The sequence below is a fragment of the Vibrio sp. YT-16 genome, assembly GCF_033337405.1.
Taxonomy (GTDB): Bacteria; Pseudomonadota; Gammaproteobacteria; order Enterobacterales; family Vibrionaceae; genus Vibrio; species Vibrio alginolyticus.
This window is the reverse complement of record NZ_JAWOQQ010000011.1, coordinates 114175-155879: the sequence shown is the minus strand read 5'-3', so window position 1 is coordinate 155879 and position 41705 is coordinate 114175. Positions and strand designations below refer to the sequence as shown.

At 42.5% G+C, this 41705-nt stretch carries 47 protein-coding genes (1 of these 47 running past the window's edge); 32 read left to right on the top strand and 15 right to left on the bottom strand.

Going from position 1 to position 41705, the window contains the following annotated elements; all coding sequences use genetic code 11:
- A partial coding sequence (locus R7F07_RS17685) for a type II toxin-antitoxin system Phd/YefM family antitoxin (protein WP_318110544.1) occupies positions 1–212 on the bottom strand: 212 nt, incomplete at its 3' end.
- A 190-nt stretch (positions 213–402) separates the two neighbouring features.
- Between R7F07_RS17685 and R7F07_RS17680 the strand changes: the two genes are divergently transcribed.
- The 9 genes from R7F07_RS17680 to R7F07_RS17635 all read left to right on the top strand — a co-directional run bounded on the left by R7F07_RS17680 (position 403) and on the right by R7F07_RS17635 (position 6615).
- Entirely contained in the window at positions 403–717 is a 315-nt protein-coding gene (locus R7F07_RS17680) for a hypothetical protein (protein ID WP_171343458.1), read from the top strand.
- A 191-nt stretch (positions 718–908) separates the two neighbouring features.
- Positions 909–1457 (top strand): hypothetical protein, encoded by a 549-nt coding sequence (locus R7F07_RS17675; RefSeq protein WP_132937399.1) that lies wholly within the window; start codon positions 909–911, stop codon positions 1455–1457.
- A gap of 142 nt (positions 1458–1599) precedes the next feature.
- A complete protein-coding gene (locus R7F07_RS17670; RefSeq protein ID WP_033907124.1) occupies positions 1600–2559 on the top strand; it encodes a phosphotransferase in 960 nt (319 codons plus the stop codon).
- 211 nt (positions 2560–2770) lie between these two features.
- Positions 2771–3049: a hypothetical protein gene (locus R7F07_RS17665; protein ID WP_017633714.1), complete on the top strand. Its 279-nt coding sequence runs from the start codon at positions 2771–2773 to the stop codon at positions 3047–3049.
- A 139-nt stretch (positions 3050–3188) separates the two neighbouring features.
- Positions 3189–3590: an HIT family protein gene (locus R7F07_RS17660; RefSeq protein WP_005377049.1), complete on the top strand. Its 402-nt coding sequence runs from the start codon at positions 3189–3191 to the stop codon at positions 3588–3590.
- 155 nt (positions 3591–3745) lie between these two features.
- The gene (locus tag R7F07_RS17655) at positions 3746–4102 is read left to right on the top strand and encodes a hypothetical protein (RefSeq protein ID WP_171343457.1); all 357 of its coding nucleotides are present in this window, start codon (positions 3746–3748) and stop codon (positions 4100–4102) included.
- Positions 4103–4785: 683 nt separating this feature from the next.
- Complete coding sequence (locus tag R7F07_RS17645; RefSeq protein ID WP_005377053.1) at positions 4786–5394, top strand: hypothetical protein; 609 nt, start codon at positions 4786–4788, stop codon at positions 5392–5394.
- A 162-nt stretch (positions 5395–5556) separates the two neighbouring features.
- Positions 5557–5988, top strand: coding sequence for a T6SS immunity protein Tdi1 domain-containing protein (locus R7F07_RS17640; protein WP_005377056.1), 432 nt, complete (start codon positions 5557–5559; stop codon positions 5986–5988).
- A gap of 156 nt (positions 5989–6144) precedes the next feature.
- A complete protein-coding gene (locus R7F07_RS17635; RefSeq protein ID WP_005377057.1) occupies positions 6145–6615 on the top strand; it encodes a GNAT family N-acetyltransferase in 471 nt (156 codons plus the stop codon).
- A gap of 150 nt (positions 6616–6765) precedes the next feature.
- Here R7F07_RS17635 and R7F07_RS17630 read toward each other — a convergent pair whose 3' ends face one another.
- Together R7F07_RS17630 and R7F07_RS17625 are read right to left on the bottom strand one after the other, a co-directional pair.
- A complete protein-coding gene (locus tag R7F07_RS17630) occupies positions 6766–7044 on the bottom strand; it encodes a type II toxin-antitoxin system mRNA interferase toxin, RelE/StbE family (RefSeq protein WP_005377065.1) in 279 nt (92 codons plus the stop codon).
- The gene (locus tag R7F07_RS17625; protein ID WP_005487956.1) at positions 7041–7325 is read right to left on the bottom strand and encodes a type II toxin-antitoxin system RelB/DinJ family antitoxin; all 285 of its coding nucleotides are present in this window, start codon (positions 7323–7325) and stop codon (positions 7041–7043) included. The genes R7F07_RS17630 and R7F07_RS17625 overlap by 4 nt, the downstream gene beginning before the upstream one ends.
- Positions 7326–7525: 200 nt before the next feature.
- On the opposite strand from R7F07_RS17625, the gene R7F07_RS17620 reads away from it, so the two are divergent.
- Positions 7526–8020, top strand: a complete 495-nt coding sequence (locus R7F07_RS17620) for a GNAT family N-acetyltransferase (RefSeq protein ID WP_005377068.1) — start codon at positions 7526–7528, stop codon at positions 8018–8020.
- Between the two features lie 286 nt (positions 8021–8306).
- Complete coding sequence (locus tag R7F07_RS17615) at positions 8307–8513, top strand: hypothetical protein (RefSeq protein ID WP_005377069.1); 207 nt, start codon at positions 8307–8309, stop codon at positions 8511–8513.
- A gap of 200 nt (positions 8514–8713) precedes the next feature.
- On the opposite strand, the gene R7F07_RS17610 is transcribed toward R7F07_RS17615, so the two are convergent.
- Positions 8714–9193: a hypothetical protein gene (locus R7F07_RS17610; protein ID WP_021033918.1), complete on the bottom strand. Its 480-nt coding sequence runs from the start codon at positions 9191–9193 to the stop codon at positions 8714–8716.
- A gap of 267 nt (positions 9194–9460) precedes the next feature.
- On the opposite strand from R7F07_RS17610, the gene R7F07_RS17605 reads away from it, so the two are divergent.
- The 15 genes from R7F07_RS17605 (at position 9461) to R7F07_RS17535 (ending at position 20416) form a co-directional block, all read left to right on the top strand.
- A complete protein-coding gene (locus R7F07_RS17605) occupies positions 9461–9982 on the top strand; it encodes a GNAT family N-acetyltransferase (protein ID WP_005377075.1) in 522 nt (173 codons plus the stop codon).
- Between the two features lie 103 nt (positions 9983–10085).
- Positions 10086–10487 carry a DUF2007 domain-containing protein gene (locus R7F07_RS17600; RefSeq protein WP_054579579.1) on the top strand — a complete coding sequence of 134 codons (402 nt, stop codon included), beginning with the start codon at positions 10086–10088 and terminating at the stop codon, positions 10485–10487.
- Positions 10488–10630: 143 nt separating this feature from the next.
- Entirely contained in the window at positions 10631–11239 is a 609-nt protein-coding gene (locus R7F07_RS17595) for a pyridoxamine 5'-phosphate oxidase family protein (protein ID WP_171343267.1), read from the top strand.
- Between the two features lie 141 nt (positions 11240–11380).
- A complete protein-coding gene (locus R7F07_RS17590; RefSeq protein ID WP_171343268.1) occupies positions 11381–11794 on the top strand; it encodes an RDD family protein in 414 nt (137 codons plus the stop codon).
- Positions 11795–11936: 142 nt separating this feature from the next.
- Positions 11937–12500 (top strand): sugar O-acetyltransferase, encoded by a 564-nt coding sequence (locus tag R7F07_RS17585; protein ID WP_171343269.1) that lies wholly within the window; start codon positions 11937–11939, stop codon positions 12498–12500.
- A gap of 253 nt (positions 12501–12753) precedes the next feature.
- Positions 12754–13299 carry a GNAT family N-acetyltransferase gene (locus tag R7F07_RS17580; protein WP_171343270.1) on the top strand — a complete coding sequence of 182 codons (546 nt, stop codon included), beginning with the start codon at positions 12754–12756 and terminating at the stop codon, positions 13297–13299.
- 142 nt (positions 13300–13441) lie between these two features.
- Positions 13442–14083 carry an alanine--tRNA ligase-related protein gene (locus R7F07_RS17575; protein ID WP_005377082.1) on the top strand — a complete coding sequence of 214 codons (642 nt, stop codon included), beginning with the start codon at positions 13442–13444 and terminating at the stop codon, positions 14081–14083.
- 128 nt (positions 14084–14211) lie between these two features.
- Entirely contained in the window at positions 14212–14499 is a 288-nt protein-coding gene (locus tag R7F07_RS17570; RefSeq protein WP_031781321.1) for a putative quinol monooxygenase, read from the top strand.
- A 143-nt stretch (positions 14500–14642) separates the two neighbouring features.
- Entirely contained in the window at positions 14643–14939 is a 297-nt protein-coding gene (locus R7F07_RS17565; protein WP_031781322.1) for an antibiotic biosynthesis monooxygenase family protein, read from the top strand.
- 81 nt (positions 14940–15020) lie between these two features.
- Positions 15021–15536, top strand: coding sequence for a hypothetical protein (locus R7F07_RS17560; RefSeq protein WP_253820365.1), 516 nt, complete (start codon positions 15021–15023; stop codon positions 15534–15536).
- A gap of 187 nt (positions 15537–15723) precedes the next feature.
- Positions 15724–16077 carry a DUF1428 domain-containing protein gene (locus R7F07_RS17555; RefSeq protein WP_005387184.1) on the top strand — a complete coding sequence of 118 codons (354 nt, stop codon included), beginning with the start codon at positions 15724–15726 and terminating at the stop codon, positions 16075–16077.
- 129 nt (positions 16078–16206) lie between these two features.
- Entirely contained in the window at positions 16207–16833 is a 627-nt protein-coding gene (locus tag R7F07_RS17550; protein WP_005387183.1) for a LysE family translocator, read from the top strand.
- 327 nt (positions 16834–17160) lie between these two features.
- The gene (locus tag R7F07_RS17545; protein ID WP_033907480.1) at positions 17161–17787 is read left to right on the top strand and encodes a LysE family translocator; all 627 of its coding nucleotides are present in this window, start codon (positions 17161–17163) and stop codon (positions 17785–17787) included.
- Between the two features lie 169 nt (positions 17788–17956).
- Positions 17957–18421: a DUF2846 domain-containing protein gene (locus R7F07_RS17540; RefSeq protein ID WP_005377099.1), complete on the top strand. Its 465-nt coding sequence runs from the start codon at positions 17957–17959 to the stop codon at positions 18419–18421.
- Positions 18422–18757: 336 nt separating this feature from the next.
- Positions 18758–20416, top strand: a complete 1659-nt coding sequence (locus R7F07_RS17535; protein ID WP_216624938.1) for an autotransporter assembly complex protein TamA — start codon at positions 18758–18760, stop codon at positions 20414–20416.
- 58 nt (positions 20417–20474) lie between these two features.
- Here R7F07_RS17535 and R7F07_RS17530 read toward each other — a convergent pair whose 3' ends face one another.
- From R7F07_RS17530 to R7F07_RS17505, 6 genes are all read right to left on the bottom strand, one after another.
- Entirely contained in the window at positions 20475–21926 is a 1452-nt protein-coding gene (locus R7F07_RS17530; RefSeq protein WP_318110543.1) for a phospholipase D family protein, read from the bottom strand.
- A gap of 101 nt (positions 21927–22027) precedes the next feature.
- Positions 22028–24067 (bottom strand): carboxylesterase family protein, encoded by a 2040-nt coding sequence (locus tag R7F07_RS17525; RefSeq protein ID WP_017634577.1) that lies wholly within the window; start codon positions 24065–24067, stop codon positions 22028–22030.
- A 210-nt stretch (positions 24068–24277) separates the two neighbouring features.
- Complete coding sequence (locus R7F07_RS17520) at positions 24278–25933, bottom strand: hypothetical protein (protein WP_017634576.1); 1656 nt, start codon at positions 25931–25933, stop codon at positions 24278–24280.
- Positions 25934–26235: 302 nt separating this feature from the next.
- The gene (locus R7F07_RS17515) at positions 26236–27591 is read right to left on the bottom strand and encodes an FUSC family protein (protein WP_053306988.1); all 1356 of its coding nucleotides are present in this window, start codon (positions 27589–27591) and stop codon (positions 26236–26238) included.
- A gap of 13 nt (positions 27592–27604) precedes the next feature.
- Positions 27605–28468 carry an HlyD family secretion protein gene (locus R7F07_RS17510; protein WP_005377105.1) on the bottom strand — a complete coding sequence of 288 codons (864 nt, stop codon included), beginning with the start codon at positions 28466–28468 and terminating at the stop codon, positions 27605–27607.
- A gap of 10 nt (positions 28469–28478) precedes the next feature.
- Entirely contained in the window at positions 28479–28691 is a 213-nt protein-coding gene (locus R7F07_RS17505) for a DUF1656 domain-containing protein (protein ID WP_005377106.1), read from the bottom strand.
- A gap of 426 nt (positions 28692–29117) precedes the next feature.
- Between R7F07_RS17505 and aspT the strand changes: the two genes are divergently transcribed.
- From aspT to R7F07_RS17475, 6 genes are all read left to right on the top strand, one after another.
- A complete protein-coding gene (aspT, locus tag R7F07_RS17500; protein ID WP_017634574.1) occupies positions 29118–30833 on the top strand; it encodes an aspartate-alanine antiporter in 1716 nt (571 codons plus the stop codon).
- Positions 30834–30928: 95 nt separating this feature from the next.
- Positions 30929–32524: a bifunctional aspartate transaminase/aspartate 4-decarboxylase gene (locus tag R7F07_RS17495; protein ID WP_053350320.1), complete on the top strand. Its 1596-nt coding sequence runs from the start codon at positions 30929–30931 to the stop codon at positions 32522–32524.
- A 125-nt stretch (positions 32525–32649) separates the two neighbouring features.
- Entirely contained in the window at positions 32650–33507 is an 858-nt protein-coding gene (gene pdxY, locus R7F07_RS17490; RefSeq protein WP_033906186.1) for a pyridoxal kinase PdxY, read from the top strand.
- Between the two features lie 210 nt (positions 33508–33717).
- A complete protein-coding gene (locus R7F07_RS17485; RefSeq protein ID WP_017634571.1) occupies positions 33718–34887 on the top strand; it encodes a patatin-like phospholipase family protein in 1170 nt (389 codons plus the stop codon).
- Positions 34888–34904: 17 nt separating this feature from the next.
- On the top strand, positions 34905–35333 hold the full coding sequence (locus R7F07_RS17480; protein WP_025768103.1) for a hypothetical protein: 429 nt from the start codon (positions 34905–34907) through the stop codon (positions 35331–35333).
- Between the two features lie 141 nt (positions 35334–35474).
- Complete coding sequence (locus tag R7F07_RS17475) at positions 35475–36383, top strand: LysR family transcriptional regulator (protein WP_005377119.1); 909 nt, start codon at positions 35475–35477, stop codon at positions 36381–36383.
- Between the two features lie 286 nt (positions 36384–36669).
- On the opposite strand, the gene R7F07_RS17470 is transcribed toward R7F07_RS17475, so the two are convergent.
- From R7F07_RS17470 to R7F07_RS17450, 5 genes are all read right to left on the bottom strand, one after another.
- On the bottom strand, positions 36670–37821 hold the full coding sequence (locus R7F07_RS17470) for an ABC transporter permease (protein ID WP_005387168.1): 1152 nt from the start codon (positions 37819–37821) through the stop codon (positions 36670–36672).
- On the bottom strand, positions 37818–38984 hold the full coding sequence (locus R7F07_RS17465) for an ABC transporter permease (RefSeq protein ID WP_005387167.1): 1167 nt from the start codon (positions 38982–38984) through the stop codon (positions 37818–37820). The genes R7F07_RS17470 and R7F07_RS17465 overlap by 4 nt, the downstream gene beginning before the upstream one ends.
- 22 nt (positions 38985–39006) lie before the next feature.
- Positions 39007–39987: an HlyD family secretion protein gene (locus R7F07_RS17460; protein WP_005377122.1), complete on the bottom strand. Its 981-nt coding sequence runs from the start codon at positions 39985–39987 to the stop codon at positions 39007–39009.
- Between the two features lie 3 nt (positions 39988–39990).
- Positions 39991–41406 carry a TolC family protein gene (locus tag R7F07_RS17455; RefSeq protein ID WP_005387166.1) on the bottom strand — a complete coding sequence of 472 codons (1416 nt, stop codon included), beginning with the start codon at positions 41404–41406 and terminating at the stop codon, positions 39991–39993.
- A 130-nt stretch (positions 41407–41536) separates the two neighbouring features.
- Positions 41537–41705, bottom strand: partial view of a hypothetical protein gene (locus R7F07_RS17450; protein ID WP_005377125.1) — the 3' portion only. Its footprint extends 59 nt past the window's final position; only the last 169 of its 228 coding nucleotides appear in the window; its start codon lies off the right edge, out of view — the gene reads right to left on this strand; its stop codon occupies positions 41537–41539.

Sequence of the window (41705 nt, the reverse complement as noted above, 5' to 3'; positions counted from 1 at the left end):
GATTCACGCTCTTTAGCGATAGCTAGTAGTTCAAGATCTTCGAGTCTGTCCATCATCATTTCGTACGCTTCGGCAGGTACGCAATAAAATGCTGGCTCATTTCGGTTTAATACTGCAACAGGTTCGCCATAAGCACTAGTTGCAACTTTCATAGGGTTAGCTTTCAATTCGGTAATGCTTGCAGCAACATCGGCTAAAATTCTAGTGGTCATATAATCGGTCTCTTAAGTGGTCTTTATGTTGGTCATTTTAGCCTCAACAAAGCGGTATAACAAGTTGCTTAAGAGTGATTCGCAACGCGTGGCATTTTTACTATGCGTCGGTTTATGTGTTTAAGGTATTATGCGGAGGCATAGGTATTGCGTTGCTCACACCTTAGCAAGGCGTTATACAAATACAGGGATGAAAATGGAAATTACAGTTAAGAAAATATCGAAAAGGTCTCTTTTCAAAATGCTTTTTATCGGCTTTAGCTTAAGCTTCTTTGTTTTCTTTTTAATGTGTGGCATCGCATCCATATTTGGTGCGGAGACTGTAAAGTGGGAAGAAACACCAGTAACGGGTGTATCAGGTCTGTTACTAGCATTAGCAATGTGGCCAATATTTAGTTTTTTCCTAGCGTTGTTTATGTGGTGCTTTGTAGCATTTGGTTTGTGGATTTACTCTTTAGCTAAACCTCTTAACCTAGTCTTTAAAGAGACCGCAGAATCCAATTAACCATTTGTATAACAAACTGTTCAAGAGGGATTCGCAACGCGTGGCACTTTCACTATGCGTTAGTTTAAGTGATTAAGGTGGTGTGCGGTGGCTTCGGTATTGCGTTACTCACCCCTTAACAGGGCGTTATGCGTATCAGAGGATAAAATAAATTGTTCAAACATATAGCTGTACTACTTTCGATAATTCTTATGACATTCGGTACTTACCTATCTAAGTTCGGAGTTCCTGATGATGCTTCATCTTGGGCAAATTTGGGGTCATTTTCTGCTGGTACAGCTGCTGTTTTAATAGCCCTTTATGGTGTCATATATACGATTTGGCAGCATAGGAGTGGCAAGACTAAATATACAATCGAAGATCATGTGCGATTGATGAGAACCTATAAATCTGCTCATAGCGGTGGTTACACAAACAAGGGGTATGAGTTTTTAAAATGGCTGTGGCCTAATGCTGTTTCACAGCTAACCAGAGATGGAAAGGCAACAGTTGATGACATTTTAAAGAACTCAAACTTAAATGAGATGGCTCAATGGAAGCGCAGTCTTCTTAAAGTTGAACGCAAATTAATAGCACAGTTTGTGAATGAAATGAGTAGAGAAGAACTCAAGTTAGCATGGTTATATTGCTTAATAGATGAGCTTCCAAAAGAATACAAAAATGCAATAGCACCCAAATGGACTGAAGTCCCTTTGTCAGATAGTGAAAGAAGTCTTTTTGACGCGGTAAAAAACGCATAACAAAGCGTTTAAGACGGATTCACAACGCTTGGCAGTTTTGGTTTGAATCGGCTTTAGTGTTTACGGCACAATAGTTTAGGTTGGGTGGTTGCGTTGTTCACCACTTAACGCAGCGTTATGTACCTAAGGGGTAACTGGGATTATGAGTGATTTTGTTCGTAAGGTTGGTGAAAACTGGAGTCAGATTGGTGCTGGCGCTAGTATAAAACGTCAATCAGCTGGTGCGACGAATCATGTTTTTCGTATCCAATCCTCAGAGACTTATTATCTTAGAAAATATAGTGTTCGCAATGTTGCTAAGATCAAGTTAGAACATGAGCTGCTGAGAAAGTTATCGCAAAATTTGAATACTATAATTGCCCCTGTTTTGACGCGCGATCACCACTCCTTTTGTAAAATAGGTGATGAGTTTTATGCTCTATTTCCTGAAGCAAAAGGAACGTTAATCGAAAAAAGTGCTCTGTCTGAGTTTCATGCTTTTCAGTTGGGAAAAGCCCTTGCTGACCTGCATGTTCAACTCGCTTCCGAGGTTGGAAACGACTTTCCAACAATTGAGCTTTCTTGGGATAAAAGTGCTTGGGTCGATAGACTACAAAAAATAGTCGCTGCTATTGAAACAAATAGTGAATTTGATATGAATAACTCGGTGCTACGAAGAGTAAAACAACAGCGTGATTATCTAGCTAGCTCAGAAGCTACGCACTCATATACCCCGTTAACAAGCAGGCAATTAATCCACGGCGACTTTCATCATTTCAATGTCTTTTTTGATTCTAATTGCACAGTAAGCGATGTGATCGACTGGGATTTAGTGCAAAACATGCCTCCTGGTTATGAGTTGGCGAGAGCATGCATGTATATGTTCGATTTGGAGCTTCATAGGTCATTAGCTTTATTAAAAGGCTATCTGTCTGTCAAGCCTCTATCCCGATTAGAGCTTCACGATGGAGCAAAGGCGTGGGCTGTTTACGCCGACCACCATGTGTGGGCTTTGGAGGAAGTATTTTTAAAAAATAATACAGCGGCACAGAAGTTCATACCTCAAAGGGACTTTATCCCTTTTATGGAGCAGTGGTTCCAAATTGAAAGTGCCTTGTTTTGAGGCGGTACATAACAATCTGTTTAAGAGTGATTCGCAACGCGTGGCATTTTTTACTATGCGTTGGTTTTAGTGTTTAAGGTGGTATGCGGTAGCATCGGTATTACGTTGCTCACACCTTAACAGGGCGTTAGGCGACATGAGACAAACGATAGACTAGTGGGTAGTATCTTGGCGTGAATCTAGCTTCAGTTAACAGAAAAGGAGTGGATTAATGAATGGTAAAGCATTTGATAATTGGCAAAAATCTCGAAAGAAAGGATGTTTAAATTGGCTTTTTAGAACCACTTTCGTCACAGCCATTTTGTACATGATTTTTAATGTTACTTTCCTTTACCCATCTTCTAATGCGGCAAGCATTACGATTTTCTTATCGGATAATGCTCTTAATTACTCAATTTACACGATCGGGATGTTTTTCACATTTTGGGCTATCTGGTTATACAACGAATCTTCGTATGAGAAAGAAGTTAAACGTAGAAATGTCGCCTAACAAACTGTTCAAGAGGGATTCGCAACGCGTGGCATTTTCACTACACGTTGGTTTTAGTGTTTAAGGTGGTATGCGGCGGCTTTTGTATTGCGTTGCTCACCCCTTAACAGGGCGTTAGCATACTTTGATAGGAGTTTAGATGACCACGATAGTCGAACAAATTGTTAATCGTGAAATTGACTCGGTCATCGTGTACGAATCTGACAAAGTTATAGCTTTTGCAGACCATGACCCAATCAACTTTGGACATATTTTAATTTGTCCTAAGACTCAATATCGTACTTTCATCGACTTGCCCGAGTCTGTGTTTTTAGAGATCACCGACGTCGCAAGAGATTTATATAAGCGTATAGAAGCTAAGTTCAATCCCGATGGTATCGGCTTTATGCAAAACAACGGAGAGGCACCTCATTTCAACGAGCTCGACCATTACCATTTGCATATTTTCCCTCGGTTCCATGGCGACCAGTATGGTTGGGTTAGTAGTGAACTTGGAATTCAACCTATGGATAAACTTAGAGAATCACTTAAAGATCTATGAGCGTTGAAAAAGTAAGCTAACAAATTGTTCAAGAGTGATTCGGCACGCGTGGCATTTTGACTATGCGTTGGTTTTAGCGGTTAAGGTGGTATGCGGAAGCTTCGGTATTGCGTGCCTCACACCTTAACAAGGCGTTAGTGTTCAAGGGGAAAGAATTGGACGAGTTACTAAAATATGTTTCTCTTATTACTTTATGTGGAGCGGCAATTTCGTTTGTGATTGGATTGATTAAATGGATCGATCAGCGAAATAGAGAACAGCAGCAAAAACATTATGAAGCATTTCATCAGATGGTGTTGCTAGCTTCTGGCATTGATGGAAATCGTCAGACAATAAAAATGGTTCAGCAAATTGCAGCTATTTATCTACTTCAGAGCTATAAAGATTTTGCTTTTGCGTCAGTTCCTGTTTTGGAACTTATGTTGTTTGAATATGGTAACCAAAGCGACCCTCGTTCAGAGCATATGATAAAAGCAATCAAATCTACTATTCATGCGCTCAAAGAACATTAACAAGTTGCTTAAGAGTGATTCGCAACGCATGGCATTTTTACTATGCATTGGCTTATGTGATTAAGGTGTAATGCGGTTACAATGGTATTGCGTTGCTCACACCTTAGCAAAGCGTTAGCACTGGGTTGACATCAAAGGCTAAAAGTTTCTGTTTTTATTGGTTTCTTTTCCTCGCTTTGCACCTAAGCAAATGTGCCTTTCAGGTTCGCTCCGGTGGCACTATATGAGTTGTTTTCGCTTTGAGTTTGTCGTTTACGGTTTCTAACTTTCGGACTATTTCACTGGCGCGGTTTCTTTGATGCGGTTGATTTCCTGCCTTAAATTTGGCTATTTGTCGTGGTTGTTGAAGTCCGATGATCGAATCCTTTGCAAATTTTATTACTGCGAAATAGGGTAGTTTCGCATGTTTTTCTTCAAGCCAACTTACGTCTTGAAGTTTGTTTTTAGTTTGGCAGCTGTCCGTTTCGTTTTGGTGTTTTAAGCCATAAATTTCGTGCTATATTTCAATGTCTTGGCGTGTGTCAAAGGCTTAAAGGGCAGCGTGCTAACAAACAGTTCAAGTGGGATTCAGCACGCGTGGCATTTTTGGTATGCGTTGATTTTGGTGTTGAAGTACCATGCGGTAACATTGGTATTGCGTGCTTCACCCCTTAACTGGGCGTTATGTTTATTAGGAGAGTGTATTGAATCTATGCATAACTATAAGTGAAATAGACTGGTCCTTAACCAAGGATGTATTTTCAATATTAGGTACCGTCGGTGCACTTATTATTGGCACATTTGGTTTATTCACTTGGAGACGGCAGCTGCGAGGTACCAGCGAATATGAGCTCGCTAAAAAAGCAGTTTTCAAGACTTATGAAGTTCAGCAAGCCCTTCAAGCTGTCAGAAATCCAATGTTGTATCTGAGTAAAGAAGAGGTCGAGGTCGGACGTCGTCTTGAAGAGGAGCAGCGAATATATAATGAACGTATGACTTTGCTTTATGAGAAGTGGGCAGAACTACAAACAATACGTCTTGAAACAAAAGCAATATGGTCAGATAGCGCTCATAACTGTTTTAACGAAATTCAACAACGTATTGGAGATTTAAGAGGTGCTATTTGGCTACATTTCTGGATGAAAGGCGCTTATGCTGGTCCAGGGGCAACAGTTGATAATAATCCTGAGCGAGTTATTGAAAATGATAAGGTTGTGTATTTCGTTTCAGATGATGACGAATTCAGCCAAAAAATATTCAAGTCGGTAGAGAAAGTAGAATTATTCTTTGGCCCAAAAATTCGGGGTAAATAAACATAACAAACTGTTTAAGAGGGATTCGCAACGCGTGGCATTTTTACTATGCGTTGATTTTAGTGATTAGGGTGGTGTGCGATGGCTTCGGTAATGCGTTGCTCACCACTTAACAGAGCGTTATGTGTCAATGGGTTTCTAAACAGAGTGAGAAAGATAAAAATGCAGTTTATTTGGGAAGTCTCGGACGTAGAAATAGATACCTTGTTACCTCAGTGGAAATGGTTGCTTAATCCTACAGGGAAACCTTTGTATCTAACCATCATGGGTGACTGGCTATTTGGTGAAGTGGATGGCTCAATTTCATTGTTATCGGTTTTAGATGGTACCTATGAAACAATTGCTTCGGACTTTCATGAGTACAATAAAATGAATAAATCACAAGATTGGTGTGATAATGTCTTTTTAACTAGTTGGTATGACTTGGCGCTCGAACACGGGCTACAACCAAAACAAGACGAATGCTTAGGTTGGAATCTGCATCCAGTTATTGGTGGTGAGTTTTGTATGGAAAATTTGCAAGTATTTACTATGAAAGTATATCAATCACTAATGTCTCAGTTGCATTTTCAACTTCAGCACGCAAACACATAACAAACTGTTTAAGAGTGATTCGCAACGCGTGGCATTTTTACTATGCGTTGAATTTAGTGGTTAAGGTGGTATGCGGCGGCTTCGGTATTGCGTTGCTCACCCCTTAGCAGGGCGTTATGTAGCCGCGAGAGGACGGTAAGTTAAAAGGATTTATATATGTTAAATATTCGGCAAGCTCGCATTGAAGATATCAGTGTTATCAAGAAACTACAGTTTCAGCTTAATGAGTATCATCAAGCAAATTTACCTGATGACTTTTTGTCACCGGAAGAAATTGAACAAAAAATAGACCTACACAAGATAATCAAAAGTGAAAGCTCGATTTTTCTGGTAGCCGAAAGCAAAGGGCAGTTAGTAGGTTTTGTTTTTGGTGAGCTATGGGTTCGTAAGTCTTGGACGCTCAAAGAGCGAAAGATCGCAAACGTTGAACAGATTGTTGTGGATTCATGCTTTAGGAGTCAAGGTGTTGGAGTGGCGCTAATAGAGGCATTTGAGGAAAGGGCTATTTCTAACGGCGGAGAAGAGCTGTGGTTAGAAGTATATTCTTTCAATGAATCAGCTCTAGCTTTGTATCGCAAAGCTGGTATTGAGCCCAAGATCCAAATTGGACAGAAAGCACTAACCTGAAAGTCGGCTACATAACAAATTGTTCAAGAGTGATTCGGCACGCGTGGCATTTTTACTATGCGTTAGTTCTAGTGGTTAAGGTGGTATGCGGAAGCTTAGGTATTGCGTGCCTCACACCTTAACAAGGCGTTAGTTCCCCAGAGGAAGCAATCAATCCGTAGGGAATTTTTGTTTCTGGTGGAGTACACGCATAACTCGGATGATATCTCCCTCGACCCAGTAAGAGATAATCATCGAAATCTCAGGAATAATGAGTAATCGTCCGCGGATACCATCTCGTTGTACGCCCATTAAAGGTTGTTCAAGCAAGTTTTCTACTTTTGCTTCAATGAGGTTGTCAGTTTTTTCTGCCGCATCAGGGTTGAAGTCATAGAGAAACTCGAAGATCTTTTCACGATCATTAAGTGACTCTTCTTCCCATAAAATCATTGCTTACCTCGATTACGGATTCTGGCTTTGCGCTCTTCCATTCGAGATTTAGCATTTTGGTGCTCAACGAAAACGGACTTTCCTGAGTCAAACTTCTCAAATGCTAGATTTACTTGTTCAGTTAGCCATGCATCGTGAGACAATGTTTTTCTTTGTTGTTCAGCAAGTTGCTCAGTAAGTTCACGGCATGCGTCACTCAGAGTGCGACCTTGGCTCTCAGCCATTTGTTGAGCTAGGCGTTTTGTTTCTTCATCAACACGAAATTGAATTCTAGTGTCCATGATTTATTCCTTTGTTGGTGTGTGTACAAATGTTAGCACTAGGCTTTGAGATGGGCAACTAACAAACAATTTAAGAGTGATTCGGCACGCGTGGCATTTTTACTATGCGTTGGTTTAAGTGAATAAGGTGGTATGCGGGGGCATCGTATTGCGTGCCTCACACCTTAATTGGGCGTTATGTGCTTATGAGGAAAATTGACATGGAAGTGATAGAGGCCAACCCTGATTTGGCCCCAATATTAGCGAGTTATGCGAAAGAATGCCTAGAATCGGGTATTCCAAAATATTCGGGTGTGGAGCAAGATCCGACAGCTTATTTGTCAGGTTTGGTCGAACGTTCAAAGGCAATCTCTGAGTTACCAAAGGGATATTTACCTAGCACAACTTACTACTGTGTATCGAACTCCGAAATTTTAGGTGCAGTCCGAGTTCGCAAAGGTACTAATGCCAACGTAGAAAATGTCATTGGTCATATTGGCTACGAAACTAGACCGTCAGCTCGTGGTAAAGGTGTAGCCTCATTTCTGCTTTCTTGGGTGCGAGACCATGTTGTCACTGATTCAGTTATTGTTACTTGCTCAATTGACAATCCCGCATCTCAAAAGGTCATCGAAAACTGTGGTGGTGAATACCTCGGTAACTACACAGATGAGATTGAGGGTACGGTAAGGCGCTACCGTTTAGCACGCACATAACAAAGCATTCAAGAGTGATTCGCAACGCTTGGCAGTTTCGCTTCGCTCAAGTATAGCCAAGCGCCGCTCACACCTTAATGCGGCGTTATGTGCTTTGGGAGAAAATGGAAATGGATATTCCCGACAGATTCAAAAATGTAAGATACGTTTCATCCCGCATCCCGCATTCCGGGTTGCAAAGATGATTCAGACTTAACGCTTGGAGCTAACTGTCAGGTCTTTGCTTATAACCTGCTCAGAGACTTCGGTCTAAATCCACCTAACTACCGTTCTAGTGAATGTTGGGATGAGTGAGGTGGTCACTGAGTTTAAGCCGCTAGATATCATGATGTACAACGACTCTACTGACTCATACGGAGCACACGTTGGGGTGTATGTCGGTAATGGACTCGTCTACCCCCTTTCTTTATCCAATGGCGTACCCATGTTTGAGCGCCATTTAGACTTACTTCAACAAAGTAAGTATCAGTTTTTATTGGCGCTAAGCGTATAAAACAGTTTGGTGCATAACGTAAGTACGCACATAACAAACTGTTCAAGAGGGATTCGCAACGCGTGTCATTTTCACCATGCGTTGATTTTAGTGATTAAGGCGGCTTGCGGCGGCTTTTGTATTGCGTTGCTCACCCCTTAGCTGGGCGTTAGCCTTATTACGGGGAATTGGAGCCCTCAGCAGAGGACTCCCGATATAAATCACTGTTTAAAAACGTGGTCTAAAACTGCAATATGATACGCATTTACTTGTCCCCAACGTTCATCAGGAACTTTATTGATCTTACCTCCAATTTTTTGGGTGTAAGCTCTAGCTTCCAAACCTTTAGCTTTTGCTAAGGTCAGAATGATTGGGATATTTTTAGAGTTACAATAAGCGATAACTGTGTAGTAATCCTTATCTCCAAATTTATGCTCTAATGCAGCATTTGCCGCTTTAAATGCATCGTCGGCTTTTTGATTGGCTTTTGTAACTTCGGCATTTGTTCTAGAAATGTGAGCTTGTGTATTTAACTGAGCCTTTTCTAAGTTGTTAATTCGTTGGTCATGTTGAACTAGCAAATTAGCTTGGTTTAATAGTTGCTCCGCCGATGATAGTACTCTCTGTGCTTCGAAATATGCATCTGCCAATTGTTCTTGGACTTGCCATGAAAAATCATCGGTAAATGCTTTTACCAACATTGAGTACCCACGTTGTGTAATTAAAATAATTCCAGATGGCGGAATAGGGTGTGGGTAAGAAGCTGCAAATGCTTGGTCCGTAGGCATTGCTATGAAGTAGTGTTTGTTCTAAAGCAACTTCGATTGGTTTGCAGTAAAAATGTTGTAAGTAGTGTTTTGAGAAACTCTATGTTATTTGTCAATGTCCCACAAGGTTAGGACACGCTCGGAGTTAAACTCAACGACAGGGATCGTAACCAAAAGGTCATTAATACTCAAAGGTCAAATATGGATATTTACCCAGAAATCGAATTATCTAAAGCGCAGCATAATGCAATTGAAGCTCTTAGAAACCAGTCGTTTCCTGAACACCAAGTTACTCGCTCTTACTATAAGCAACTCCCGCATATGAGAGTTCTGAATTACGAAGGTGATCAGTTAGTTGGTTACATGGGATTAGACTACAGAGTTGTTCGCGTTGGTGATGAAATTTATAAAGTATTAGGTGTGAGTGACTTTTGTGTCGAGAGCAAAGTTCAAAGACAAGGTATTGGCACAACAATGTTGTCTCAACTCAGCGAGTATGCGTCCACTAAAGATGTCGACTTCATCATTTTAGTCTCCGATTTGGAGCGTTTTTATGTGGCTAATGGTTATCAGCGCCTTAACTCTCTAAGTTCTTGGTTGCGCGTTCATGAACATAAAAATTACGGTGTTGCTGTAGAGCAACTAGATGATTTATATGTTAAACCTATCAGCGGCAAAACTTGGGCTGTTGGCCATATAGATTGGTTAGGGTATATGTACTAGTCTGTAGTGGGCTAATAAGTTGTTCAAAAAGAAATACTACACATAGCATTTCCAATTAGCGTTTCTTATACGTTACGAGAGCGTTTTCCCACAGGAGTAATATGTGATTGTAGTAGCAAGGTTTTCTTTTCCTCATGAAGCTCATATTGCGAGAGCAAGCCTAGATAGTGTCGGAATAGAAAGTTACATCGCTGACGAGCACACGGTAAATACTCAGTGGCTTTATTCAAATGCAATTGGCGGCGTCCGTCTGATGGTGGACGAAAGTGATGCAGAAGATGCGAAACAAATACTTAGTAGCGATTTCTCAGAATCATTGGGAAATGAAGTTGACGTTGATGAAGAAAAAGACGTTTGCCCTAAATGTGGTAGTAAAGATCTATTTGCATTTACAAAAGGTAAACGCCCAGCTTTCTTAGTTTTTATTTTACTGGGTTTTCCACTGTTTTTTTACAAGCATGGCTATAAGTGTAAGCAGTGTGGAGAGTTTAGTGAAAAACTTTAAATCTTTAGATAACAAGGCATTAAAGAGAACATTTGTACTCGTAGTATTTTTACGATGAGTTATGTCTAGTGCCTATACAAGAAGTCAGAGTTACTGCTTGCTTACAAGCAAAGCATTATACGATAGTGAAGGAATAACATTGAATGAGTGAAGTTAAAACAATAGAGCAGTTAAAAGAAATTTACGCAGAGCCAAGTGCGAGAGCTAAAAATAAAGCGCTGCCTGTGCTGGATGTTCATGCGATTACATTAATTAATAATTGCCATTTTGCAGTTCTAAGTACCGTTGATTCACAAGGGTATATCGATCTTTCTCCTAAAGGAGGAGAGCCTGGCTTCGTAAAAGTTTTAGATGAATCAACATTATTGCTCCCTGATAGCTCGGGGAACAATCGTATAGATAGTCTAAAAAATATCATTAGTAACCCCAAGGTAGGGTTGTTATTGATGGTAAATGGTATTGATGAAGTGCTCCGTATTAAAGGAATCGCAAGTATTCACACCGACTCCAACTTGATATCTGCTTGCCCCGATGGAAGTAAAGATCCTAAGGTTGTTATCAAAATAGTCATAGAGAGTATGTACTTTCATTGTGCGAAAGCGGTGATGAGAGGGAAACTTTGGTCTGATGACTATAAAGTAAATCGCTCAATTCTCCCTTCATTAGCTCAAGTCTTTAAAGATCAACAAAAGTTAGAAAGTAAAGCGCTTAATCAAGAAGAGATGTTGAAATATTACCAATCTAGCCTTTAGAACGAGCGTGGTAATATATTGAAAAGATAGAAAAATCAGGTTCGACCGTACTATGCGGAAGTATGGATTAGGTTTAGTGGGGATGTTACTGTCTCAATAGCGTTAGTTCACAAATAAACAATTGTTAGTCCAAATTTTAAAATGAAAAATGCAGGAAAATTTACTCTAGAAAATTACGTTTTGGCTAGTCCGGGAGTTAGGTGTGTTGGACAAATGATTGATCTTTTTGTCAGTTTTAGCATTTTTACTCTCGTTTTATGGGGCGGCTTAGAAATCGGTATTGAAAAAGAGCTTGTGCGCGCTATAGCAGTAACTGCGACTGTATCGTATTACCTTTTTTCTGATTGTTTACCAAATGGTCAAAGTGTGGGTAAAAAACTTTTGGGCATTGCAGTTATAAGTGCAAGAACGGGTAAAAAGTGCAATATTTTTCAGTCGCTCTTTCGAAATGTTATTACTCCATTCTTCGGTTTTATTGACTCAATTTTCATTCTTGGTAAAAAGAGGCAACGGCTCGGTGATAAGTTAGTGAGAACGGTGGTGGTAGTTCACTAACTTGTTGAAAAATTGATAGCGCTGAGGACTTGGGTTCAAGTTGGGCTTTGTTTTCGTGGTGAAATAACCTCGTTTAGGTGGTAGCGTTACTCACATACTTAATGTAGCGTTGTAAGAAAATTGGTATTGGAGTCCAAGTTTTATGTTAGAAAAAGAGAAAATGTTAGCAGGTGAGCTTTATGACCCAAGTGATGAAGAGTTATTAAAGTTAAGGTTGAGCGCTAGGTTACTAACTGAAAAATTGAATGCCACGTCTGTTGAGCATAAACAAAAGCGAGTTCAAATAACTAAGCGCTTGTTCGGCACAACAGGTGACGATATTCATGTTGAATCTTCTTTCAATTGCGACTACGGATCCAACATTCACGTTGGAGATAATTTCTACGCTAATTTTGGTTGTGTGATTTTGGATGTTGCGGAAGTTAAGTTTGGTGATAACTGTTTACTTGGGCCTCAAGTTGGAATTTATACTGCGACTCATCCCTTAGATCCTATCGAGAGGAACAGTGGTTTAGAGCTAGCAAAGCCCATAAACATTGGTGACAATTGTTGGATAGGTGGCCATGCCGTAATCAACCCTGGCGTAACACTTGGGAACAACGTGGTGGTAGCCTCTGGCGCAGTCGTTACAAAGAGTTTTGGAGACAATGTCGTTGTTGGTGGCAACCCAGCCAGAGTACTGAAGGAAATCGTCACTAAGCGATAATAAAGTATATGGACTATTTTGAGCCTGAGTTTAGGACTTATGATCAACTCACTCCAAGCTTTGATGCGTTCAGCGGTTACTTGTTGACGCACTTGAATGTCTAAAATTTTCTTCAATATAGAATCGTGACACGTGGCGCTTTTACCGTGCGTTGAGCTTGTTTAAAAGTCTCATACGAAATCATTTGTATTACGTGTCTCACATTTTTATTGTATTTTCGTCACCAATAACAAACCAAAAGGCTGGCTCCAAAATGTTAGTAACAAAGATTGAAACGGAACGATTAATTCTAAGAGAGCTAGTTGAAGATGATGCAAGCGAATTGTTTGACATCTTCTCAGACCATGAGGTCATGAAATATTGGAACACTGGCCCTTGGGTTTCAATTGAAGAAGCGCAGACATTTATAGCCAAGAGTACACAGGCCATGAATAGCAATACAGAAGTGACACTAGGCATCTTCCTAAAGAGCAATGGCCAACTTCTGGGTAAGATAATGCTGTTTAATCACGTGAAAGAGTCTAGGCGCGCAGAAATTGGCTTTGGCGTGAGTCGTAATTTCTGGGGTAAAGGCATTGTATTAGAGGCGGGAACTGCATTAATCGAACACGCATTCAAAACACTGAATCTACGTCGAATCGAGGCTGAGATAGATCCAGACAATACTTCTTCAGGTAAAGTCTTGGAACGGTTAGGTTTTATAAAAGAAGGTTTCCTAAGGCAGCGTTGGGAAGTGAATGGAGTAGTCTCAGATTCAGCAATTTACGGGTTGTTAGCTAAACCCCTGGACAGCGTTTAGTACCCGGCCTTAAAAGCATCTAATAGATCTAGCCTGCTCGTACTCAATACACAGCCTTACACTTGACGGCGAGGTTTCTTGAATTGACTTGGTGGTCACAGAATGTACTATCACGGATAGGACTTACTGCAAGGATAGCAGCATGAGCGAGAAATTGTTTTGGGTTAATCCCTACCAAACAGAACTTAACTCAAGAGTGACCAATGTAGACGGAAATAAGGTTGAATTGGACCAGACTATCTTCTTTGCAGAGTCTGGAGGCCAAGAGAGTGATAAAGGAACGATTAATGGTATTCCGGTTTTGATTGCTCAAAAGTTAGGTGTTCGACTTATTTACACATTGGAATCCTCTCCAAATTTTACTCTTGGTGACATTGTAACTACGAATATTGATTGGAAGCGTAGATACGCCTTAATGAAGCTACACTTTGCGGCTGAAGTGGTGCTCGAGATGTTTTATCAGCGTCGGGAAGGCATTGTTAAGATAGGCGCGCATATTTCTGAAAATAAGAGTCGCATAGATTTCGAGTGGTCTGAAAGTATTGGCCCGCTATTGAAAGAAATTGAAACTGATGTGCAAGATTTGATTAACTCTGATTCAGTTATTATTAGTGACTTTTCCGATCAAGAGAGTGAAAGAAGGTATTGGAGAGTGGATGGGTTTGCGCAAGTGCCTTGCGGTGGCACTCACTTAAAGCGCACATCAGAAGTCGGCCAAATTCAATTAAAACGCAAGAACATCGGTAAAGGCAAAGAAAGGGTAGAGATAACCTTATGCTCGTAAGTCGATAGGGCATTAGAAATAGATTCCTAACACGTGGCATTTTAATTCATGGTGAGATTCACATTTGCGATATGATGGTTGAGATTGAGGGCGTGTTGGCTACTTCTTAACAGGGGCGAGAGGATGATATGTCGAAAGTAACATTGAAAGGCTTTATTTTAGTTCCGGAAAAGGATTTAGAATTAGTAAAACATGCGTTAATAATTCACAAAAGGCTCACGTTAGAAGAGTCGGGCTGCCTTACTTTTCTTGTGACTCAAAGCTCGACTAATCCGTTTCGTTTTGATGTCTATGAGGAGTTCGTCGACAAAGCCTCTTTTAAACAACATCAGGAAAGAGTTCAAGCCTCACATTGGGGAAAAGTAACAGCCAATGTTAAACGGCAATACGAAATCTTTGAATGTGTGCATGACTAATCGAATCGGAGTGATTTAGAGCGTTTACGCTTTGTTTTTTAGATTGCTCTACGCTCTACTATGTTGCTTTATTCATCTATTAACCTGGCTTAGTGTTCTTGATACTTTGCCGTATTAAATCTAGAAATTTTAATGGAAGTGTTATGTTTAGAGTTGTGTATGAATGGCGTGTGCCAAGTGAAAAAATGGATGAGTTTCAAAATATATGGCGTTCGACGACAGATTCAATTCATGAGTCAGTAGATGGGGCGCTTGGTAGTTTTATGCTTCGTTCTTACGATGTACCGGAAAAGGTTTTAACTATTGCCAAGTGGCGAACACGTGAAGACTGGGAGCGGTTTTGGGGAACTAGTAACCCAGAAAAAATGAAGAAGATGAGTGAAATTGCAGAGCGTATTTCAGTTGAACCATTCGATGAAATTGAAGATAGAACTAAGTAGGGCAATAGAAACGTTAAAGTGATGCCTAATGAACAGTTTGACGGACAATATGAAAGACAACCTTAATCAAGGAATAGGGTTATGCAGATTTTAATCGTTGGAGGTAGTAAAGGGCTAGGAAGGTTCTTGGCTACGAACTTACAGGGTACAGAAATTTATGCGATTTCTAGATCAAAGCTAGTTGAGGGGGGAGTCGCCTCTGTTTGTATTGACGTTGATCCCGGTAAAAAACCAGATTATACGTGCTTCAAAGGTGTAGAGTTTGACATCATAGTTTATTTGGCGTCGATGTGGGGAGAGTCTTCAGAATTGACAACAAACGAACTGATTGAGTTTATGAATGTTGGTCCGATTGGGTATCTTAATTTAGTCAATGAGCTTAACGCTTTAGGTTCACTTAACGATAAATGCAATATTGTATCTATTGGCTCTACAGCAGAGCTTTCAGAAAGTAGTGAATACCCTGCATTCGCCCTCAGTAAAAGATTACTCAAAGATATTTCTAGCCAGCTGCAAAACGTTTATCGTGATTACCGCTTTACTCACTTTACAATAGGTGGGATCGGGCATGCTGAAGAGGAACGTATTGAGTATTAGAGTGTTTTGGAGATTATAAATATGCTAACCAAGCTTGATCCAAACACATACCTTTCAAATATGCATATAAAGTCCAAGCTAGGAATGTAGCTCTCAAGTTGTATTACTTACCTGCTTCTATGGTTTGGCATCATGTGCATTCTTTTTATTGAGCTATGGTTATAACTCCAATGAAAGGAGTTTACTTATGTCATACATTGATGGGTTTGTCGCTGCAGTGCCGACAGCGAATAAAGAAAAGTATATCGCACACGCAAAAATAGCAGCAGAAATGTTCAGGGAGTTTGGGGCCTTAAAGGTTGTTGAGACGTGGGGGAGTGAAGTACCAGATGGTGAGATCACATCATTTCCCATGGCAGTTAACGCTGAAAGCAACGAAACCGTTGTGTTTTCGTGGGTAGTCTGGCCTTCAAAAGAAGTTCGAGACTCAGGGTGGCTGCGGATCATGGGTGATCCTCGAATGAGTCCAGACAATAACCCAATGCCCTTTGATGGAAAGCGTCTCATTTATGGCGGATTTGATGTTATTTTGGAGCAGTAAAATACCAAATAATCTCAACTCGATTCGTGATACTTGGTGTTTTAATCAGTATTACGCTTCTGATGTACGTTCAATAGACTATTCTGCGATAAGTGTTGATAAAACTCCATTTGGAGGCTTAGAGTAAAAATGGAAGAGATAAATTATTCACTGATTGTCGTATCAGCTATCGCTGCCATCGCTAGCCCCGGACCTGCAACTCTTGCGATAGCAGGCACGTCAATGAACCACGGTCGGCGCTTTGGTGGGTATTTGGCTGCAGGTGTTTTAACGGGGTCTTTATTTTGGTCAACCTCAGCCGCTTTTGGTCTCGCAACCATACTCTATAGCAATGTTTGGCTTTTTGAAATTCTTAGATATTGTGGGGCATTTTATCTTTTATATTTGGCTTTAAAGTCCGTACATTCTGCCTGCAACATCGAGCAACTAAAGTTACCCAAAACATACGTAACGACAGAGAAGGGTAACTACTTAACCGGAGTGTTAATTCACTTAACTAACCCAAAGGCTATTCTGTTTTTTGGTGCGCTTTATTCGATAGGGGTTCCTCCTACGGCCAGTCCGTTGGAATTGTTGTCGGTCATTTTTGTTGTAGGGCTGGTTAGTGCTTTGGTTTTCTTTGGCTATGCTTTTCTTTTCGCGTATAAAAAGGTCAGGCAAACCTATCTCAGATTCAAAGCAGTTTTTGAAGGCGTGTTCGCGTTATTTTTTGGTGTGGCAAGTATTAAGTTGCTGCTTAGTGAGGCAGGAAAATGAAGCAAAAAAGGCTTGAAGAAATAAGAATAGATAATCTATCTGATTTGACGGTCTATTAAGTATACTAAGTAGCCGATTTGTTAACTTCCATAAGAGCTGCTGGCTAGAAAAAGCTTACAACCAAACGATGCTAAATATTATCATTCAAAGGGCTAACAAAGGCCCATAATTTAATTCGTATCACTGTTCATGATTGTGCTCTTCGCGCAGTGCTGTAGTATTAGTAACGTGTTGTTAATACTAAATATAACCAATTGAAACCTGGACGTTGCATTACTTGTAGTTCGATGAAATGTTATCCCGCAAGACGTTAATTTGGAGAAAAGAATGGATTCAAACTCACTATTATTATTTGTTGTCGCTTGTCTCGCTATCAACATGATTCCTGGACCTGATGTAATTTATATTGTTTCCAATACAATGAAAGGTAAATTATCTGCTGGGCTGAAAGCGGCTCTGGGGCTTGGTATTGGTTACTTTTTTCATACACTAGCGGCATGTTTAGGTTTGTCAGCAATAATTCTGAGTTCATCTTTGGCTTTTAGCGTTGTTAAATGGTTAGGGGCCGCTTACCTAGTTTATTTAGGTGTTCAGTCATTACTGTCTATGTGGCGTGGAGAAAGTAAAATCGTTGAAAACAAAAATGTTGATAATAATAAAAATGTGTTTGTTCAGGGGGTTATCGTCAGCGTCTTGAATCCAAAAGTAGCGCTATTCTTTCTCTCGTTTCTGCCTCAATTTATTGATACGTCTGCAAGCTCAACATCAATGCAATTATTAGTACTTGGCTTGCTGTTCAGCGTACTTGCGACGACATGTAACGTTTTGTACGCCTCTGTGGGTAATTGGGTATTTAGTCGTCCACACTCTCAGCGTTATTCAAGAACTCTTGAAGGTGTTTCAGGTATTCTACTTATCAGTCTAGCGAGTAAAGTGGCATTTAGTGATCGTTAGATACAGGGCATTTTATTCTCGTGATTATTATATGGCTAATGTTTGCTCAATCTATACGCTAAATGAGTGCTATTGCATAGGTTGAATCACAAATTTCAAAAATACCAATAAGTGAACGTATTTATTTATAGTATGGTTGGCGCGATTTTATCGTAGCTAGGTTAATAACATGAAAAATAAAGTAATTCTGTGTTCCGCATTCCTTTTGGGTTTGTCAGGTTGTGCTTCTGTTCCTACTGTTGATTCGACAGTATCAAATCAAATGAAATCATTTGAAGCACCTCAAAAGGGGAACGCAGGGATTTACATTTACCGAGAAGATGCTTTTGTCGGAGCAGCGCTTAAAAAGTATGTTTACGTCGATGGGGAATGTATTGGTGAAACCGCTCCTGGTGTATTCTTCTACCATGAGGTCGAAGGCAATAAAGAACATCAAGTAAGTACAGAGTCTGAGTTTTCTGAAAATCACTTAACTATCTTAACGGAAGAGGGCCGTAATTATTTCGTTAATCAATACATTAAAATGGGTGTATTTGTTGGTGGTGCGGGCGTAGAACTCGTAGACGAAAGCAAAGGTAAAGCAGAAGTACTAAAAGTCGACATGGCAGAAAAAGGAAACTGTTCTTCGATCTAGTTTTACAAACAGACCGCTTTTTAGATTAAAAAACACATTATCAATGTAACCCAACGCTTGATGAGATCCATTCAGCGTTGGGTTTTGTATTTTTGGCAAACAGTATACCTATTTCAGACCGCATGATTTGCCACCTCTTAGCTTGAGCCCACTTATTGTTCAAAGAATCTACTTGTGAAACGTGAATTTTCGAGAGGATTTCGTAGGGAGCAATCCTACAAACGCGATTAACTGATATGCCATTCCATCATTAACCTTGTCGAGTGTATTGCTAAACTAGGTAGCGGTGTGTCTCCTCTCATTAAACAAATAATAGGTATATCAGTTTTAGCTTCTATGCCTTTACATCATGCACTCGGAGCGCAATTTAAAATCAAAGGGCTAACACCAATATTAGAGAAAAATCTTGAAAGTCACCTTACACCACTAACGAAACTCTCTGTTTCAAACATTACCTCAAATCGACTAACGCAGATGGTTAATAATGCGTTAAACCCTTATGGCTACTATCATTCCGAGCTCAATGTTCAGAGATCAGAGAATGATCTCATCACGCTTGAGGTTGACGCGGGGGAGGTTATGTTGGTCAAAAAATCTAATATTGCTGTGTCGGGAGAGGCCAGTAACGATCAGGATTTCATCGAACTAATCAATCAAGCTCAACTTAAACAAGGGCAGCCGTTGCTTCATTCTGAGTACGACACGCTAAAGCGAAACTTGATTTCATTGGCTCAGCAAAAAGGTTATTTAGATGGACGTTTTATCGAATCGTCTTTGGAAGTCATTCCAAGTTTGAATGAAGCCCATGTGAATCTGCATTTCTCTAGTGGTTCTCGCTACCAATTTGGAGAGCTGTCTGTTCTTACATCGGGTATCGAAACGGCTCGAATAGAAGCGATGAGAACATTTGAGCGGGGCGACGATTTTGATACTTTGAAATTGAGTCAATATCAGGCCGATCTCTCCAGTACTGATTGGTTTCGCAGTGTGATTGTGAAAGCGGATTTCGAGGCGATATCCGATGGCTATAAGGTTCCGATAGAAGTGCTCGCAGAGCCGAATTCACGCAATATTGTGCAAGTCGGCGGAGGGTATTCGACAGACTTGGGATTACGCGCTTCGCTAAACTGGACCAAGCCTTGGTATAACGCAAGTGGGCACAGTTTTGAGGCACAAGCGTACGCTTCCAAACCGGAACAATCGCTATTACTAGGTTACAAAATTCCCACACAAAATGTTCTAACGGATTACTACGGGATTCAGTTTGAATCTAAGCATGTCGACTATCGAGATACATCGAGTTTTTCTAATGATTTATCGTTTGAAAAGCACTGGCAGTTAGACAGTGATTGGCAAAGCACCATGCACGTTCGTTATTTGCAAGAAAGTTATCGACAAGCTTCGGAGAATAACGAATCACAGTTGTTATTACCGGGGGTGACATTTTCACTACTTGATCGCAAGAACGATCAATTAGAAGTAAAGCACCGTCACGTTTACTCATTGGAATACTCAGACCCTAATTTTTTCTCCGATTCTCGTTTGCTGCGTATTGAAGGCAACAGTGTGCTGTCTTGGGATATTAGTGAAAAACACAAATTTCACTTTCGTTCCAATGTCGGTATTAATGTCGCTGACACTTTGAGCGATATTCCATCATCATTACGTTTCTTTGCGGGAGGTGATGGCAATCTTCGTGGTTATGGTTATGAATCCATCTCTCCGAGAGATGAAAATGGCGATTTAACCGGTGCTCGTTACATGTTTACTGCTGGGCTGGAATATCAATATCAGGTCTACCGACAATTGTGGCTTGGGGCATTTTATGATGTCGGTGATGCCTTCAACGATAGGGTGGATTGGAAAAGCGGTACAGGGTTGAGTTTGATATGGAGCTCAAAATACGTACCCGTCAAAGTGGATTTTGCTTACGGTTTAGATGCTCCGCAAGGAGACCAATTCCGCGTTCACTTTTCGCTAGGCACGCAGTTTTAGCGGGCATTAAAAAGGCTCTCATCCTTGCAGATAGAGAGCCTTTTTAAGCCTTGATTGTTTACAGTTCGAACTCACCATTCAGTTTCTTGAATATCCAGTTAGGTGCCTTATGCCATCCACCATAGTTTGGATTCTTAGTATGGATCTCATTCATTGATTGCCACTGAGTTTGGCCTTGTCCATCTCGAGATACTCGCCAAAACAGTTCATCTTGTTGTCGAGTTAAGTAGTGCATGACATGCTCTGCAAAGGCTTCGCTTTGGGCCAACACACCAAATTCCACATTGAGAAAATCCGATCTTGGGTCGAAGTTTGATGAGCCGATATAAGTTAGCCGATCATCGAGTATCACCGTCTTGTTGTGATAATAAGTATCCGCATGGAAGTAATGGTCATCATTTTTCGCTTGGTTTTTGTACTCAAGTATATGAACGCCCTTATCCAACAAGGTTTGGCGATGCTCCTCGTAATAAGCCGGAATAAAGCCAGAATCATTAGAGGCAGACGAGTTTGTCATTAACGTGATGTCCGCTTTTTGCTCCATCAAGGTATCAATAAAGGCAAACTCACCATCACTTGGTACCACATAAGGCGTTGATATCACTGCTTTGGATGCAGAGGTTATTTGTTGCCAAACTTGGTGTTCTGCCCGTTTTCTAAAGTAGGGTTTGTTGTTTTCTAACTTGTTTAATGAGTCGAAAACGGGGGTGACTTGCGCAGCGATGAAGTCGGGACTGGTCAGGTGTTTAACCTGTTTTTCAACTTCAGCCAGAATGATGCTTTTGTCTTTCTCACCTTTATTAAGCGCTTTAGTAAACGCGGAATAGTTTGGGGTAACGTTAACGATGTTTTCTATTGGCGTGACATGCTCGCTGTCCCAAAGTTGTTGGTAGTTCTGGTCGAACGCTCGAATAATGCTGCCTTTGAACAAGACATCCATATCAAAGAAGTTGGCTTTGCGGCTGTAACCAAAATAGTCGTCGCCAATGTTACGTCCACCTAGAATCATCCATTGATGGTCGACGTTGAAGTACTTCTCGTGTAGACGATTGTCCAAACCTTGCTGATGAGTAGAGAAGTTGACGGCGCGACCAATCCAACCTGACTTACGTGAATCAAACGGATTGAATAAACGAATTTGAATGTTGTCGTGAGCGCTGAGATCAGCAAGCCATTTCTCGTTAAAAACCAATAGATCATCGAGAGTGAGTCGAATTTGCACGCCTCGATCTGCTGCTTGCTTGAGTTCATTGAGTAGCATCAAACCAAGCGCGTCACTCTCCCAAGAAAAATAAGTCATATCGATGCTTTGCTGAGCATTTCTAACCAGTTCAACGCGACGCGCAAAGGCTTCTGGAGCGGTAGGAATTAAGTAAACTTCGGCTTGATGCTGAGTAGTTTGCCAATTGGCTTCAAAATCCGGTTCAACTTGCGGGTAGGGCTGGGCACAGCCAACCAATAGTGCGCTGAAGATAAAGAGTAGCAGGGCACGAAGGGCGTTAGGAAACATGAGTAAACCTTCCTAATGATGTTCAAGGAATAAGGATGAAAAAAACCAGTGAACTGGCTTTTAGGTATTTGGTAACGAGTTTTTAGTAACTGAAGATAACGTTACATGTGACTCAGAATCAGCCCAAGTTCCTCGAGACCGTTGAGGCGACCTTGGCGCAGTTTTGGATCGATGCCTGAGTGATGAGCATTGTCCCAATCTTGTGTGGATTGAATACCGCCATCGTTATCGATCAGCAATACTCGGTCAGTCGCGCTGTTGTATTGGAAGTCTTCAAATAAACGTTCGCTAAACCACATACGAGAGAGCTCGTTCATCATTGCTTTGTCTTTGCTACCCGGGCGAACACTTGAACCATCAAGCTTCAATGCCTTGTTAAACACAAATGGTAATTCCGATGCATTACAAGCGCCCACAATACAACTGATGCTCTTGAGTAAATCACCAACGTCAAGATCGCCATTTTCACCTTTGGTGTTGTAAGTCCATACGTTGAATCCGGGTTTGTAGTCAAAGTAGTAGAAGCTTGGCGTCGCTCCTGTTGCTTCTTCAGTTGAAACTTTATGACGGTTTGGACCCGTGAAGAGCAAATCATGCAACGTGGTTTTGAATTGCTGCATGTTTTTGGCCGCGCCATTCAGTTCGCTTTCATCGTTAGGGAAGAAGTCAGTCAGAGCAAGTAACTCCGTGGTTGAATCGGAGTTCCCCAAACCGAAGAACAACTTAGTCATCGCCTCATAAGCGGTGCTAGGTAGCAGTTCAAATAAGTCAGAAAGATCGAGTTCAATTGAAGCTGAATCGCTGAGTAATGAACGATATTCAGCACGTAAACGGTTTAAGTTCGTTTCCGATTCTAGCCACTCAACCATGTATTCGACGATTAAGGTTTCGTCACCACTTTCAATGATTTCTGGCGCTTCTTGGCCCAAGATTTCAATAATAGTTGGGATCAAAAATGTCAGGCTCGGCAGCATGCCCAGAGTATTGCTTTCTGCACTGTTTGAGCCAATTACCGTCGGTACGATCCATTCACTCTCAATCGCTTGTTCAGTAAAGTGATAGCCCGGTACTTCTTTCACTAGAAACGCTGGTGGGCGATGCTCGATGTAAGGCGAAAATGGCATCAACGTAGCTAATGGGCTGTTGTCGCGTGTTGGGCTTATAACCGGAATATTCGCGGCGGTCAGTACCCAGTTCTTAAGACGTTGAATAGGGTCAAGCATCTCGCTCTGTACCTTCATAACCTCTTCAAGTGGCAGTAACGCAAGATCTTCAACGCTTTGCTCTGGTCTTTGGCTCTTGGCAACATCGTAACTTTTATATTCAAAGCCGTAAGCGTTGCTTTGCATGATGGCACGTTGAAAGTGCTCACCTGCGATTGCAGCATCGCCTTTTGATTGCTGTAAAATTCCCACAGACATGGCACCCGCACCTTGACCCATGAGTGTCACGTTTTGCGGATTGCCGCCGAATGCCTCTATGTTTTGTTGAACCCATTCAAGCGCGTGTTTTTGATCGCCTAGGCCAAAGTTACCGCCCTCTGGGTTGTCCAAACCATCGACCCAAACACTGCCCAACAAGCCCAAGCGATAGTTAAAAGTAACTGCAATAAACGGGTTACCATCGTCAGCACCTTGTGCAACCACCATATCACCATGAATCAGCGGTTCTGAGCCCGCGCCGTATTCAAAGTCTCCACCGTGAATAAAGACATACACTGGCAAATCTGCGTACGCTTCTGTCCCTGCTGGTCGCCAAATGTTTAGGTTCAAACAATCTTCTGATTGCGTTTGTGCCGTGGTTTTTAACTGCGGGCACGCATCACCGAACTGAGTCGCATCAATATCGCCTTCAAGTGGGACCGCAATGCTGTGCTGAAAGCGGTCTGCTTGCGCAAATTGGATACCTTTGAACGCCTCTACCGCTGCCAGTTTTTCATCCGCATCAAGAGGCGTGATGACGAGGGACTCTTTGGTCGCTTGAATGGTTGCATCGCCAATTTCCAAAGCGATTTGCTCTGGTGGTAAGGGTTGTAGTGGCTTCGGGCCGTTAGGAACGCTAGGTTTACTTGAGTCATCACTGCAAGCTGCTAAGGCAAGAGTGATGGTAATGGCTAAAGTTGAGCGATTGAGTAAAGTCATTGTTATGTCCAAAAAGTCATTTGGTGCGTGCACCGAAAATGTTAAACGGCATCTAACAAGCGACGTCCTGACGCTTTGGCATTAATCCGTGAATGGTTGGATGGCTTGTTGTATTGATGGCTCAAATGGTAGGACATCGGCGACAGTTTCAGTAATCGCCTTTGTAGGATGCAGTCCTACCATCGTCTAGGGGCCGGCTCTTTATGAGAGCTAGAAACGGTAACCAAGATTTAAGGTTACTGACTCTCGAGTTTCCCCTTTGTTATAGAGAAAGGTCAGGTTGTAGTTTTTGCCGATTTGCTTATTGAAACCAGTCAAAAACGCCCATTGATTAAGATCTACACCAATGTCGTAATCGAATTCGATATCACCACTTTTTACATGCCCGTCCATTCGAGCGTCCAGTCCTTGATATTCTGCTCCGACAAAGAACTGCGTGCGATAATCGACAAGTTGATAACCCAACATCGGCTGTACAGTAACAATACCATCGCCCCAATCATCTAAGCCCTTTAAGCGAGTTTGCGAATAGGTACCAGTGACAGAAGCAAAGAATTCTCTATAGCCAACCGAAAGGGTTGTACCTATACCACGAAGGTCATATTCCAAATGCAGCGGCACGTCTAAGCGTCCGCGACTACAAAGTGCAGATAAACCATCGCAAAACTTATCACCTAATCCTGGCAGTTTATCGTTCAGCTTATCTTTTATGTACTGGCCACCTTCACCCGTGTAGGCGGCATCAACATTGGCATCGACATTAACTTTTCCGATGTAACCAAATACATTCCAAAATGGCAGGATGTTTACATCGCCACGAAGCGTCATGCTCTCAGCACTGACGATGCCGACACTGTCTTCTGGATCAAACAGTTCATTAAGGCCGATGCCTTCAATCGTGAAATCATTAAATGGAATATTCATATCTTGATTTCGATACGCTAGCGACACACCAAACGGCAGAGGCAAATCGATACCTTGACGACGAACCATATCACCCATTAAAGGAAAAACTCGGTCTAGCTTAACACTGGCTTCTTGCATGCGTGGATCAGAGACCTCATTCAAGCGTTTTTCGTCTAGTACTTGCACGCCAATCTTATCTTCATAAATCGCTACCGGTTTTACGCTGCTCATCATTTCGAGTGGTTTATTTTTCTTTGAACCAACTATCTTGGTGTTTTTACTGGCAATCGCAATTTTGCCTGATGTTAATTTCTGGAAGAGGATCTCTTGATCGTAAGAATCCACTTGGTAGTTGTGATGTGTGAACGGTTTATCGTTGGTAATGACCATACGTTTCGGTTCACCATTAACCAACTCAATATCAACGCTTAAAAAGCGGAAGTAGGCGATATCTTGAGGAAGACCGTATTTTGAGTAATTAAAACTGATGATCACATTACCATTCTGATCCTCTTTGGCTCTTACTGATGACGGATCAAAACTCTCCGCGTAGTTTCGAAGGCGGTATTCTGTTCGTGTGAAAGCTTCGATCTCATCAAGTACTTTTTCATTTTCATCGAGTTGTTCAGGGTTGTACTTGATACGCAGATCAATGTTGCCTTTGTTATCGGTGTTCTTAACCAAGTAGACGGACGAATCGCGAACGCTATCACCGATTTTAACACTTCGGTGGGCATGCTCGACCAAATGCTCGCCTTGAACTAGAGAGCTGATGGCCAGTTTTGGTAAATCATGACTGATACCGTATTTGTCGAACAGTGCTCGGCCTTGCTCGATTACTTCGTTGTAGGTCGTCGTCTCTTCAGCGGCGAAGCCAAAAGTGGGGGTAGTAAGCATTAGTGCGCTCGCGAGCACAGTAAGAGAAGACGTCTTGCCGGCGCGTAATTCAAAAAAACTCATGACAGTTTCCACTCTGAATAGTCTCAAACCTTCGAGACTCAGACAGTTAATGTGTCACTGAACTTCTTGTTCAGTTAAATAGATGTGTTTGCTGTGATTGACGTTGTGAATGCAGAGTTTTCGATTGCATTTCGTGAATCAATGAGAGGATTTTATGAGGTGAAGAGAAATACCGTTAATCGCTTTTGATGGATACTATCCTCGCTTTATGGGTTACGGAGGAATAATGGCTAGCTCACAAACAAACAGCCCCGCAGAGCAGAAGCAATGCAGGGCTTTAGTTTCAAGAACGGAGGTGACGCTTAGACCGTAACGCGAACACGAAACAGATCAGTAAACAACTTGGCAATCATCAAAATAATCATAATGTTTACCAGCATCAGCAAGGGCGTTTCAATTCGATACGCTGGGGTTAAATTGAGCGCTCCTGATGTCAAGACAACCAATAAGTTAATACCTAGAATTCTGTGTACCATCAGCTTTGGTGTGGAAAATACCTTCCAAATCACGATGATGTTGATGAAGTAGAATAGCCCAAGCTGCCAAAGCTCGGTCATCATTGGCATTAGGAAAATGTATTGCAATAGAATCACCGTGCCAGTGCCTATCACACCAAAAAATGCATCTTTAATAATGCTTGGTGGCATAGTAGGAACGATTGAAGAGAACACGCCTGCTAGCATCGGAAAAATGAAACCTCCGGGCACAGGAAGATAAATCCAGATCAACAGCGACGTCACGAACATGGAGACACCTTGCAGTACCTTTCTGCCGTCTTCATTCAAATGCTGGATAAACGTTCGATGCTCGTGATGCCAAACCGTGTTTTTCTCTCTTTGCATGACATAAGCAACGTGACCAATGAGCGACGTACTTGGATTTTTAATATCAAAGCTTTGCAGTTGCTGCGTTAGTGTTGGCCAATCGATCTCACGACTTTGCGATTTATCTGCTTGTTCTAGCAATCGGTCTTGGATTTGTGCCATCTCATTTAAACGCGCACGCCATAGCTGACGATGTTCTTTCAAGTGGTAGCTGCCAGTAAGTGGTAAGCCGACCAGTTGGAATAACTTTTCTATGTTGGCGGTGTTGGTCTCAAGAGCTTCAGTATCTATATCATTGGGCGATTTCATAGCGTTAAGCATCGCCTCTCTGCTGGCCTCAAAACGTTGAATGAAGTTTTGTTCTGTACTGACTGGCCAAACTAATCGGTACACAACAGAAAATGTGATCACACCAAGAATCGTCTCCTGCATACGAAGGACGGCGAAGTGGAACGTTGCTTGACTATCAAATCCTCCCATACATGCGATGATGGAGCACACAGCAAAGCCGATAGAGAACACATAACCATACTTTTCGTCGCTCGACATAAAAATGCACGCACCTAAAAACAAGGTGAAGAAGGTGAGAAACAAAAAGCGATCTTGAGAAAACGTCGTGATGAGGAAAAAGGCATAACCGATGCCAAGGAGGGTTCCTAATAAGCGATTATGACCTTTGTTTATTGAGTGAGCGAAGCTTTCATTTAATGCCATTACCGCGACTGCGATCGCTGCCCAATACGGTTTCTCCCATTGAAACCATAAGGCAAGGCAGATCGCGATAACGATAGACAGCGCAGCTTTGATTGCTTCTTTGGTTGAGGCATTAAACATACATTCCACCACATTATTGTTTGATGATTTTGATAGAGGCCGTCATACCAACACGTAGTTGAAAATCTTTCGGTAAGTGATCTAATTTAACTTTAATTGGAATGCGTTGAGCTAAGCGTATCCACTGAAAGTTAGGGTTCACATTGGGCAAAAGATCGTTACCAGTACTACCATCTTGCTTCGCAATGCCGTAGCCAATGCTTTTGATTTTGCCTTCCAGCACAGCTTCATTGTGCATCATTAAGGTCACGTAGGCTTTATCTTGTGGATCAACGCCAACTAAATCCGTTTCTTTGAAATATCCTTCGATCCAAAAGCTGTCTTCATCAATTAAAGCCACGACTGGGGAGTTAGCGACGACTTGAGAGCCGACGCGTAAGTTCAAATTAGTGATATAACCATTCGTTGGCGCATAAACTTTTGTGTAATCAAGGTTTAGCTTGGCTTCTTCAACATTGGCTTTCGCGAGTTCTACGTTGGCAACGGCTGTCTCCACCGCATTGTCTAGGTTATTCAATGTCAGTACAGGTACGGCGCCAGGTGTGCGCTTTTCTAACTTAAGTGCTCGCTGCTCTTCATTTTTGGCCTTTGCTAGTAATGCAATGGCTTGCTTTTGAGCTGCTAGCGCTTTGTGGTACGCCGCTTTATAGATGCTTGGGTCAATCTCAAACAGCAAATCGCCTTGTTTCACTTGCGAATTGTCTTCGACGTAGACTTGGATGATTTGTCCCGTTACGCGGGGGGTTATAGAAACGATGTGCGCGCTAACTTGGCCATCTCTAGTCCATGGGTTGTCAGAATATGATTGGTAGTAGCTGAAAATCACGGTGCCAGCTGAACACAGCAGTAGCAGTGTGATGAGATAACGTTTTATCACGGAATTTGCCTCAAAATATGGTAATGAATCGACCAATAACGCCAGTAAAAATCACAATTAGGCTTAGCTCAGCGAGCGCGGGAAATGCAACGTATTTGTGGAGTCCCAGTTTTGTTGCAACGGTTCCAACCAAAATGGTGAGCATGTAAGCCAATGCAATAACCAGCAACAAGGGAGGGAAGTAAACTTCGCCCCACACAAGTTCATGTGGCATTGAGTTCATGGTGTTTTTCTCTATTAACTTGATGAATGGAAAGATAAGGCAAATGATGGCATCCGTGATAATCGCTTTTGGAGGATCTAATCCATCAAACGAAAGGTGTTATGCGCTATATAGAGGGAATAGCGCAACAAAGTAGCTTTTTGGACAGTGAACATAAAAATAAATTTATTTTCCAATTTATTTGATGCTCATTTAAGACCACTAAGCTGTTAAATTTTCGACAATTATTGTTCAATGTTTGCGTTTGAATATGCGAAGTGATGGTTTCATCCTTCAAATGGGATTACGAGTTGTGAGTTTTTGTTCCTAATATTCGCTTCGAAGCAAACGAGATGCTTTTTAAATTAAATAATCCAACAAATATGAGTGACAGATTATTCGTTAGATTATTTGAGTTTTATATTTATTAGTAAGAGTAAAATTGTCATGGAAATTATTTCTAACCTTTTTGACATGGCACCATTTGTTGCTCTCTTTATTACGCTCTCTCTCGGTTATATGGTTGGTAAAATTACCATTGGTCGATTTGTTCTTGGCGGTGTTGCCGGAACATTATTAATGGGTGTAATTATTGGGCAATTTGGTGTTCATATTGATCCCGGCGTAAAAAGCATTTTCTTTGCGCTCTTTATTTACGCAGTAGGGTATCAAGGTGGTGCACAGTTCTTCAAAGCACTGAACTTTAGAACCATCAACATTCTACTTTCCGCTGTAGTGATGACGGTTTCTGGCCTGCTTTGTGTACTAGCAGCTGCTTGGATGTTTGATCTAGACAGAGGTACGGCAGCAGGCCTTGCAGCTGGTGGTTTGACTCAATCGGCAATCATCGGTACAGCGGGTGATGCGATCGCACGTCTTGGGGGTGTGACAGAAGAAGCTAAGCACCTAATGCAGACCAATGTCGCAGTAGGCTACGCAGTTACGTACATCTTTGGTTCGCTTGGTCCAATTCTGATGGTGACATGGGTATTCCCAACACTGATGAAGTGGGATATCCGAGCAGAAGCGATTGCTCTAGAAGAGAAAAATTCAAATGGTAAGCGTGATTTAGCGCCGGGTGAGTTCAACGCTGTCACAGCGCTGGTTACACGAGCATTTAAAGTGAGCAAAGATGGTGGGCTAGCAGGCAAAACCTTAGCTCAGTTAAACCAACACGCTCTGGCTGCTTGTATTGAATTGATTCAACGCGATGGCAAAGTGCTAGACGTGGACAAATTCACAGCCCTGAAAGAAGGGGATGTCATTGTCGTAACAGGTCGCCGTAATGCAGTGCATCAGCTGCAAGATGGTTTGGCTGACAATGAGATTGCACTTCCAGAAGGCTATGAAGTTATTGAAGAAAACCGTCAACTGATCGCAGACAACCGCAAACTGATTGGTAAGTCGCTGCAAGAGATTAAAGAGGCTTCGAACCAAGGCTCTATGCGCGGTATTTATGTGACAGACTATATTCGTGAAGGCAACTCAATTGAAATAACGCCGGATCTTGTGGTGAAGAAAAATGACGTCATCCAGCTTACAGGTACCGCAAAAGATATCAATCGCGTTGAGAAAAACATTGGTCAGCGAATGGGCTCAGCAAACGTGACTGACTTAGTCGTGCTTGGTATGGGCATGGTGGTGGGTCTATTAATTGGTCTAATCAGTTTTAAGATTGCTGGTATTCCCGTCACTATCGGTTCTGGTGCAGGTTGTTTGATCTCAGGTTTGATTGTGGGTTGGTTGCGTAGCCGCAATCCGCATGTTGCTCAGTTTCCTGTGGGGGCCGCGAACTTTATTCGAGATTTCGGTTTGGCAGCATTTGTGGGCATTGTTGGCCTTGAGGCTGGGCCTCAAGCGGTCGACACCATCAAAGAACACGGTATGTCTCTGTTGTTCCTTGGCATGGGTGTAACGATTATCCCTCAGATTATTTCGTTCTTCTTCTCATATTTTGTATTGAAGATTAAGAATCCAGTTGAAGCACTTGGCTGTGTGACAGGTGGACGAAGTGCGAACCCAGCATTTGCGGCTTTAATGGAAAAAACAGGTAATGCAACACCAGTATTCTCATTCACCGTGACTTATGCAGTCGCCAATGTACTGCTTACCCTATGGGGTCCAATTATTGTCGGCATTATTACTTTAAACGCAGGCATGTAATTTAAATAAATTCGAACACTCTTATCGCCTAATTAAATAGGCGGTAGGGGAAGTATTATCCAAATTTTACTAAATAATAAATTCAGGTAAATATTATGACTACGCAAAATACAACAATTGATTTTTCAAAATTTGCAGATTTAAGCCCATTTGAATTAAAAGATAAACTTATTGAAGTGGCACAAACTGTTCCTGACCGCGCTTTATTAGATGCAGGTCGTGGTAATCCTAATTTTCTTGCGACACTACCACGTAAAGCGTTCATTCGTTTGGGTGAGTTCGCAATATTGGAAGCCGAGCGCACTTATTCATACCTAGATGGTGGTTTCGGTGGCATTCCAGATGGTGTGGGCATTGTTGAACGCTTCGATACGTTTGCAAGCAAGAATAAACAAGACCAAGGCGTACAGTTCTTGGAAAAGTCGCTGAGCTACGCAAAAGACCGTTTGGGTCTAGAGAAACAAGCATTCTTGAATGAACTGGTTAACGCATACCTTGCATGTAACTACCCAGTGCCACCACGTATGTTGACGAACATCGAAACCGTTGTGAAGCAATACATTGCAGAAGAGATGTACGGCCCAATGCCAATGACAACAGACTTCGATCTGTTTGCAACGGAAGGCGGTACGGCGTCTATGACGTACACCTTCCAAACTATGTTCAACAACGGTCTATTGAAGAAAGGTGACAAGGTTGCGCTAATCACTCCAATCTTTACGCCTTACCTAGAGATTCCAGAACTGAGTGAATACGAACTGGAAATCGTTGAACTACGTCTGGATGAGACAACATGGCAACTGCCGATGTCTGAAATCGAAAAGCTTGCAGATACAGGCATCAAACTGCTTTGTGTTGTTAACCCGGCAAACCCAGCGTCTGTGAAGTTCTCGGATGAGACTCTGGATAACCTATCAAATTTTGTGAACAACGAACGTAGCGACCTGTTCATTGTGACTGACGATGTATACGGCACATTTGCGGACGACTTTGTCTCACTGTTTGCAAAACTGCCATACAACACGCTTTGTGTGTATTCGTTCTCTAAGTACTTCGGTGCAACAGGCTGGCGTTTAGGCTCGATTGCGATTCAACACAACAACGTGTTTGACGATGCAATGCGTAGCCTTCCTGAAGTGCGTCAACTTGAGTTGGACGATCGTTACAAAACGCTGACTCCGGAACCTCGTGAGATCAAGTTTATTGACCGTATCGTTGCCGACAGCCGTAGCGTAGCGCTTAACCACACAGCAGGTTTGTCGCTTCCTCAACAAGTTCAAATGGCGCTGTTCTCATTGAATTGTCTGATGGACTCAGAGAAAAACTACAAAGAAGCATGTAAACGCATCATTCGCGAGCGTTACAAAACTCTGTACAAAAACATGGGTGTAGAAATTGAAGAAAACAAAGATCGTGTGGACTACTACACACTGCTTGAGCTCGACACTCTGGGCGGCAAATTGTACGGACCAGCATTCGTTGAATGGTTCAAAGCGAGCGAGAAGGGCAAAGACTTCCTGTTCCGCCTTGCACATGAAACCGGCGTTATCCTACTTCCAGGCCAAGGCTTCGATGTAGTGCATGCATCAGTTCGAGTTTCGCTAGCAAACCTTACTCACCACGAATACGAGCTTATCGGTCGTGCAACACGCAAAGTGTTGGATGAGTACTTTGCTGAATTCAAAGGCTAATGAATCCAGCCTGATTAAGAATAAGCCTCGGCGTTGTCGAGGCTATTCCGACCAAATAAGCACAGTGCGCGGCATTGTGTTTATTTAGTCGCCAAGCTAACAAACTTCCCTATTAAGAGTGACTTATGAAAAGCATTATTTCTATTCAATCTCATGTGGTTTATGGCCACGCCGGAAACAGTTCTGCAGTCTTCCCAATGCAGAGAATGGGCCTCGAAGTATGGCCAATTCACACGGTTCAGTTTTCAAATCACACTCAGTACCAGCAAGGTTGGACTGGACAGAAGTTTGGGGCAGATGAAATTCATTCTCTAATGAGAGGCTTAGATAACATTGAGAAGTTAGGCGAATGTGGCGCGATACTGTCCGGTTATCAAGGCAGCGCAGAGCAATGTCGAGCGGTGGCCGAAGCGGTAAGTTTAGTCAAATCGCGTAACCACAGCGCGCTTTATGTGTGTGACCCAGTTATGGGTGATCCAGACAAAGGTTGCATTGTGGCAGACGGTGTCAAAGAAGCGATAAGCCATAGCTTGTTGCCCATCGCTGATGTGATTGTTCCTAACCAGTTTGAACTGAGCGAGTTAACAGGTGTGAAAATTAACTCTCTTTATGATGCGGTCACTGCATGTAAAAAAGCCTTAGAGTTAGGACCGAAAATGGTATTGGTGAAACACCTGCATGCACTAACAGATGACGCCTTCAGTATGATTTTAGCGACGCCGAAAGCAAGCTATTTGGCCCAACGACCTAGTGTTGAATTTGCTATGCAGCCAGTCGGAGTCGGTGATTTAATTTCTGCGATTTTTACCTCTTGTTTGGTGAAGAAGATGTCTCCTGTCGCAGCCTTTCGTCATACACATAACGCCGTTTACGGTGTATTGGAGATCACAAAAGGCTATGGCACATGGGAGCTACAGACGATCAATGCCCAATACGAATTTGTCGAACCGACGCATGAGTTCAACGTCGTGAAAATTGCTTAGCGCAGTACCTAATTAACGGAGAAGCGTAAAGTTAGCATATAGAAACTTGGCATAATTGCTTTGATGGATAGCATCCTACAATCGCGATTATGGGGTTTAGCCGTGCCTAGCTATAGTAACTCCAAACAACGAAACGGACTTCATTTTGACCCAATTAACTTCAAACTGAGTCTCTGGTCATACGCCAGAGAACATTAAATGAGACTGATTATGAATCGTTTAATTTCCTCTGGTGTGACGGTTGCACTTTCGCTGCTGATAGTAGCTTGTAGTTCACCTCATACGCTGGATGTTCGTGTTTCTCAAAGCAACTATAAAGATGTCGAGATCGCGAGTTCGACACCAAATGAGCCACTTCGAATGTGGGCCAATGAAGCGCCGGATTTTCTCTACTCAGCGCACAATCAAACCACACCGATCAAAGTAGAGGGTGAACAGCTCAATATTTTGGCCTTATCGGGTGGTGGCGTAAACGGTGCATACGGGGCCGGCGTTTTGATGGGGCTACAGGAAAAGGGGGAGCTAAAAGATTATGCCATCATTACTGGAGTCAGTGCGGGTGCCCTAATCGCTCCTTTTGTTTTCATTGGCGGTGATGCGATGCCAAAGATGAAAGAAGTCATGCTCAACATCAATGATAAGAATATTTTGGGTAAGAAGAACTTCTTAAATACCCTGTTTAAGGACGCGTTTACCGATGGTGAGAACCTCTATGATTTCATCGCAGACGCTTACCCTGAGCCCATGATCGAGGCGATGGCGCAGCAACACCGCAATGGTAAACGCCTCTTTATTGGCAGTACCCATTTTGATTCAGGCGAACTGGTGATTTGGAATATTGGTGCGATTGCGAACAGTGATTTAGCGGACAAATCTGAACTTATTTACAAGGTGCTTGCTGCGAGCGCATCGATCCCTGGTGTTTTCCCTCCACAATTTATCGATGTTGAACATGATGGAGAAACACTTGAGGAGTTACACGTAGATGGCGGTCTCGCAGCGCAGGTGTTCTTTAATCCGTCTAACTTCAACTATCAACAAATCTCAGATGCTTTGGGGTTAGAAAAAGCGCCTCAGTTGGATGTGATTCGCAATGGTGCGTTAAAAGCGCCGTATCGTCCACTAAAAGACAAAGGTTTGGACTTGGTATCGAAAAGTGTCTCAAGCCTTACGCTAGCGCAAACTCGTGGTGATCTCTATCGAATGAAATACATCAGTGAAATCAACGATATCGAGATGCAGTTTACCTACATTGATCAAGATTTCAGGTACGCCAAAGTAACGAAAGATATGTTCGATCACCGCTACTTGCTGACGATTTACGAATATGGATTCAAAAAAGCCACCCAAGGGCAACTTTGGGTAACTGAACTCCCTTAATACAGGAAAACGATACAATGAAAAAAGCCGTTCTTACACTCATGATACTTACCGCTTCCGCGACTGCATTCGCCCAAAGTGGAGCCCATCTTGACCAGCAAAAAGTGGATAGTGATATGCAGCAACTGTCTGCAATCAAAGAAGAAGGTGCAGCCTTTATCATGATTGACGAGAACTCGAGTTACGTGGCGGTCGAGTTCGTGGGAAAGTGGGAAGAGATCAACAACTATGTGTCACACAAAGAAGCGAAAAAACGTAAATTGGAAAAAGTGAACAAGCAGTTCGTGTACTCTCAGGTCGGTGAAACGTTGGAGTCACTTGAGCAAAAAGTCGTTGACCACATTTACGCTGATCAACCTAAATATTTCAGTGTCGATGTCTACCGCGATTACCATGGTGACTCAGGAGAATTCAACTATTTAGCTCGTGTCGTTGAGTACAACTAAGTTAGAGAAAACCTACTGAAGCTAGTAGGTTTTTTGTGTCGTCGAGAAGGAATTCAAACGCAGATTGTTTCCGTTACCAAGTAGCAATTCTACGATCTTGTGGTAATTTAATTAGATAACTCTAAAAAGTAAGCACAACCTATGAATTTTAGTTTTGAACAACTTCTCGCGTTCGTAACCGTTTATGAACAGCTTTCGTTTAGTAAGGCGGCGGTCAAACTCAATAAGCACCGAACCACAATAGGGCAGGTGATTACCAATCTTGAAGACCAACTGGCGGTCAACCTGTTTGAGCGAGTGGGGCGCTCGGTAGAACCGACAGAAGATGGTCATCTTCTTTACCACTATGCTAAGCAAACCATCGAACAAGCACGTACTTTCGATAAAGTCGCATTAAGTCTGGCTTACGGTGGGTTAGAGAATGTTAGTATCGCCTATTCAAGCGCTATACCACACCGTTTTCTTGTATTGCTTCGTATTCAATTAGCAGCAGATTTTCCGATGATGCGAGTTAACTTTCTTGTTCGTAATCGCAACGAAATTAAAGAGGGTTTACAGAATGGTGAGTATCAATTCGGTATTGTCAATGTACATGATAGTCGAGCAATACATAGTTTGGATGCGACGTTTTTAGGTCATTTTGAATTTGTTCCTTTCGTCCAGAAAGGTGGTGAACTCGCTTCTATGGCACCAGATCGAGTATTGACAGCCTTGAGGAATAGTAAACAATTTGTACTGCGTTCTCTTATTGAAGAGGGAATGGGCGAAAAAGTCATCGTAAGTTCGAACCATGAAGAGGTCGACCAATTGGCCCTAGTCGTGAAAATGGTTGAAGCAGGTTTAGGATGGGCGATTCTCCCCAGAACGTTTGCCCATTCGGAGTTTTCTAATAATCATATAGAGCCAGTGGAAGCTTCTGAATTATTGGAAGGTTTTAAGTTTGGTTTTGGCCTATGGTGCCAACCCTCTAAGCAAGTCGGTGATGTAAAAAATTCAATCATGAAGGTCGTTACAGAATACCGAGAGAAAATAATCCGTGATATGACTTAGCGGCGACATGTATCCTGCTCATCCCTATCAACAACAAGACTCAACGTGAGTCTTGTTTTTTTGTGTCTGAAAAACGTTATCGTTCTAGCGAAGACTAATGTCTATTGGAAGGATATGACCCTCTATATGAGAGTATGGAGTCCATAGTTTTTGGCTTAATCTAACCTCGCTCAATGGGTAAGCCCAGAGCAAAAAGTGTTTTTACCATATGTCCGCTGCAAGGACGCAGATTTTCAGCCGGGTTTAGTTACCCGGCTTTTTTTATAGTAATAAAAAATGTCAGCTGTCACCCCAAGCTCTCTGTTACAACTGGCTTGTTATTGCGCTTAGCAATCCAGTACGCAACGCTACCCCAAAGCACGGTGAGTGCCCAAAGTGCCGTCCAATGTGGAGCGACTTGTTGCCAGGTTGCCCCCATTTGGTTTAGCGCTAAGAAAGCTTTGATCGCCCATGTACTTGGACTTAAATCTGCAATCCATAGTAGGGGAGCAGGAATGGCTTCAATCGGCCAAATAAAACCCGCCAAGAAAATGAGAGGCATAGAGCTCACGAGGACGACTAAGGTAACCAGTTCACGCCGAGGTAATAAGTAGCCTAGCCAGAAGCCTAGTCCGCAACAACCTAAAAAGAACGGGAACAACATAGCCAGCAATTCGCCCGCGTTGGCGATATGGTTTACGTTTAAGCGTTCGAAGCTAAAACCAAAATAATAGGCGCCGAGTAAATAATAAATTGCCACAAATACTAACGTTCTCACAAGCAGCAGCGATCCCGTTGATACTTGTGACCAATAGCCACGACCATGACGCTGTGTTCCCGTTTGTAATCCAACCGCCATGATCAACGTTTGTTGTAAAATCAGAACAAATACTGCCGGCACTACGTATTCGATGTAACCCATGGTTGGGTTGAACGTCGGTTTCATATTAAGCTTAATAGCAGAGTAATTATGGCTAGCCATACTCATGGGCACACCATCTATCACCATTTTACTGACTTTCACTTGGGCCCCTAATGTGCCTCCCGCTTGGGCCAATCCTTCTACCACGGTTCCGTACACGAGAAAATACGAGGCGTCCGCAGCGTAGGCTAGAGTCGGGCTTTTACCTAGCATTAGGTCTTTGTAAAAGTGTTCTGGTATGACTAAAAAACCGGTGATCTCTCGTTGTAAAAATGCTTGCTTTGCATCGGCAATCGTATGAAGTCGAGTGACTACGTTGACTTGCGGGGTGGCATCAACCATACGTTCCAGCTTTAAACTCGTCTGACTACCATCTAGATTAACAATCGCGATTGGTTGTTCACGAGGCGTTTGTTGTGCATAAGGCAAAGGGTATAAAAACGAGTAAAATACGACACCACCAAACACGGTCAACGTAACGACTGGATTGGTTAGAACGGCCTTAAGTTCCGCTTTAATCAGTTGCCACAATGTCATACCGCCTCCTTCGCTTGGCGTGTTGATGAAGCTGTTCGATGTTTACCCATCAAGGCTGCGGTAATGAGCAGGGGCACAACATAACCAATCATAGGCCATAGCGAGCTTAAAGATTGTGCGGCCGATGCTCCATAGCTTGCTTGACTCACTTGTACTTCAATGTAATGGGTAATCGGCAATAATGAACGCCATGCATAAGCGAGCGTGTTCATGTCAGAAACTGGGAATGTAATTCCCATGAACGCGAAACTTGGAGCCGTAAACGCGCCAGCAAAACTCATCGCACGTGCAGGATCCATCGACAAGAAGAAGAACAACGCTCCCATAATGATACAGGCGATAACCGTCGCCAATTGTGCTAGTAGCATAACCACAAAACTGCCTTCCATTGGCCAATCAAGCACAGAATAAAACCAGTACAAGAACAACGCACCTTGCGCCATAAAGACCGGAATGTACTGACTTAATAGGGTAGTGAGCCTGGCGTATGGCTTTTCGCCCAAAAATGCAAAGCCATTCTTTCCACCATAAATGCGAAAGTGCGCGGCAAGAATCAAAATAGTGCTTACTACAATACATATTTGCCAAATGGATGGCACGATAGCCGTTACCAAAAATTGTGCGTAGTTATTGTTACGGTTAAATAATGCGGTTATTTGTGTCGACACGGGTACAGCCTGTCCAGCCGCTGCTAACGTTGTGGTGTTACCCTTAGCCAAGTTTCCCATTACTTCAACCTGAGCGTCGAAATAGCCTTGTGCTTGCGCAACGGCAGAGTTGATCAGTTTCGCTACCAAAATGTACTGACTGTTGTAAAAGACAGAAAGTTGAGGTTGGCGGTGCTGGAGAATATCTTGGTCGAACTTAGATGGGATGACCGCGTAAGCGTAGATATCGCCTTCAATCATCGCATTTTTTGCTTCGCTTGCACTGGTGTAGTGATAGTTAACAGCCAGACTCGACGACGCATCCAAAGATTGAATGAGCTTTCGAGAAAGTTGGGAATGTTGTAGATCAACCACACCGATTGGCAGATCCCGGGCAATGCCCGCAGAGAACACTCCCCAAATCATCATCGCGAGCAAAATCGGTATCCAACTAAGGCACGAAAGCAACCACTTGTCTCGTCGTAAGATATGCCGCTGTGAAATCTTAATCGTCATAGCATTAACCTAGTGGTTGTGATTAAAGTTCAACGACAACACTCATTCCCATACGCAGTTCAGGTTCGGGTTGAGCTGGACGAGCTTCTACTTCAAAGGTACGAAGATCAAAACCTTGAGAAGCATCGGTTGCTCTCCACGTTGCAAAGTCACCCATAACGGCAACATGTGTTACTTTGAACTCAACATTTTTGTTTAAGGCAGGCAAATAGGCATCAAAGGTTGCTCCTTTTTTAAAGTGTTGAAGGTAATCTTCACGCACATTAAGTGTCGCCCAGGCATCTTCTGTATCTATCACAGTAACAACCGGGAAGCCCTGAGGTGCTAATTCACCACTTTGAAGTAGAACTTGAGAGACTTCGCCGTCAAACCAGCTGTAGATCTGAGTATCTTTCGCGTACGCTTCTACTTCGGCTACGGCACCTGATGCCATGCGCGCTTTTTCCGCCGCAGCCACTTTGGTTTCACTTCTAGCGCCTTCTTTTGCCATTTCGTACATTTGAAACGCGGCACTTTCTGTGTATTTCGCTGCTTGCCACTGCGTTAAAGCTTCATCGCGTTTTTGTTCTGCAACCACGCCATCGTTATAAAGGTTATTCACACGATTGTAGGTTTTTTCCATTAAATTCGCAGCGGCTTTGGCTTTCATCCACTGATCTTTTGCTGCTTGGATTTGTTGCTCACGTGCGCCTTTCTCAGCTTCTTGAGCTAAGGCGTCCGCCGCTTTTTCACCTGCTTTTGCTTGTTCTAACTTCGCTTCAATTTCAGGACTATGAAGGGTAAAAATAAGCTGACCTTTCTCTACATCGTCGCCTTTACGTACCATGACCTCATCAATACGCCCTGGAACTTTTGAGGAAATACTGTATTGCTGGGCTTCAATTAATCCCTGTAAGCGGATCGGTTCCGGTTGATAGGCTTGGTAAAATTGATACCCAACCCAAGAGGCAACACCCAAAGCACAAAGTGAGAGTAAAACGGGTTTTAGTGATTTAGCTGCCATGATTTATTTCACCTCTTTGGATGTTGAAGCAGGGATATAAGCGGTATTTTGATATTGTTCGAAACTGTTCATTTCACTGCTCAATGCGAGTAGCTTGGTTAAAGATATTAAATAGCGGAAACGCGCCGCTGAACGTTGTGTTTCTATACTCGCGACATAAAGTTGTGCATCCACAACATCCAGAGAAGACGACAGACCCTGAGTAAATGCTTTTTCACGCAAGCGCAGGTTTTCGTTAGCGAGTTCAATGCTAGATGCGAGCCCTTGTACTTCATCAATGGCTTGCTGAGCCTCCAAGTATGTCTTTTGGACTAACAGCGATAAGTCTTGTTTGGCTTGGGACTTTAATGAGTCGACCTGCGAGACGACGCTTTGAGCGGCTTTGACTTTTTCGCTTCGCCCTGATGATTCAATCAGTGGAATGCTGACACCAACACCAACTAACCAGTCAGGCTTCATTTGGCTTGCGAGAGAATCGTCTTCATACAAGCTGTAGTCGCCGTAAAGATAAACTTCAGGGTAGTATTTCCCTTTTTCTGCTTTGATTAAGCTAGAGGCTTGTTTGTGTTTAGCGCTCAGAAGCTCTAACCCCGGATAGGTAAGCAACGTTTGATCGACAAAAGCAGTAAGAGGGGGAAGACTGTCGTTGATAAACAAAGATTCAGCGGGCTCTACGGCATCATCTTGCGCGAGTAATTTACCTAATGCAGCCTGAGCGATACTCAAATCGCTGGCTGCTTTACGTGTTTCTACAGATGCTTTATCTAAAGAAGCCTCGGCTTGCAGGCGCTCAACGTGCGCGATTTGTCCTTGCTCTTCAAGCTTAATGGCAAAATCTCGATGCTTTTTTAGCCCAGCTTCAACCGCTTGCCGCGTTGCGAGTACTTCCTTTGCCAGTACGACAGAAAAGTAGTACTTCGATAAATCTTCAAAACGCGCTTGTTGTTCCATTAAAAGCTGACTTTTCGCCTCATCCGTTTTGCCTTCTGCTGCTGATTGAGCCGCAGAAATTCTACCACCAGTAAAAATTGGCCAAATGGCACGAATAGACGAAGAGAAAATATCGCGCTCGGTTATGGTCGAAGTGGTATTAGCTAAGGCACCAAAAATAGGCTGAAAAGCAGGAGGTACGTTAATGTGTGCTCCTGTGCTGTCTAGAATCTGTTTTCCCGAAAGCGTGATATCGGTATCTAAACGCGTGTAATTCGCGCCAATGGTAACTTGAGGTAAGTTGAGATTGCTGGTGGCACTCTCTTGGTATTGGTAGTTCTCGACGTTTGAGCGTTGAGCTTTAAGAGAATAGTTGTTTTCTAGCAATAGCTGCCATGCGGTATCAAAAGTGATCGGTGCCGCATGACAGGCAAGGGAAATCGAGCTGCTAAGTAAGCCCAGTATCCAAAACTTTCCTGTTTTTTTCATAATGGCTGCTTTGTCGTAGAGTATTAGCTCTAATATAAAGGATTCGTAACTGCGTGTTAAGTAGGAGGGAAAATTGGGCAGTAGTATGCGCCCAGTTATATTTGTGCTGGGCGCGGGAGATGTTACAAATTTATTTCGTATATGGACAGTGAAACTCCGCTCTCCACTCGAGCTGACGAGAACCTCGCATCGTATTCAATAGATCTTTTCCACTCATTTGAGGGAACGATAACAGGACTTTGAGATCAGAAGTACCGCCTCCGTTTTTTTCATAAGCCCTGACGTGTGTAAATGTTGAA

Excerpts from the sequence above, each read along its gene's own strand:
- R7F07_RS17475 (WP_005377119.1), top strand. The coding sequence starts at position 35,475 with ATGAATTTTAGTTTTGAACAACTTCTCGCGTTCGTAACCGTTTATGAA.
- R7F07_RS17555 (WP_005387184.1), top strand. The coding sequence starts at position 15,724 with ATGTCATACATTGATGGGTTTGTCGCTGCAGTGCCGACAGCGAATAAA.
- R7F07_RS17470 (WP_005387168.1), bottom strand. The coding sequence starts at position 37,821 with ATGACATTGTGGCAACTGATTAAAGCGGAACTTAAGGCCGTTCTAACC.
- R7F07_RS17515 (WP_053306988.1), bottom strand. The coding sequence starts at position 27,591 with ATGTTTAATGCCTCAACCAAAGAAGCAATCAAAGCTGCGCTGTCTATC.
- R7F07_RS17675 (WP_132937399.1), top strand. The coding sequence starts at position 909 with ATGACATTCGGTACTTACCTATCTAAGTTCGGAGTTCCTGATGATGCT.
- R7F07_RS17460 (WP_005377122.1), bottom strand. The coding sequence starts at position 39,987 with ATGGCAGCTAAATCACTAAAACCCGTTTTACTCTCACTTTGTGCTTTG.
- aspT (WP_017634574.1), top strand. The coding sequence starts at position 29,118 with ATGGAAATTATTTCTAACCTTTTTGACATGGCACCATTTGTTGCTCTC.
- R7F07_RS17570 (WP_031781321.1), top strand. The coding sequence starts at position 14,212 with ATGTCGAAAGTAACATTGAAAGGCTTTATTTTAGTTCCGGAAAAGGAT.
- R7F07_RS17620 (WP_005377068.1), top strand. The coding sequence starts at position 7,526 with ATGGAAGTGATAGAGGCCAACCCTGATTTGGCCCCAATATTAGCGAGT.
- R7F07_RS17680 (WP_171343458.1), top strand. The coding sequence starts at position 403 with ATGAAAATGGAAATTACAGTTAAGAAAATATCGAAAAGGTCTCTTTTC.
- R7F07_RS17580 (WP_171343270.1), top strand. The coding sequence starts at position 12,754 with ATGTTAGTAACAAAGATTGAAACGGAACGATTAATTCTAAGAGAGCTA.
- R7F07_RS17495 (WP_053350320.1), top strand. The coding sequence starts at position 30,929 with ATGACTACGCAAAATACAACAATTGATTTTTCAAAATTTGCAGATTTA.
- R7F07_RS17610 (WP_021033918.1), bottom strand. The coding sequence starts at position 9,193 with ATGTTGGTAAAAGCATTTACCGATGATTTTTCATGGCAAGTCCAAGAA.
- R7F07_RS17665 (WP_017633714.1), top strand. The coding sequence starts at position 2,771 with ATGAATGGTAAAGCATTTGATAATTGGCAAAAATCTCGAAAGAAAGGA.
- R7F07_RS17525 (WP_017634577.1), bottom strand. The coding sequence starts at position 24,067 with ATGACTTTACTCAATCGCTCAACTTTAGCCATTACCATCACTCTTGCC.
- R7F07_RS17595 (WP_171343267.1), top strand. The coding sequence starts at position 10,631 with ATGAGTGAAGTTAAAACAATAGAGCAGTTAAAAGAAATTTACGCAGAG.
- R7F07_RS17630 (WP_005377065.1), bottom strand. The coding sequence starts at position 7,044 with ATGATTTTATGGGAAGAAGAGTCACTTAATGATCGTGAAAAGATCTTC.
- pdxY (WP_033906186.1), top strand. The coding sequence starts at position 32,650 with ATGAAAAGCATTATTTCTATTCAATCTCATGTGGTTTATGGCCACGCC.
- R7F07_RS17455 (WP_005387166.1), bottom strand. The coding sequence starts at position 41,406 with ATGAAAAAAACAGGAAAGTTTTGGATACTGGGCTTACTTAGCAGCTCG.
- R7F07_RS17560 (WP_253820365.1), top strand. The coding sequence starts at position 15,021 with ATGCAGATTTTAATCGTTGGAGGTAGTAAAGGGCTAGGAAGGTTCTTG.
- R7F07_RS17575 (WP_005377082.1), top strand. The coding sequence starts at position 13,442 with ATGAGCGAGAAATTGTTTTGGGTTAATCCCTACCAAACAGAACTTAAC.
- R7F07_RS17535 (WP_216624938.1), top strand. The coding sequence starts at position 18,758 with ATGCCTTTACATCATGCACTCGGAGCGCAATTTAAAATCAAAGGGCTA.
- R7F07_RS17545 (WP_033907480.1), top strand. The coding sequence starts at position 17,161 with ATGGATTCAAACTCACTATTATTATTTGTTGTCGCTTGTCTCGCTATC.
- R7F07_RS17670 (WP_033907124.1), top strand. The coding sequence starts at position 1,600 with ATGAGTGATTTTGTTCGTAAGGTTGGTGAAAACTGGAGTCAGATTGGT.
- R7F07_RS17480 (WP_025768103.1), top strand. The coding sequence starts at position 34,905 with ATGAAAAAAGCCGTTCTTACACTCATGATACTTACCGCTTCCGCGACT.
- R7F07_RS17505 (WP_005377106.1), bottom strand. The coding sequence starts at position 28,691 with ATGAACTCAATGCCACATGAACTTGTGTGGGGCGAAGTTTACTTCCCT.
- R7F07_RS17660 (WP_005377049.1), top strand. The coding sequence starts at position 3,189 with ATGACCACGATAGTCGAACAAATTGTTAATCGTGAAATTGACTCGGTC.
- R7F07_RS17465 (WP_005387167.1), bottom strand. The coding sequence starts at position 38,984 with ATGACGATTAAGATTTCACAGCGGCATATCTTACGACGAGACAAGTGG.
- R7F07_RS17540 (WP_005377099.1), top strand. The coding sequence starts at position 17,957 with ATGAAAAATAAAGTAATTCTGTGTTCCGCATTCCTTTTGGGTTTGTCA.
- R7F07_RS17565 (WP_031781322.1), top strand. The coding sequence starts at position 14,643 with ATGTTTAGAGTTGTGTATGAATGGCGTGTGCCAAGTGAAAAAATGGAT.
- R7F07_RS17615 (WP_005377069.1), top strand. The coding sequence starts at position 8,307 with ATGAGTGAGGTGGTCACTGAGTTTAAGCCGCTAGATATCATGATGTAC.
- R7F07_RS17585 (WP_171343269.1), top strand. The coding sequence starts at position 11,937 with ATGTTAGAAAAAGAGAAAATGTTAGCAGGTGAGCTTTATGACCCAAGT.
- R7F07_RS17635 (WP_005377057.1), top strand. The coding sequence starts at position 6,145 with ATGTTAAATATTCGGCAAGCTCGCATTGAAGATATCAGTGTTATCAAG.
- R7F07_RS17485 (WP_017634571.1), top strand. The coding sequence starts at position 33,718 with ATGAATCGTTTAATTTCCTCTGGTGTGACGGTTGCACTTTCGCTGCTG.
- R7F07_RS17550 (WP_005387183.1), top strand. The coding sequence starts at position 16,207 with ATGGAAGAGATAAATTATTCACTGATTGTCGTATCAGCTATCGCTGCC.
- R7F07_RS17590 (WP_171343268.1), top strand. The coding sequence starts at position 11,381 with ATGAAAAATGCAGGAAAATTTACTCTAGAAAATTACGTTTTGGCTAGT.
- R7F07_RS17520 (WP_017634576.1), bottom strand. The coding sequence starts at position 25,933 with ATGAGTTTTTTTGAATTACGCGCCGGCAAGACGTCTTCTCTTACTGTG.
- R7F07_RS17640 (WP_005377056.1), top strand. The coding sequence starts at position 5,557 with ATGCAGTTTATTTGGGAAGTCTCGGACGTAGAAATAGATACCTTGTTA.
- R7F07_RS17625 (WP_005487956.1), bottom strand. The coding sequence starts at position 7,325 with ATGGACACTAGAATTCAATTTCGTGTTGATGAAGAAACAAAACGCCTA.
- R7F07_RS17530 (WP_318110543.1), bottom strand. The coding sequence starts at position 21,926 with ATGTTTCCTAACGCCCTTCGTGCCCTGCTACTCTTTATCTTCAGCGCA.
- R7F07_RS17605 (WP_005377075.1), top strand. The coding sequence starts at position 9,461 with ATGGATATTTACCCAGAAATCGAATTATCTAAAGCGCAGCATAATGCA.